The 56,365-nt window shown below is 64.8% G+C and carries 53 protein-coding genes, 2 pseudogenes and 1 riboswitch (1 of these 56 cut by a window edge); of the genes and pseudogenes, 27 read left to right on the top strand and 28 right to left on the bottom strand.

From position 1 onward, the window contains the following. The 4 genes from AC0L3X_RS15030 to AC0L3X_RS15015 form a co-directional block, all read right to left on the bottom strand. Positions 1-1,074, bottom strand: partial view of a hypothetical protein gene (locus AC0L3X_RS15030; RefSeq protein WP_063984548.1) — the 5' portion only. The gene continues 330 nt to the left of window position 1, outside the view; only the first 1,074 of its 1,404 coding nucleotides appear in the window; it begins with the start codon at positions 1,072-1,074; its stop codon lies beyond the left edge, outside the window. Positions 1,075-1,235: 161 nt separating this feature from the next. Further along, positions 1,236-2,612 carry a sensor histidine kinase gene (locus tag AC0L3X_RS15025; RefSeq protein WP_063984549.1) on the bottom strand — a complete coding sequence of 459 codons (1,377 nt, stop codon included), beginning with the start codon at positions 2,610-2,612 and terminating at the stop codon, positions 1,236-1,238. 92 nt (positions 2,613-2,704) lie between these two features. Then, complete coding sequence (locus tag AC0L3X_RS15020; RefSeq protein ID WP_014496705.1) at positions 2,705-3,379, bottom strand: response regulator transcription factor; 675 nt, start codon at positions 3,377-3,379, stop codon at positions 2,705-2,707. A gap of 235 nt (positions 3,380-3,614) precedes the next feature. Continuing rightward, a complete protein-coding gene (locus AC0L3X_RS15015; RefSeq protein ID WP_187387765.1) occupies positions 3,615-3,770 on the bottom strand; it encodes a hypothetical protein in 156 nt (51 codons plus the stop codon). Positions 3,771-4,006: 236 nt separating this feature from the next. Between AC0L3X_RS15015 and ku the strand changes: the two genes are divergently transcribed. The 8 genes and pseudogenes from ku (at position 4,007) to AC0L3X_RS14975 (ending at position 12,992) form a co-directional block, all read left to right on the top strand. Next, positions 4,007-4,981 (top strand): non-homologous end joining protein Ku, encoded by a 975-nt coding sequence (gene ku / locus AC0L3X_RS15010; RefSeq protein ID WP_063984550.1) that lies wholly within the window; start codon positions 4,007-4,009, stop codon positions 4,979-4,981. 60 nt (positions 4,982-5,041) lie between these two features. Then, complete coding sequence (locus tag AC0L3X_RS15005; RefSeq protein ID WP_063984551.1) at positions 5,042-5,278, top strand: hypothetical protein; 237 nt, start codon at positions 5,042-5,044, stop codon at positions 5,276-5,278. Between the two features lie 198 nt (positions 5,279-5,476). Further along, complete coding sequence (locus AC0L3X_RS15000; RefSeq protein WP_028149907.1) at positions 5,477-5,656, top strand: hypothetical protein; 180 nt, start codon at positions 5,477-5,479, stop codon at positions 5,654-5,656. A 217-nt stretch (positions 5,657-5,873) separates the two neighbouring features. Then, complete coding sequence (locus AC0L3X_RS14995) at positions 5,874-6,038, top strand: Flp family type IVb pilin (protein ID WP_014496710.1); 165 nt, start codon at positions 5,874-5,876, stop codon at positions 6,036-6,038. Between the two features lie 350 nt (positions 6,039-6,388). Then, on the top strand, positions 6,389-6,823 hold the full coding sequence (locus tag AC0L3X_RS14990; RefSeq protein ID WP_231144432.1) for a hypothetical protein: 435 nt from the start codon (positions 6,389-6,391) through the stop codon (positions 6,821-6,823). A gap of 191 nt (positions 6,824-7,014) precedes the next feature. Beyond that, positions 7,015-8,658 (top strand): annotated as a pseudogene (locus AC0L3X_RS14985) (thiamine pyrophosphate-requiring protein); the annotation flags it as partial. 95 nt (positions 8,659-8,753) lie between these two features. After that, positions 8,754-11,270, top strand: a complete 2,517-nt coding sequence (locus tag AC0L3X_RS14980) for a GAF domain-containing protein (RefSeq protein ID WP_063984554.1) — start codon at positions 8,754-8,756, stop codon at positions 11,268-11,270. A gap of 21 nt (positions 11,271-11,291) precedes the next feature. Continuing rightward, the gene (locus tag AC0L3X_RS14975; RefSeq protein ID WP_063984555.1) at positions 11,292-12,992 is read left to right on the top strand and encodes an alpha/beta hydrolase; all 1,701 of its coding nucleotides are present in this window, start codon (positions 11,292-11,294) and stop codon (positions 12,990-12,992) included. Positions 12,993-12,995: 3 nt separating this feature from the next. Here AC0L3X_RS14975 and AC0L3X_RS14970 read toward each other — a convergent pair whose 3' ends face one another. Then, positions 12,996-14,582, bottom strand: a complete 1,587-nt coding sequence (locus tag AC0L3X_RS14970) for an MDR family MFS transporter (RefSeq protein WP_063984556.1) — start codon at positions 14,580-14,582, stop codon at positions 12,996-12,998. Between the two features lie 156 nt (positions 14,583-14,738). Next, a complete protein-coding gene (locus AC0L3X_RS14965; RefSeq protein WP_014496718.1) occupies positions 14,739-15,254 on the bottom strand; it encodes a YcgN family cysteine cluster protein in 516 nt (171 codons plus the stop codon). Between the two features lie 291 nt (positions 15,255-15,545). Here AC0L3X_RS14965 and AC0L3X_RS14960 point away from each other — a divergent pair, with 291 nt between their 5' ends. Genes AC0L3X_RS14960 through AC0L3X_RS14950 form a run of 3 tightly spaced genes read left to right on the top strand, consistent with a single transcriptional unit; the run spans position 15,546 to position 19,000 of the window. After that, on the top strand, positions 15,546-17,831 hold the full coding sequence (locus tag AC0L3X_RS14960) for a transglycosylase domain-containing protein (RefSeq protein ID WP_071915626.1): 2,286 nt from the start codon (positions 15,546-15,548) through the stop codon (positions 17,829-17,831). Between the two features lie 9 nt (positions 17,832-17,840). Continuing rightward, positions 17,841-18,419 (top strand): DUF1214 domain-containing protein, encoded by a 579-nt coding sequence (locus AC0L3X_RS14955; RefSeq protein ID WP_063984558.1) that lies wholly within the window; start codon positions 17,841-17,843, stop codon positions 18,417-18,419. Further along, a complete protein-coding gene (locus AC0L3X_RS14950) occupies positions 18,416-19,000 on the top strand; it encodes a DUF1254 domain-containing protein (RefSeq protein ID WP_063984559.1) in 585 nt (194 codons plus the stop codon). Before AC0L3X_RS14955 ends, AC0L3X_RS14950 begins: the two co-directional genes overlap by 4 nt. A 347-nt stretch (positions 19,001-19,347) precedes the next feature. Here the strand turns inward: AC0L3X_RS14950 and AC0L3X_RS14945 are convergent, their stop codons facing one another. Next, positions 19,348-20,040, bottom strand: a complete 693-nt coding sequence (locus tag AC0L3X_RS14945; protein WP_063984560.1) for a glutathione S-transferase family protein — start codon at positions 20,038-20,040, stop codon at positions 19,348-19,350. Here AC0L3X_RS14945 and AC0L3X_RS14940 point away from each other — a divergent pair. After that, positions 20,027-20,239 (top strand): hypothetical protein, encoded by a 213-nt coding sequence (locus tag AC0L3X_RS14940; protein ID WP_155257828.1) that lies wholly within the window; start codon positions 20,027-20,029, stop codon positions 20,237-20,239. The genes AC0L3X_RS14945 and AC0L3X_RS14940 overlap by 14 nt on opposite strands. Positions 20,240-20,446: 207 nt before the next feature. Further along, complete coding sequence (locus AC0L3X_RS14935; protein ID WP_063984561.1) at positions 20,447-21,385, top strand: transcriptional regulator GcvA; 939 nt, start codon at positions 20,447-20,449, stop codon at positions 21,383-21,385. 72 nt (positions 21,386-21,457) lie between these two features. Here AC0L3X_RS14935 and AC0L3X_RS14930 read toward each other — a convergent pair whose 3' ends face one another. The 3 genes from AC0L3X_RS14930 to AC0L3X_RS14920 form a co-directional block, all read right to left on the bottom strand. Beyond that, on the bottom strand, positions 21,458-22,204 hold the full coding sequence (locus AC0L3X_RS14930; protein ID WP_063984562.1) for a sulfite exporter TauE/SafE family protein: 747 nt from the start codon (positions 22,202-22,204) through the stop codon (positions 21,458-21,460). Between the two features lie 129 nt (positions 22,205-22,333). Further along, positions 22,334-22,930 carry a superoxide dismutase gene (locus tag AC0L3X_RS14925; protein WP_231144430.1) on the bottom strand — a complete coding sequence of 199 codons (597 nt, stop codon included), beginning with the start codon at positions 22,928-22,930 and terminating at the stop codon, positions 22,334-22,336. A gap of 25 nt (positions 22,931-22,955) precedes the next feature. Next, complete coding sequence (locus AC0L3X_RS14920; RefSeq protein WP_063984564.1) at positions 22,956-23,852, bottom strand: DUF1259 domain-containing protein; 897 nt, start codon at positions 23,850-23,852, stop codon at positions 22,956-22,958. Positions 23,853-24,560: 708 nt separating this feature from the next. Between AC0L3X_RS14920 and AC0L3X_RS14915 the strand changes: the two genes are divergently transcribed. Continuing rightward, positions 24,561-25,343 carry a sulfite exporter TauE/SafE family protein gene (locus tag AC0L3X_RS14915; RefSeq protein WP_063984565.1) on the top strand — a complete coding sequence of 261 codons (783 nt, stop codon included), beginning with the start codon at positions 24,561-24,563 and terminating at the stop codon, positions 25,341-25,343. Positions 25,344-25,350: 7 nt separating this feature from the next. On the opposite strand, the gene AC0L3X_RS14910 is transcribed toward AC0L3X_RS14915, so the two are convergent. The 5 genes and pseudogenes from AC0L3X_RS14910 to AC0L3X_RS14890 form a co-directional block, all read right to left on the bottom strand. Next, positions 25,351-26,523, bottom strand: a complete 1,173-nt coding sequence (locus tag AC0L3X_RS14910; protein ID WP_063984566.1) for an MFS transporter — start codon at positions 26,521-26,523, stop codon at positions 25,351-25,353. Positions 26,524-26,551: 28 nt separating this feature from the next. Beyond that, positions 26,552-27,772: an MFS transporter gene (locus tag AC0L3X_RS14905; RefSeq protein WP_063984567.1), complete on the bottom strand. Its 1,221-nt coding sequence runs from the start codon at positions 27,770-27,772 to the stop codon at positions 26,552-26,554. Continuing rightward, a pseudogene (locus tag AC0L3X_RS14900) lies at positions 27,769-29,140 on the bottom strand (NAD(P)-binding domain-containing protein). Before AC0L3X_RS14900 ends, AC0L3X_RS14905 begins: the two are co-directional and overlap by 4 nt. A gap of 50 nt (positions 29,141-29,190) precedes the next feature. Next, positions 29,191-29,508, bottom strand: a complete 318-nt coding sequence (locus tag AC0L3X_RS14895) for an ArsR/SmtB family transcription factor (RefSeq protein WP_063986549.1) — start codon at positions 29,506-29,508, stop codon at positions 29,191-29,193. 91 nt (positions 29,509-29,599) lie between these two features. Next, complete coding sequence (locus AC0L3X_RS14890; protein WP_080586512.1) at positions 29,600-29,800, bottom strand: GDCCVxC domain-containing (seleno)protein; 201 nt, start codon at positions 29,798-29,800, stop codon at positions 29,600-29,602. 98 nt (positions 29,801-29,898) lie between these two features. On the opposite strand from AC0L3X_RS14890, the gene AC0L3X_RS14885 reads away from it, so the two are divergent. From AC0L3X_RS14885 to arsC, 4 genes are read left to right on the top strand one after another with little or no spacing between them, the layout of a single operon-like run. Further along, positions 29,899-30,261 carry an ArsR/SmtB family transcription factor gene (locus tag AC0L3X_RS14885; protein WP_063984569.1) on the top strand — a complete coding sequence of 121 codons (363 nt, stop codon included), beginning with the start codon at positions 29,899-29,901 and terminating at the stop codon, positions 30,259-30,261. Further along, entirely contained in the window at positions 30,254-30,781 is a 528-nt protein-coding gene (locus tag AC0L3X_RS14880; RefSeq protein WP_063984570.1) for an arsenate reductase ArsC, read from the top strand. The genes AC0L3X_RS14885 and AC0L3X_RS14880 overlap by 8 nt, the downstream gene beginning before the upstream one ends. Next, entirely contained in the window at positions 30,781-31,482 is a 702-nt protein-coding gene (locus AC0L3X_RS14875; protein ID WP_063984571.1) for an aquaporin, read from the top strand. Before AC0L3X_RS14880 ends, AC0L3X_RS14875 begins: the two co-directional genes overlap by 1 nt. Next, entirely contained in the window at positions 31,479-31,898 is a 420-nt protein-coding gene (gene arsC, locus AC0L3X_RS14870; protein WP_063984572.1) for an arsenate reductase (glutaredoxin), read from the top strand. Before AC0L3X_RS14875 ends, arsC begins: the two co-directional genes overlap by 4 nt. A 76-nt stretch (positions 31,899-31,974) precedes the next feature. Here the strand turns inward: arsC and AC0L3X_RS14865 are convergent, their stop codons facing one another. The 4 genes from AC0L3X_RS14865 to AC0L3X_RS14850 all read right to left on the bottom strand — a co-directional run bounded on the left by AC0L3X_RS14865 (position 31,975) and on the right by AC0L3X_RS14850 (position 37,520). Beyond that, entirely contained in the window at positions 31,975-35,145 is a 3,171-nt protein-coding gene (locus AC0L3X_RS14865; RefSeq protein ID WP_063984573.1) for an efflux RND transporter permease subunit, read from the bottom strand. Beyond that, positions 35,142-36,575: an efflux RND transporter periplasmic adaptor subunit gene (locus tag AC0L3X_RS14860; RefSeq protein WP_063984574.1), complete on the bottom strand. Its 1,434-nt coding sequence runs from the start codon at positions 36,573-36,575 to the stop codon at positions 35,142-35,144. The genes AC0L3X_RS14865 and AC0L3X_RS14860 overlap by 4 nt, the downstream gene beginning before the upstream one ends. Positions 36,576-36,659: 84 nt before the next feature. Further along, positions 36,660-37,052, bottom strand: a complete 393-nt coding sequence (locus tag AC0L3X_RS14855; protein WP_063984575.1) for a FixH family protein — start codon at positions 37,050-37,052, stop codon at positions 36,660-36,662. 102 nt (positions 37,053-37,154) lie between these two features. Further along, positions 37,155-37,520, bottom strand: coding sequence for a hypothetical protein (locus AC0L3X_RS14850; RefSeq protein WP_063984576.1), 366 nt, complete (start codon positions 37,518-37,520; stop codon positions 37,155-37,157). 231 nt (positions 37,521-37,751) lie between these two features. Further along, positions 37,752-37,959, top strand: a riboswitch (cobalamin riboswitch). 200 nt (positions 37,960-38,159) lie between these two features. Here AC0L3X_RS14850 and AC0L3X_RS14845 point away from each other — a divergent pair. The 3 genes from AC0L3X_RS14845 to AC0L3X_RS14835 all read left to right on the top strand — a co-directional run bounded on the left by AC0L3X_RS14845 (position 38,160) and on the right by AC0L3X_RS14835 (position 42,291). After that, on the top strand, positions 38,160-40,508 hold the full coding sequence (locus AC0L3X_RS14845; RefSeq protein WP_231144429.1) for a TonB-dependent receptor: 2,349 nt from the start codon (positions 38,160-38,162) through the stop codon (positions 40,506-40,508). Between the two features lie 138 nt (positions 40,509-40,646). After that, a complete protein-coding gene (locus AC0L3X_RS14840; RefSeq protein ID WP_063984578.1) occupies positions 40,647-41,054 on the top strand; it encodes a GFA family protein in 408 nt (135 codons plus the stop codon). A 160-nt stretch (positions 41,055-41,214) separates the two neighbouring features. Continuing rightward, the gene (locus tag AC0L3X_RS14835) at positions 41,215-42,291 is read left to right on the top strand and encodes a Cj0069 family protein (RefSeq protein WP_063984579.1); all 1,077 of its coding nucleotides are present in this window, start codon (positions 41,215-41,217) and stop codon (positions 42,289-42,291) included. Between the two features lie 22 nt (positions 42,292-42,313). Here the strand turns inward: AC0L3X_RS14835 and AC0L3X_RS14830 are convergent, their stop codons facing one another. Then, positions 42,314-43,141 (bottom strand): MBL fold metallo-hydrolase, encoded by an 828-nt coding sequence (locus AC0L3X_RS14830; protein ID WP_063984580.1) that lies wholly within the window; start codon positions 43,139-43,141, stop codon positions 42,314-42,316. A gap of 93 nt (positions 43,142-43,234) precedes the next feature. Between AC0L3X_RS14830 and AC0L3X_RS14825 the strand changes: the two genes are divergently transcribed. Continuing rightward, positions 43,235-44,098 carry a LysR family transcriptional regulator gene (locus AC0L3X_RS14825; RefSeq protein ID WP_063984581.1) on the top strand — a complete coding sequence of 288 codons (864 nt, stop codon included), beginning with the start codon at positions 43,235-43,237 and terminating at the stop codon, positions 44,096-44,098. On the opposite strand, the gene AC0L3X_RS14820 is transcribed toward AC0L3X_RS14825, so the two are convergent. Next, entirely contained in the window at positions 44,095-44,856 is a 762-nt protein-coding gene (locus AC0L3X_RS14820; protein ID WP_063984582.1) for a hypothetical protein, read from the bottom strand. The genes AC0L3X_RS14825 and AC0L3X_RS14820 overlap by 4 nt on opposite strands. Before the next feature lie 15 nt (positions 44,857-44,871). Then, a complete protein-coding gene (locus AC0L3X_RS14815) occupies positions 44,872-45,060 on the bottom strand; it encodes a hypothetical protein (protein ID WP_014496746.1) in 189 nt (62 codons plus the stop codon). 255 nt (positions 45,061-45,315) lie between these two features. Between AC0L3X_RS14815 and AC0L3X_RS14810 the strand changes: the two genes are divergently transcribed. Further along, on the top strand, positions 45,316-46,290 hold the full coding sequence (locus tag AC0L3X_RS14810) for a DUF2336 domain-containing protein (protein ID WP_063984583.1): 975 nt from the start codon (positions 45,316-45,318) through the stop codon (positions 46,288-46,290). Here AC0L3X_RS14810 and AC0L3X_RS14805 read toward each other — a convergent pair. The 3 genes from AC0L3X_RS14805 to AC0L3X_RS14795 are packed head-to-tail and all read right to left on the bottom strand — an operon-like array spanning position 46,287 to position 49,269. Beyond that, entirely contained in the window at positions 46,287-46,631 is a 345-nt protein-coding gene (locus AC0L3X_RS14805; RefSeq protein ID WP_063986550.1) for a DUF1491 family protein, read from the bottom strand. The two genes, AC0L3X_RS14810 and AC0L3X_RS14805, sit on opposite strands and share 4 nt — an antisense overlap. Before the next feature lie 57 nt (positions 46,632-46,688). Next, entirely contained in the window at positions 46,689-47,405 is a 717-nt protein-coding gene (locus tag AC0L3X_RS14800; RefSeq protein ID WP_063984584.1) for a peptidoglycan-binding domain-containing protein, read from the bottom strand. Next, positions 47,398-49,269, bottom strand: a complete 1,872-nt coding sequence (locus tag AC0L3X_RS14795) for a PAS domain-containing sensor histidine kinase (RefSeq protein ID WP_283018546.1) — start codon at positions 49,267-49,269, stop codon at positions 47,398-47,400. The genes AC0L3X_RS14800 and AC0L3X_RS14795 overlap by 8 nt, the downstream gene beginning before the upstream one ends. Positions 49,270-49,678: 409 nt before the next feature. On the opposite strand from AC0L3X_RS14795, the gene AC0L3X_RS14790 reads away from it, so the two are divergent. Together AC0L3X_RS14790 and AC0L3X_RS14785 are read left to right on the top strand one after the other, a co-directional pair. Further along, positions 49,679-50,104, top strand: coding sequence for a DUF5330 domain-containing protein (locus tag AC0L3X_RS14790; protein WP_063984586.1), 426 nt, complete (start codon positions 49,679-49,681; stop codon positions 50,102-50,104). Between the two features lie 68 nt (positions 50,105-50,172). Continuing rightward, a complete protein-coding gene (locus tag AC0L3X_RS14785) occupies positions 50,173-50,601 on the top strand; it encodes a SufE family protein (RefSeq protein WP_028149946.1) in 429 nt (142 codons plus the stop codon). A 5-nt stretch (positions 50,602-50,606) separates the two neighbouring features. On the opposite strand, the gene AC0L3X_RS14780 is transcribed toward AC0L3X_RS14785, so the two are convergent. Further along, complete coding sequence (locus AC0L3X_RS14780) at positions 50,607-51,023, bottom strand: Ros/MucR family transcriptional regulator (protein WP_063984587.1); 417 nt, start codon at positions 51,021-51,023, stop codon at positions 50,607-50,609. A gap of 158 nt (positions 51,024-51,181) precedes the next feature. Then, complete coding sequence (locus AC0L3X_RS14775) at positions 51,182-52,042, bottom strand: hypothetical protein (RefSeq protein ID WP_063984588.1); 861 nt, start codon at positions 52,040-52,042, stop codon at positions 51,182-51,184. A 312-nt stretch (positions 52,043-52,354) separates the two neighbouring features. Between AC0L3X_RS14775 and AC0L3X_RS14770 the strand changes: the two genes are divergently transcribed. Both AC0L3X_RS14770 and AC0L3X_RS14765 read left to right on the top strand, forming a co-directional pair. Continuing rightward, positions 52,355-54,004 carry a glycosyltransferase family 39 protein gene (locus AC0L3X_RS14770; RefSeq protein ID WP_063984589.1) on the top strand — a complete coding sequence of 550 codons (1,650 nt, stop codon included), beginning with the start codon at positions 52,355-52,357 and terminating at the stop codon, positions 54,002-54,004. 188 nt (positions 54,005-54,192) lie between these two features. Further along, positions 54,193-54,972 (top strand): class II aldolase/adducin family protein, encoded by a 780-nt coding sequence (locus tag AC0L3X_RS14765; RefSeq protein WP_028153549.1) that lies wholly within the window; start codon positions 54,193-54,195, stop codon positions 54,970-54,972. Positions 54,973-55,275: 303 nt separating this feature from the next. Here the strand turns inward: AC0L3X_RS14765 and AC0L3X_RS14760 are convergent. After that, positions 55,276-56,365: M20/M25/M40 family metallo-hydrolase (locus AC0L3X_RS14760; RefSeq protein WP_473316496.1), on the bottom strand; the 1,090-nt coding region annotated here is incomplete at its 5' end.

Genomic DNA, 56,365 nt, shown 5'->3' with positions numbered 1-56,365 from the left:
CGGCGGAATGTCCTTCTCGGCGCGCTGGCGCAGGATGCGGCGAACGCGGCCGGGAACGCTGTCGATCTCCGATTGCAGCGCATTGGAGATGTCGGCCCGGATCGAGGTCAGCTGCTTGCCCCAGACGGAATCGTTGCGCAGATCGAGCTCCGTGCGAAGACCGCGCACGCCGTCATGCAGCGCCTTGAGATTGTCGGCGACGTTCTCGAAATGGCCGCGCTTGATGTCCATGCGCAGGATCGCGGCAACGCAGGACAAATCATGCAAAGCGATCGTGACGGCCACGCCGTAGGGCGTCGCCGCGACGCGGATCTCGTCGTCGGACGCGGCAATCTTGATGGCGAGGCGGATGATCTGCCACGGCGCGGTCATCCGCTGCACAACCATCGACAGCGCGAAGGGCAGCATCTGCGGCGTCTGGAGCGCGGGGATGTTGAGCGTGGAAGTCACTGACGCGATTTGGGCTTCGCCGAAGGCACGCAGGAAGCGCGGCAGCTTCTCGTTCAGCGTAGCGATGGCCTCCCGGACCTGAAGCACCGCTCCGATCGAATAGAGGTCCTCGATCACGTTGGGCGGGCCGACGCGGGCGAGCGCGCGCGACTTGTCGCCGCCGCCGGGACCCGTCAGCCCGAAGATGGCATCCGCGGCCACCGCCTGGAGCTTCGCGGCGAGGGCTTCGACCTGCCCTGCACTGTCTGAAGCCGGCATGCGCGCCAGCGCCGCCTCGAATTCGTTGACCTTGTCGGGGGCGCCATCGCGGCCGAGCCATTGCCAGATCGGATGCAATGAGGAGCGGCGGATCTGGCCGACCCTGACAGGGGCGCCCGTCTCGACCAGGAACGGTTCCAGCACCTGGAACAACAGCCGCGACAGATCGTCCGTGCGCGGCGGCGCAGCCTCGTCGACTTCGGTCTTGCGGACGATCTTGCGCAGCTGCTCGAGCACGAGCGTCGCCACCGCCGTGTCCTGGCCGCGCTCGAGCGCGCGCTCGAACTCCCGCATCAGCAGCGCCTGCGACTGCGGCGGGAGCTGCGCGAGATATTCCCTCAGCCGCTCGATCGATGTCTGGCTCATGCGCCCGGGTGATGCACGATAAAATGGCAGACGTGGGATGCGTCCTGCGCGATCATAGATGGGGCCCACTTAAGAAGCCGTTTAGGAAGTCGCTCCGAAATAGCTCCGGTTTGGTCCGGATCGGTGCCGGACCGGTCAAATAGTCGAGCCGGAACAAAGGATTATATTCCGGGGAGGACCAGCTCCGCCCGCAGGCCACCAGTCGGGGCGCCCGCGAGCGAGAGGCTGCCGCCATAGAGCGCGGCGAGGTCGGTCACGATGGACAGGCCGAGTCCCGAGCCGGGCTTGGACTCGTCGAGCCGCTGGCCGCGCCGGGAGACCTGGGCGCGCTCGGCCTCCGACAGTCCGCGGCCATCGTCGTCGACGATGATCCGCAGGCGCGGGCCGGCGCCCGTCTGGTGCGGCGCTTCCACCAGAACCTCGATGAAGACCTGCGAGGCCGCCCATTTGCAGGCATTGTCGACGAGATTGCCGACCATCTCCTCCAGATCTTGCCGCTCGCCGCGAAACTTTGCGGACGGATCGGCCTTCGCCTCGACCAGTATCCCGCGATCGCGATGGATCTTCTCCATGGTCCGCCGCAGCGCCTCGATGACGGGTGCGACCTCCGTCACGGTCGCGACCACCGAGACGCGCGCCGCGATGCGCGCGCGCTCCAGATGATGGGCGAGCTGGTCGCGCATCACGTCCGCCTGCTCCATCACCTTGGCTGCGAACGGCTCGGTGGCGTGCGTGCCGGCCTCATTCACGATCACCGAGAGCGGCGTCTTGATCGCATGGGCGAGATTGCCGACATGGGTGCGCGCGCGCTCGACGATCTCGCGATTGGCATCGATCAGCGCGTTGGTCTCGCGCGCCAACGGCGCGATCTCGACCGGGAATTCACCTTCGAGCCGCTCCGCCCGCCCCGAGCGGATGTCGGCGATAGATTCCGAGATGCGCTTGAGCGGCGCGAGACCGAACCTCACCTGGAACACCGTGGTCAGCAGCAGCACGATGCCGAGCGCGGTGAAGGTGCCGCCGAGATAGTAGTCGAAGCTCCGCGTCTCGTCGAAAATCTCGGTGTCGTCGCCGGCGACGCTGACCAGATATTTGCCGTCCGCGCCGAGATCGACCGGCCGCTCCACCATGCGGAGATTCTGTCCCTCGGGCCCGTCGACATAGGCGAGGCGGATGCCGGCAGCGGTGAGCTCGGTGCCCTGCTCCTCCAGCTTCGGCAGCTTCTTGTCCCAGAGCGAGCGCGAGGAGCGCACCTCCGGCTTTTCGGTGTCGGTCCGCGTGATCTGCCAGTACCAGCCCGACAGCGGCAGCTCGAACAGGGGCTCGCCGAGCGACTGGAATTGACGGTCCGGCGGCTCGTCGGGCGTCGCGACCTCCGCGATGAGGGTGCGCAGATAGAGATTGAGCCGGCGGTCGAAGGCGCGCTCGGTGGCGCTCTTGTAGACCGACGACAGCACCACCCCGGTGATGGCCAGGATCACCACGAGCCACGCCGTCGCCGACAGGAACAGGCGGTTGGCAAGCGAGCTAGCGGCCATCGGAAGGATCCCGGCAGGCGCAGGGGGGCGGGGCGTCGGACGTCATGACCGGACCAAGGCCCCTGTTCGGCCGGCCGTCAAGTCCTGACGCCTCAAGCGCCGGGAGCAGGCGGCGGGGTCAGGAGATAGCCGAGGCCGCGGACGGTCTGGATGATGTCGACGTCGAGCTTCTTGCGGATGCGGCCGACGAAGACCTCGATGGTGTTGGAGTCGCGGTCGAAGTCCTGGTCGTAGAGGTGCTCGACCAGCTCGGTTCGGGACACGACGCGCCCCGAATGGTGCATCAGGTAGGCCAGAAGCCGATATTCGTGCGAGGTCATCTTGACCGGATTGCCGGAGACGCTGACCCGTCCGGTCCTGGTGTCGAGCGTGACGGGGCCGCAACTCAATTCGCTCTGGGCATGGCCGGTGGAGCGGCGCAGCAGCGCGCGGATGCGGGCCAGCACCTCCTCCAGATGGAACGGCTTCGGCACGTAATCGTCGGCGCCGGCATCGAACCCCTGGACCTTGTCGCTCCAGCGGTCGCGCGCGGTGAGGATCAGGACCGGCATGGTGCGGCCGTTGCGGCGCCAGGCTTCCAGCACCGAGATGCCGTCCTTCTTCGGCAGGCCGATGTCGAGCACAACGGCATCGTAGGGCTCATTATCGCCGAGATAATGCCCCTCCTCGCCGTCGAAGGCACGGTCGACGACGTAGCCGGCGTCGGTCAGCGCCTTGGTGAGCTGCCGATTGAGATCGGGGTCGTCCTCAACAACAAGCAGGCGCACGCTTCTCTCCAGAAATAGACTGCACAATCGATCGCCAGAGATGAGCAATTCCGGCGTGAACTGAATATGAACACGGGGAACCGGCCGCGTTACTTTTTGGTCATATAGAGCTTCTCAAGCGCCGACGCGACTGCGCCCGCCAGGCAGCCACCGGACGAGCCGGCGGGCGTGGCGGGCGCAATGTGCCGCGTTACGCGACGAGTCGGAAGGTCCGAACCGTCCCGTCGATCGGCCGTCAGGTCCGGAAGAACACGAACCAGATGACGGCAAGGATCAGGACCGCGAGCCCCGTCGAGATGGTAAGCAGAGCCGCCACTGACGGCCCGGGCTCGCCCTGACGCGCCTCGGTGGCGGTTTCGACGATCTGATCGTGCTCTCGCGCGGTTGCCATATTGCCCTCAATCTCTGGATGTCGGCTGCGGTGGTCGCGCCCCCCCTCGCGGCCTGATGTCTTGAGCCAACGCGTGATTGGATATGATGTTCCGGCTTTTGCCGCTGCATCGGGCTGCAACCCCGCGCCGGGCGGCCGGTTAACGCAGTTGCAAGATTCCGCAATCCGCCTTGCTATGATTCGTTGTTCCCCGATGGTATCCTCGTCCTCTGTCCCCGTTGCGTTTGGAGTAGCCCATGGCCCCCCGCGCCAATTGGAAGGGTTTTCTGCGTCTGTCGCTCGTGACCTGCCCGGTCGCGCTGTATCCGGCCACTTCGGATACCGAGAAGGTCTCGTTCAACCAGATCAACCGCAAGACCGGCCACCGGATCAAGTACCTCAAGGTCGACGCCGAGACCGGCGACGAGGTGACCTCCGAGGACATCGTCAAGGGCTACAAGGTCGACACCGACACCTATATCGAGGTCACCAAGGACGAGCTCGACGACATCGCGCTGGACTCGACGCACACGATCGAGATCGACGAGTTCGTGCCGAAGACCGATATCGACAGCCGCTATTTGATCCGCCCCTATTATCTCGTGCCTGACGGCAAGGTCGGCCACGACGCCTTCGCGGTGATCCGCGAGACCATCCGCAGCATGGACAAGGTCGCGATCGGCCGCGTCGTGCTGACCAACCGCGAGCACATCATCGCGCTGGAGCCGCTCGAGAGCGGCCTGATGGGCACGCTGCTGCGCTATCCCTACGAGGTCCGCAGCGAGAAGGAATATTTCGACGACATTCAGGACGTAAAGCTGACCAGGGACATGCTCGACCTTGCCAAGCACATCGTCGAGAAGAAGTCCGGCGCGTTCGAGCCCGAGCTGTTCGAGGACCATTACGAGACGGCGCTGATCGACCTCATCAACAAGAAGCGCAGCGGTGCACCGATCGCGGCGAAGGCCGCGCCGAAGACCGGCGGCAACGTCATCAACCTGATGGACGCGCTGAAGAAGAGCATCGCCAGCGAGAAGGACATGGCGCCCGCGGCCAAGGCCGCCAAGGAGCCCGTCAGGGAGACCGTCAAGGGCAAGAAGCCGAAGAAGCGCGTCGAGGGCCAGCGCGAGATGCTGCTGCCGATCACCGGCAAGGGTGGCAAGACTGCAGCAGCCAAGGAAGCGCCCCCGAAGAAGGCCGACAAGCCGGCGCGGGCGAAGAAGGCCGGTTAGACGCAATCCGCGTCTGCAATCGCGCCGTGATGTCTCCCCTCGCCGATCGGCCGGCCTGACATGCCCTGGTCGACGGCGTTCGACGATCCCGTTCGCGCAAGTCACAAGCGCAAGCTGCTGACACTGCAAGACGCGGCGGACTACATCATGCAGCTGCCTGAGGACGCACAGCACGAGGTGCACTGGCAGACCGCCATCGAGACGTTGATCAACGCAGCCGAGACAGGCGGCGGCTGGGTGATGTTCGCCCGCATCGCGATGTTGCGGGCGCTGAATGCGGACGGCCGCAACCGATGAGCGCCTTGGTTGTCGTCCTTTGTTGTCATCCCTGGCAGGCATCCGTGCCGACCGTGACGAACAGGCTCAACAAACCGTTAATCGGCGCCCTCGTGTCCAGCACGACAGGGTATTCCTACGGGCGACAAAATTAACCGTTGGTTCCCCTTATGCGCAGCATGGTTCCGGCTCCGATCGAGCCAAGGTTCGCGTGCCCCCGTGCAGCAGGACGTCAGAAAGAACTACATCAGCATCGTGAACGACGCGCCTGATCACGAGCAGGCGGCGAGCACCGCGCCGCGGCCGCAGCCGGGCACGATGAAGGACTTCGTCGGCCGTCTCGCGACCGTGCTGAAGCGCCGCCTCCCCGCCGCACCGGGCCCGACCATCACGCCCTGACAGACACCGCGGCTTCCGCGCGTCCTTGCGGAGGGCGGTCGATTTGAATCCATTTGGATGGATCGATGGAACCTTAATTTAATGGATGCCATCGTATGTGACGGAGGCGCGGCCGCCCGGGCTTCATTCTTCCGTCGCGCAGAAAAATCTATTCGATCTATTTACCAGTCCGAAAACGACGCTGCCACACATTGGATCGGATGAAGAGGAGTTGGCAATGACTTTGCTTAGGTCTTTCCTTGCCGATGAGACTGGCGCAACCGCCATCGAATACGGCCTGATTGCCGCCGGCATTGCACTGGCGATCGTGACCGTCGTGAACAACACGGGCAGCCAGCTCCTCAACAACAAGTTCAACTCGATCAGCTCGTCGCTGAAGTAACGGCCGCCTCGTAACGGCCGCCCTGGCCTGAGGCGACGTCCCTGCACGCGCCGGCTCGGGCGCGGCCGTCGGCGCATGCTCCCTCCGCGATCTCGTCATTGCGAGCGCAGCGAAGCAATCCAGAGTCCTCCCGCGGAGGAATTCTGGATTACCTCGCTGCGCTCGCAATGACGGTGGGTGGCCCGTAAAGCACTCAAAATCGTGTCCCGGACGCTACGCAACGTCCTTCTAGCAACCACATCCTCGCGCTCCCGCGCTTTGACGGCCTTTTGAGTCCTGATAGTCTTCGGCCCGGCGTGGTTCGACGGGCCATGCTCAATCATTGGACCAGAGCTGTTTGAAGGATGCGGATGAGAAGCGCGACGGTCTTGGCTCTCAGCCTCATGTTTGTCGGCGCATGGTCGCACGACAGCGCGAGAGGACAGACTTCGGTCGCGCCTCCGGTTTCGCTTGCCCCGCCCAATGCATCGCCACCGCGCGCGAGCGCCAAAACTTCCAGAATTCCGCCGGCGACATCCGGCAGGGAGGCTTCGCCCCCTGTGATCGGCGGGCCTCCGCCGATGCCTAATCCGGCCGCCGACTACGATGGCTTCAGCGTAGGCACCGTCGACGACAACGACGCCTCAAGCCAGGTGACGCCGCCTGTGAGGTCACGCGCAGCAAAGGGCGCCAAGTCCAATTCCACGTCCAATCCCGATACAAATGGCCTCGGCGGCCAGTCATCGATCGATCAGGAAGATGAGGCGTTGAAACGAAAGCTGACGATCTGCAAAAACTGCAAGTAGGACGTTTGTAGCCCGGATTGCGCTTCCGCCCTCGCTCTTCGAGCTACGGCGGACAAGTCGCTCCGTCCGGGCTACGGCAGCTCGCTGCATGGCTGACCTACCGCGACCGTCGCCCACCCGTGCTTTACCCTTCTGTAAATTCCTGATCCTCTCTCCCCAATCGGCCGGAGCAACCGGCCAAGCCTGAGGAGAGAGACGCCATGAAGCTCGGCACCGCCATTGCGGAAATCATGAAGCGCGAGGGGATCGAAATCCTCTGCGGCTATCCGGTCAACCATCTGATCGAGCACGCGGCCAAGGCCGAGATCCGGCCCGTGATGGTGCGGCAGGAACGCGTCGGGGTGCATATGGCGGACGCGATCTCGCGGGTGACGTCGGGGCGTTCGATCGGCGCCTTCTGCATGCAGCACGGGCCGGGCGCCGAGAACGCAATGGGCGGCGTTGCGCAATGCTATGGCGAATCCGTGCCCGTGCTGGTGCTGCCGATGGGCTATCAGCGCCGGCTCGCGCATATCGAGCCGAACTTCAATTCCAGCGAGGCGATGAAGCCGTTTTCGAAATCGTCCGAGCCGATCATTTTAGCGTCCGAGGTCACCAACATTTTTCGCCGTGCCTTCACCAAGCTCAAGAACGGCCGCGGTGGGCCCGTCATTGTCGAGATCCCCGCCGACATGTGGAACGAGGAGGTGCCGGAGCCGCTGAACTACACGCCGGTGCTGCGCACGCGCTACGGCGCCGATCCCGTTCATGTGAAGGAGGCGGCAGCCCTGCTCGTCAACGCGAAGCGCCCCGTGATCTATGCCGGCCAGGGCGTGCACTACGCGCAGGCCTGGCCGCAACTGAAGCGGCTCGCCGAGCGGCTCGCCATTCCCGTCACCACCAGCCTAGGGGGCAAATCATCGTTCCCGGAAACGCATCCTCTGTCGCTCGGCTCGGGCGGCCTCGCGGTGCCGCGCGCGGTCCCGAAATTCCTCGCTGAGGCCGACGTGATCTTCGGCATCGGCTGCTCGTTCACGGAAACCAGTTTCGGCATCGCGATGCCCAAGGGCAAGACCATCATCCACTCCACGCTCGATCCGAACCATCTCAACAAGGATGTGGAAGCCAAGGTCGGCCTCGTCGGCGATGCCGGCCTCGTGCTCGATGCGCTGCTGGAGGAGACCGGCAAGACCGTCACGAAGGATCGCGATGCATCAGCGATCGCTGCCGAGATCGCCGCTTCGCACAAGGAGTGGCTGGCGAAATGGATGCCAAAACTCACCAGCAATGACGCGCCGCTCAGCCCCTATCGCGTGCTCTGGGACCTCCAGCACACCGTCGACATCAAGAACACCATCATCACCCATGATGCCGGCAGTCCGCGCGACCAGCTCTCGCCGTTCTGGAAGGCGGTCGAGCCCCTCACCTATCTCGGCTGGGGCAAGACGACGCAGCTCGGCTACGGCCTTGGGCTCGCGATGGGCGCAAAACTCGCAAAGCCCGACAAGCTCTGCATCAATGTCTGGGGCGACGCCGCCATCGGGTTCACCGGTATGGATTTCGAGACCGCGGTGCGCGAGCGCATCCCGATCATGTCGATCCTGCTCAACAATTTCTCGATGGCGATCGAGTTGAAGGTGATGCCGATCTCGACCGAGAAATATCGCTCGACCGACATTTCCGGCGACTATGCCGCGATGGCGCGCGCCTTTGGCGGTCATGGCGAGCGGGTGACGAGGCCGGAGGACATCATCCCCGCGATCAAGCGCGGCATCCAGAAGACGAAGGAAGGCGTGCCGGTGCTGCTGGAGTTCATCACCAGCAAGGAGACCGAGGTGTCGCGGCCAGGGACTTGAGGCGGCCACAAGGCTGTGGGCGCTGGCTCCGGCCGCAGGAGATGTGATAATCGGGCTTGGTACCGCGTACGTCGCGGCGCTTAGCCGGATTATCAATGACCGCGCCTCCCCAGGACAAGGCCGCCGAGCTCGAACGGCAATTGCGATCCCAAGCGGCCGAGAATGCCCGCCTGCAGGCCGAGCTTGCCATTGCGCGCGACCGCCAGAACGCCAGCATGGAGATCCTGCGCACCATCGCCAACTCCTCGGGCGATGCTGAGGGCTCGCTGCAACAGATCGCGGAAGCGACCATGCATCTGTTCGGCGCGCCGAGCGCCACCATTCACATTGCGGAAGGCGACGGGTGGTCCAGGGTGATCCGTGTCGGTGACAGCTCCATGCGCGTCGGCGCCGGCGTGCCGCTCGCCCAGCTCAAGATCGGCGGCCGCAACATGCCCGGCACCATCGTGGCCGAGAACCGGCAGGTTCATGTCCCCGATCTCGACAATGTCGATCCGGCCATCGCCGACTGGCCCGGCATGCCTCACGCTCGCGCCGCCGGCACGCGTTCGATGTCCGGCTCGCCGCTGCGGCTTGAAGGGAAGGCGATCGGCGCGCTGATCGTCTACCGCGACCGCCTCGCGCCCTTCACCGATGACGAGATGGCGCTGCAACAGAGCTTTGCCGACCAGGCCGCGATCGCGATCGAGAACGCGCGCCTGTTCAACGAGACGCGGGAATCACTGGAACGGCAGACCGCGACCGCCGACATTCTGAAAGTGCTGGCGAGTTCGCCCTCCGACGTGCAGCCGGTGTTCGACGCCGTCGCCGCCAACGCCAACCGGCTGATCGGCGGCTTCTCCACCGCCGTGCTGCGCTATGTCGACGGCGCCGCGCACCTCGTGGCATTCACGCCGGGCGATCCAGCCGGCGACCGCGTGCTCCAGGCCTCGTTTCCGGTGCCGTTCGCGCAGTTCCCGGCGTACCAGCTCACGGCCCATGGTGAATCGGCGCAGCTGCCGGATACCGAGCTCGAGCCGGCGGCACGCGACATCGCGCGCGCCCGCGGCTTTCGCAGCATGCTGTTCACGCCGCTGATGAGCGAGGGCGAGGCCAAAGGCGTCATCATCGCCACGCGGCGGACGACCGGCACATTCGCCGAGCATCATGTGCGGCTGCTGCAGACCTTCGCCGACCAGGCGGTGATCGCGGTCAAGAATGTCAGCCTGTTCAACGCCACCAGGGAAGCGCTGGAACGGCAGACCGCGACCGCCGACATCCTCAAGGTGATCGCGGCCTCGCCGGCCGACGTCACGCCGGTGTTCCAGGCCATCTCCGACAGTGCCAAGGCGCTGGTCGGCGGACATTCCTCCACCGTCACCCGCGTCTTCAACGGCATGCTGCATCTGGCCGCCTTCACCACCGACAACGAGGCCGGCAACGCGGAGCTGCGTAGCTCGTTCCCGGCGCCGCTTGCGGCATCGGGCATTCACAGCCGGGTGGCGACGAGTGGTGAATACGCCTTCCGCAGCGACATGCAGAACGAGCCCGACCTCACGGAGGCGATGCGGGAGCTGGCGCGGACGCGAGGCTATCGCAGCATCCTCGTGATTCCGATGCTGCGCGACGGCATTGCGATCGGAACCATCGGCGTGACGCGCCGCGAGGCCGGGCCTTTCCCGGACAAGGCGATCAGCCTGCTCAAGACCTTTGCCGACCAGGCCGTGATCGCGGTCGAGAACACCCGCCTGTTCAACGAGGTGCAGGACCGCACGCGGGAGCTCGCCAGATCGCTCGACGATTTGCGCGCGGCGCAAGACCGCCTGGTCCAGACCGAAAAGCTGGCCTCGCTCGGCCAGCTCACCGCCGGAATTGCGCACGAGATCAAGAACCCGCTCAACTTCGTCAACAATTTTGCATCGCTCTCGGCCGAGCTGACCGACGAGCTGAACGAGGTGCTTGCGCCCGTCCCGCTCGCCGACGATCTGCGCGCGGAGGTCGACGAGCTGACGGGGCTGCTGAGAGACAATCTTGGAAAGATCGTGCAGCACGGAAGGCGGGCCGATTCCATCGTCAAGAACATGCTGCTGCATTCGCGCGAGGGCGGCGGCGAGCACCGGCTGAGCGACATCAACGCCCTGGTCGAGGAGAGCCTCAACCTCGCCTATCACGGCGCGCGTGCCGAGAAGCCGCTCTTCGACGTGACGATGAAGAGCGAGCTCGACCCGGCGGCAGGTTCGGCGGAGGTGTTTCCGCAGGAGATTTCCCGGGTGCTTTTGAACCTGATCTCGAACGGGTTCTATGCGGTGACCAGGCGCCAGATGGGCAGCGGCGCCGCCGGTTACGAGCCGGTGGTGATCGCCGCGACCCGCGACCGCGGCGACAGCATCGAGATCCGCATCCGCGACAACGGCACCGGCATTCCGGAAGACGTGAAGGCGAAGATGTTTAATCCGTTCTTCACCACCAAGCCGGCCGGCGAAGGTACCGGTCTCGGGCTGTCGATGAGCCACGACATCATCGTGAAGCAGCACGGCGGCACGATCGACGTCACGACAGAGCCCGGCGCGTTCACGGAGTTCACGATCCTGTTGCCGCGAAAGAGCAGCTTTCCGGACACGACCGGAGGATAGCGTGGCTCGGGAGGTGCTTTCATGAATCCAGCTCGGTTCATTCGGCGACAATTGCTGTCGCTGTCCGGCGTCGGCCTCATGCTGGGTGCGCTGTTCTTCGCTGCCGCGCTGACGCCGACGCTGATCCCGCGCAGCTATCTCACGCAAGGTGCCCTCGCCGGCGGCTGCTTTGCGATCGGCTATTTCACCGGAATCCTGTGGCGCCGGCTGTGGCACTATCTCGAACTGCCCGAACCTTCGGCGCGCGCAAGATCAATTGCGAATGCACTGGCCGCAGCCGTCTGCTTGCTCGTCGTCATCGTCTTCCTTTGGCGCACGGCCGAATGGCAGAACTCGATCCGCGCCGTGATGAAGATGGCGCCGTTGGAGACCGCCCATCCGCTCAAGGTCTGCGTCATCGCCCTGATCACGTTCGTCTTGCTGCTGGCGCTGGGGCGGCTGTTCGCGCTTGTCGCCCGCTTTCTCGCCGCGCGCACACGACGCCTCGTTCCGCGGAAGGTCGCGAACGTGATCGGCGTGCTCGTCGCAGCCCTGCTGTTCTGGTCGATCGCCAGCAATGTCCTGATCCGCACGGCGTTCAACGCACTCGATTCCTCCTTCCGCGAACTCGATGTTCTGTTCGAGCCCGAGCGGCCGCAGCCGACCGATCCCGGTCGGACGGGAAGCCCGGCATCGCTGGTGAAGTGGACCGAGCTCGGGCGCATGGGGCGCCGGTTCATTGCCTCAGGCCCGGCCGCAGCCGAGATCAGCGCCGTCACGGAAAGGCCTGCGCAGAATCCCGTGCGCGTCTATGTCGGGCTCGGGAGCCGCAACACCGCGCAAGCGCGCGCCAGGCTTGCGCTCGAGGAGCTCAAGCGCCAACACGGCTTCGACCGCAAAATCCTGATCGTCATCACGCCGACCGGCACGGGCTGGATCGATCCGGCCGCGATGGATACGGTCGAATATCTCCACCATGGCGATGTCGCGAGCGTCGCGATGCAGTATTCCTATCTCAACAGTCCGCTGTCGCTGCTGTTTCAGCCCGAATACGGCGCGGAAGCGTCGCGCGCACTGTTCGCGGAAATCTACGGCTACTGGACGACGCTGCCGAAGGACAAGCGGCCGAAGCTGTATCTGCATGGACTGAGCCTCGGCGCCATGAACTCGGAGAAATCCGCGGAGCTGTTCGAGACGATCGGGGATCCCATTGGCGGCGCGCTGTGGAGCGGGGCGCCATTCGAGAGCCGCATCTGGCGATCGGTCACCGCGAACCGCAATCCAGGATCGCCGGCCTGGCTCCCGGAATTCCGCGACGGCCGCCTCGTCCGCTTCATGAACCAGAACGGGCCGACGGTGCCGCCGGATAGGCCCTGGGGGCCGATGCGCGTCGTTTATCTGCAATATGCCAGCGACGCGATCACGTTCTTCGCCTACCGCGACGCCTATCGGGCGCCGGACTGGATGAATGCGCCGCGCGGGCCGGACGTATCACCGGAGCTGCGTTGGTATCCCATCGTGACGATGCTGCAGCTCGCCCTCGACATGGCGGTCGCGACCGCGACGCCGATGGGCTTTGGCCATGTCTACGCGCCCGAGCATTACGTCGATGCCTGGGTCGCGGTGACAGATGTCAATGATTGGTCCGCCGAAGCACTCGCGCGTCTCAAGGAACAGCTTGCGGCGAAGGCGCGAAAGACGAGCGCAGGTGATGCCGACGACGATCCCGATCGCGGCGGCTAACCCCTACTCCGCCATCTCCACCTGCTGCGTGACGGAGGGGCCGGCGAGTGGCCGCTCCTCCATCATGATCAGGCAGAGCGAGGCGGTGGTCATCAGCGCGGTGGCGGCACCGAAGACGTAGCGGAACGCGTGCCTCATATCCTCGGCGGGAATCGCGGGGATGTTGCCCACGGCATGATGCTCACCGGCCAGCGGAACGTCGGCGCCGAGCGCGATCAGCAGGATCGCCGCGAACGCCGCGACCGTGAACGAGGACATCAGCGAGCGGAAGAAGTTCATCGCGCCGGTGATGGTGCCGACTTGCGGGCGCGCGACCGAATTCTGCAGCGAGACCACGCAGACCGGGAAGGTCGTGCCGAGGCCGAGCGCAAACGCGGCCATCAGCATCAGCAAGCCCCACAGCGGCAAGGTGGTGACCGTGAGGGCGAGGCCGCACAGCGCGGCCCAGGACGTGCCGATGATGGCAACGCGCTTGTAGTGCTTTGCGCGCGCCATGGTACGGCCGGCAATCGCCGCACCGCAGGTCGAGACTGCCGCGAGCGGAATCAGCGCAAGGCCCGCCTCGCTGGCACTGAGATGGTAGACCGACTCGTAATAGAGCGGCAGCTGCACGGTGAGGCCCGTGATCGCACCGAGCCCGCAGCCACCGGCTGTCATGGCGAAAGGCGCCACCGAACCCGTCAATAGCTTCAACGGCAGGAACGGCTCGTCGGCCCGCCGCGCGTGCCACACGAAGGTGACCGCGAGCGCGACGGCGCCGCCCACCATCGCAAGCACGGTCGGCGAGAGCCACGGATAGCGCGTGCCGCCCCAGGTCAGCACCAGCATGAAGACGACCGCAGAGGCCATCAGCAGCACGCCGCCGAGCCAGTCGACCTTGCGCTTGCGGTGGAACACCGGGATCTTCTTCATCTTCGGCAGCAGCATCGCGATGGCGGCGGCCGCGAGCGGCAGATTGATCCAGAAGATCATCGACCAGTGCAGATGCTCGGCGAACACGCCGCCGATGACCGGGCCCAAAATGCCGCCGACCATCCAGACGCTGGAGAAATAGGCCTGGTACTGGCCGCGCTCGCGCGGGGAGACGATGTCGGAGATCACGGTCTGCACGACAGGCATGATGCCGCCGCCGCCGAGGCCCTGAAGGCCGCGCGCCAGAATCAGCATCGGCATGTTCGGCGCGATCGCGCACAGCACGGAGCCGGCGACGAACAGGCTGAGCGAAATGATGATCATCACGCGGCGGCCGTAGATATCGCTCAGCGTCCCGAACACCGGTGCGACCGCGGTCGAGGCGAGCAGATAGGCGGTGATGACCCAGGAGAGATTGGAGACGTCGTGAAACTGGCGCCCGATGGTCGGCAGCGCGGTCGCGACGATGGTCTGGTCAAGCGCAGCCAGGAACATCGTCAGCATCAGGCTGATCACGATGGTCCGGACCTCGTCCTGCGACAACGGCGCCGGCGGCGCGAGCGAAGGCGCGTCGTCGACGCTCAAGACCTCGCTGGGAAGGCGGGACAGCTCTTCGGCAATGTCGTCAGGCAACGCCTGAATGTCGGCAGAACTGCTCTGCCGGTCGAACTTGTTCATCTCGATCGGAAGCCGTGAAGCGGCGCAAACGCCGCGAAGGATTCGTTCTATGCAGGCAATGTAGAGAGGAAAGTTCTTCTCAGGCAGGCACCGCGGCGCATGGGTGCATCCCGCCGCGGGGTCATCGCGATGACGTGATTCGACGTCGCAGGCGGGTCAGTCCTTCGGACGTCGCTTCAGGCGTGCCCGTTTCGGCAGCTGCGCCGGCCATTGCACGATGTGGTCCTCGAGCTCCTCGTCCGGGATCTCCTCCTCGCTGCCCTCGACCCGGCCGCGGACGGAGACGCCGGCTTCATGAACGGTGTTGGGATCGCCCGAGACCAGCGGATGCCACCAATAGAGGTCGCGCCCTTCCGCGACCAGCTTGTAGCCGCAGCTCGGCGGCAGCCAGTTCAGGGTGCGGACATTGGCCGGGGTCAGGCGGACGCAGTCGGGAACCTTGGCGGAGCGATTCGGATAGTCTTTGCAGCCGCAGGTCCCGGCATCGAGCAGCTTGCAGCCGACATGGGTGAAATAGATGTCGCCGGTATCCTCGTCCTCGAGCTTGTTCAGGCAGCAGCGGCCGCAGCCGTCGCACAGGCTCTCCCATTCGGCCGTCGACAGCTCTTCCAACGTCTTGGTTTTCCAGAAGAATCCTTCCTGGCCTGAAGGTCGTTTGGGAGCTGCGGTCATGCGCCTCAACAAGGGTTCGAAAGAGCTACGGCTCGTTCATCTACGGCGTGCGGCCGGGACGCTGCAAGCAACGCCCAATTGAGGCCCGTAATGAACCGGGGTCAATTAGGCCTGTTGTTCAAAATCGCGAGCCTGACCATTGGTTTATGGGCCCTGCTCGGCTAGAAGGAACAGCAAGTCCCCTCGGACGCGAACCGGCGCCTTGGGTTTGCCGTAACATTCCCTCAAGACGTCTCGGTGCCGCCCGGCCGGGTGCCTGAACGCTGTCGAACCGAGCCTCAAGGGTTCTAGGTGGTCCAGAACACACCATCCAACTGGAAGAGCCGCATCCGGAATTTCTTTCTGGATCTCGACGCGCGCATCGATTCCTCGCTGTTCTCCTCCGCCAAGGGCATCCGCGAGCTCTACGAGCGCTACTCGACCTTCATGGACCGCTTCTATGTCGGGCGGTGGAAGCGCTGGGTTTTCATCGAGCCGCTGTCGGAGGCCGCGACGCTGGGCCTCGGCGGCCTGGTCGTGATGCTCACCCTCGCCATCCCCGCCTTCCGCGAGACCGCGGACGAGGACTGGCTGAAGAAGTCCGACCTGGCGGTGTCGTTCCTCGACCGCTACGGCAACCCGATCGGCAGCCGCGGCATCAAGCACAACGACTCGATCCCGCTGGAAGACTTTCCGGACGTGCTGATCAAGGCGACGCTCGCCACCGAAGACCGCCGCTTCTACGAGCATTTCGGCATCGACATCGCCGGCACCGCGCGCGCGCTCGTCACCAACGCCCAGGCCGGCGGCGTCCGCCAGGGCGGCTCCTCGATCACCCAGCAGCTCGCCAAGAACCTGTTCTTGAGCAACGAGCGCACCATCGAGCGCAAGGTCAACGAGGCCTTCCTGGCGGTCTGGCTGGAATGGCGCCTGACCAAGAACGAGATCCTCAAGCTCTATCTCGACCGCGCCTATATGGGCGGCGGCACTTTTGGCGTCGACGGCGCAGCCCACTTCTACTTCAACAAATCCGCGCGCGACGTGACGCTGGCCGAAGCCGCGATGCTCGCCGGCCTGTTCAAGGCGCCGACCAAATACGCGCCCCACATCAACCTGCCCGCGGCGCGTGCCCGCGCCAACGTCGTGCTCGACAACCTCGTCGACGCCGGCTTCATGACCGAGGGCCAGGTGTTCGGCGCCCGCCGCAACCCGGCCTTCGCGGTCGATCGCCGCGACGAGGCCTCGCCGAACTACTATCTCGACTACGCCTTCGACGAGATGCGCAAGCTGGTCGACACCTTCCCGAAATCCTACACCGAGCGCGTCTTCGTGGTGCGCCTCGCGATCGACACCAACGTGCAGAAGGCCGCGGAAGACGCCATCGAGAACCAGCTGCGCCAGTTCGGCCGCGATTATCACGCGACGCAGGCCGCGACCGTCGTCTCCGATCTCGACGGCGGCATCCGCGCCATGGTCGGCGGCCGCGACTATGGTGCCAGCCAGTTCAACCGCGCCACCGACGCCTACCGCCAGCCCGGCTCGTCGTTCAAGCCTTACGTCTACACCACCGCGCTCCTCAACGGCTTCACGCCAAACTCGATCGTGGTCGACGGTCCGGTCTGCATCGGCAATTGGTGTCCGCAGAACTATGGCCATTCCTATTCCGGCTCGGTGACGCTGACGCAGGCGATCACGCGCTCGATCAACGTCGTGCCGGTCAAGCTGTCGATCGCGATCGGCCAGAAGGAACAGCCGAAGGCGCCGAACCCGGCCAAGCTCGGCCGCGCCAAGATCGTCGAGGTCGCCCGCCGCTTCGGCCTCAAGGCGCCGCTGCCCGACACGCCGTCGCTGCCGATCGGCTCGGACGAAGTCACCGTGATCGAGCACGCCGTCGCCTACGCCACCTTCCCCAACCGCGGCAAGGCGGTGACGCCGCATTCGGTGCTGGAAGTGCGCACCGGTGCCGGTGATCCGGTCTGGCGCTGGGACCGCGACGGTCCGAAGCCGCGGCAGGCGATCCCGGCCTCCGTTGCCGCCGACATGGCCGGCATGATGAGCCACGTCGTCAGCGAAGGCACCGCGCGCCGCGCCGCGCTCGACGGCATTCCGACCGCCGGCAAGACCGGCACGACCAATGCGTATCGCGACGCCTGGTTCGTCGGCTACACCGGCAATTTCACCTGCGCGGTGTGGTACGGCAATGACGACTATTCGCCGACCAACCGCATGACCGGCGGCTCGCTGCCGGCGCAGACCTGGCACGACATCATGGTCACCGCGCATCAGGGCGTCGAGGTCCGGGAAATCCCCGGCATCGGCATGGGCCAGAAGCTGCCGCCGCAGCCGACGGCAGCGCAGGCCAATGCGGCGCCGAAGGTGCTGGAGACCAAGCCCGGCCCGCCGCCCGTGCTGACCAAGCGCGGCGCCGACGTCCTGGTGCGCGTCGAGAAGCTGCTCGATGACGCCGCCAGGACCGCGACCAAGGCGGCTGCCGACGACGACAAGCTGGCCAAGCCGGCGTCGTCGACGAGCGCGCTCGCCTTCCCGCAGAACTATGCGGAAGAGAATGCGAATGCATCCGTCCCGCGCAAGAACTGATCGAAACCCGTGCGGCTGATCCTGATCACATTGACGGCCCTTCTGCTCGCGAGCGTGGTCGGCGTCGGCGCGACCTGGATGACGACGACGCGCGGCACCGAGATCGGCGCGCTGACCATCGGCCCGTGGACCGCCCGCCCGCGCACCGGCACCGCCGACGTCGATCCCTATTCGCGCGCCACCATCGTGCGCAATGGCGAGCTGCCGATCGGCACCGGTGACGGCGTCGCCTTCACCGCGACCGCCGACGAGAAGAAGAAGGCGCTCGACGGCCGCTGCGACGTCATCGTCTCCGGCGTGACGCCGCCGGCGCGGTTCTGGACGCTGACGCTGTACGACCGCAAGGGCCACCTCGTCGCCAATTCGCTGCAGCGCTATGGCTTCACCAGCCAGGAGATCGTGCGGCAGTCCGACGGGACGTTCGAGATCCGCATCGCCTCGCGCTCGCGCGCCGGCAACTGGCTGCCGACCGGCGGCATCGAGCGCTACGCGCTGATGCTGCGCCTCTACGACACGCCGGTCGGGGTCGCGACGCGCACCCAGCGCGATGCGCCGATGCCCACGATCAAGACGGTGGGCTGCTCATGATCCGCCTGATGTTCACCATCGTCGCGGGCGTGGTGCTGGGCCTCGTGGTCCATCTCGTCAGCGTGCTGGCGCTGCCGCGGATCGCGACACAGGACGCCTATTCGCGGCTGACGCCGATGACCAAGCTCAATGCCGTGACGCAGCTTCCCCTCGCCGATCCCAACAATTCGCCGATGCCGTTCATGGACCCGGCCTTCGCGATCGCGATCTGCCGCTACGACCTCACGGGCGGGCCGCTCAAGCTCACGGTGCCGGTGAGCCAGGCCTACACCTCGGTGTCGTTCTACACCCGCAACGAGATCGCCTATTACGCCATCAACGACCGCTCCGCCGGCAAGAAGGTGATCGAGCTCGACCTCATGACCGAGCCGCAGCACAACGAGCTGCCCGAGGACGAAGAGATCACCGCGGCCGACCGCCTCATCATCGATTCCCCTGCTACCACCGGCCTGATCGTGATGAAGGCGCTCGCCGCCGAGCCCGGCCTGATGCAGCAGGCGCAAAACTCGCTTCAGGCTGCGACCTGCGCGCCGCAGACAGAAGCGCCCGCCAAGGCCGAAGCGCCGCGCGGACGGCGCTGAGCGCGGCCGTTTCGGCGAGCCGCAATACAAAAACTGAAAAACAACCCCATGCACAGTAGCGGGGGCATTGAAACTGTTAGCTAATCTGAACGACCGATCAGCAGCAGCGCGACCTCAGCGGCGAGACCATTTTGGCCGCCTTTGACACGTCGGGCAAAACACTGGCATGATGGCAACATCGAAAGTTCGTAACACCCGCGGCGGAGCAATCCGCCGCGTTTTTCATGTCGTAGCACAGGTTGCCGTGATCTAAGGATCACCGTCGTCCCCCGCCGCTCGAAAACGCAATCCACTGCGTCGGGTACCTGGCGGAAAGTCCCTGCCCCCAGTGTCAGTCCAAGCCTAGCTCAATATCTCGGGCGGTGCGAGTGCGCCCACTCGCGGGCATGCGCAATGGGCGCGCGCGGCGGCAGGATCGCGCGCAGCTTCTGCGTCGTCGGCAGGCTCTCCATGCGCTCCCGCCATCGACAGAAGGCCGGATATTTCGGGTACATGGCCTTGCCTTCCTCCGTCAGGCTGAACGCAAAGGTGCTTGGCAAAAGGTAGAAATCCGCGATCGAGAGTTCTGGACCGAGGAGGTAGTCCCGACCATCGGCGAGCTCGCGCTCGATGGCCACGAGTGCGTTCTCGACCTTGGGCAGTGCGTGCGCCACCACCTTCTCGTCGGATGCAATCCCGAGCTCGGGAAACACCAGCCGCTCGTGGGTCACATGGTAGATCATGTAGGGATAGACGTAGGAATCGACGACACCGATCCATTGATTCATGCGAGCCCGCGCGTGCGGGTTCTGCGGCGTCAGCCGTGCTCCCGCGAACACCTCGTCGATGTAGCCGACGATGGCGCGCGTCTCGTAGACGGTGAAGTCGCCGTGCCGGAAGATCGGAACGCGGTTGAACGGATGGAGCGCGAGATGCTCGCTCCTGCCCATCACGGGCTCGAGGTCCTCGAAGCGGTAGGCCACGTCCTTGTGGGTGAGGACGAGCCGCACGATGTTGACGAACGTGCTGCGGGGAAAGCCGTAAACGATGGTCTCGGACATCTTTTCTCCTCCCGGTTCGCTTGCTGTCGATCGGGCTCGATCAGCGCCAGAACGGCTTGTTCGCTTGCTCCAAGGCCTCTTCCCGGGTGAGCCCGAGATCGGCAAGGAGATGGGGATTGTCGGCAATCGCGCGAAGATCGTCGCGCTGATTTATCCGCTCGATACGGGCAAGCCATCTGCCGATCAACGCCTGCCATGAATTATGTTTATGATCCGCAGCCGTCGCGCTGCGTCGAACTCGCGCCGGAAAACCGCGAACGGCAATAGGTATTGACATTTATTGCCTCCAACTCCCATGATTTCGTGTCGTGGCCGCCTGCATAGGGCCGGCAGGGCAAAGTCCGCAAAGCATCGTTTCTCGGGCCAGCCCCAATTTTTCTCATGAAGTCCCTCAGGAAGGTTCGTCATGCGCCCGCGTTTGCCACCGCTGAACGCACTAAAGGCCTTCGAAGCCGCAGCCCGCCACGAGAGCTTCACGCGGGCCGCCGAAGAGCTGTGCGTCACGCAAGGTGCGGTGAGTCATCAGGTCAAGGCGTTGGAAACGGAGCTCGCCATCAAGCTGTTCAGCCGCGAGCGCCAGCGCCTGATCATCACGGAAGCGGGCCGCGACTATCTCGCGGTGATACGTGATGCGCTGGACCGAATTGCCGCGGGTACGGAGCGGCTGTTGCAGCGACAGAACGCAGGCGTGCTCACGGTCAGCACGTCCCCGGATTTTGCCGCCAAATGGCTGGTGCATCGCCTCGGCCATTTCGCGGAAGCGCATTCGGGAATCGATCTCCGCGTCTCGGCAACGATGCATCACGTCGATTTTGCGCGTGAGGAGGTCGATCTTGCGGTCCGCCATGGCGATGGAAACTGGCCGGGCCTCGATGCCACAAGGCTCTGCACGGAACGGCTCTTCGCCGTGTGCAGTCCCAAGCTGCTGTCGGGACGCCGCCGCATCGGCGGGGTCGCGGATATCCTGAGATTTCCCCTGATCCACCTCGACAGCAGGTCCGACTGGGCAAATTGGCTACGTGGCGTCGGCATTGACGACGCCGATGTCACGCATGGTCCGGTGCTCAATCGCGCCAGCATGGTCATCGATGCCGCAATCAACGGCCAGGGCATCGCCCTGGCCCGCACGACATTAGGGGCCTGGGACCTGATCAATGGACGGCTGGCGCTGCCCTTCCCGGAGTCGGTGCCATTGTCGAAGAGCTATTGGATCGTCTGCCCCAAGGCGACCGCGTCACTTCCGAAGATTGCGACATTTCGTGACTGGCTGCTCGCGGAGGCGTCGAGCGACCTGCGCCTGCTTAAATCCGTCATCGGGACACCAAAGGCAGCGAGGCGGCGATAGGCCTCTTTCCGGCGATTTTCTCGTCCGCGGAGAATAGTCCGAGGTGGTAAGCCGCCGGGGATTCGGCTGATATCAACGCAGTCCGAACGACAGCACCGATGCGATCAGCGACAATCCCGCGAGCAGCAGAAGCGCCAGCACGGTCCTGCGGAAGGTCTCGTCGTTGATCTTGCCGAAAAGTTTGAAGCCGGACCAAAGGCCCGCGACCATGAAGGGAACGCCCAATGCGTATAGCATCAGCGTTTCCTTCGTTATGGTACCGGCTACGGCCTGAGAGCTCGAGATGACAACGAACGCCACGAACAGCACTGGCTGAAACACCGCGCGCTGCACGTCCTTGGGCCAGCCGCGCCATTGGCAGGAAATCGTCGAGATCACGCCGCCGAGCCCTGTCAGGCCGCCAAGCAAGCCGTTGGAGACGCCAATGGCGATATCGGCTCCGACTCCGATCTTTACCGGAGCGAATACGGGCTTCGTCAGGCCGTAGATTGCGTAGAGCACCAGCAGGACCCCCACACCAAATCGGAGGTAGCTGGGGTTCAGGTAAGCGAGAATGCTGACGCCGATCGGGATGCCGATGACAGTTCCGAGCGCGAGCGGCCAAGCCTTCCGAAGGTCGAGGAGATGTCGCAGCTTGAAGATGCCGTAGCCCTGCGTGAGCAAGCCGTAGCCTGCGATCAAGGTAGCGGTCTGCATCGGCGTGATGATGTGCAGCCATACGCCCGACACCACGAGGCCCATGGCGAATCCGGAAAAGCCGCTGACGAAGCCGCCAGCGAGCGCGGCAAGTGCGAAGAGAGCGAAGACAGGTCCATCCATGGGTCGTCTCCCCAAGAACAATGCAGGCGAGCACTTGGATGGATATCCATCTGATGGGGAGGTCGCGGGTCCCCGCAATCGATCACTCGTTTGGCAATACCTCGGCGTCCTACCCCCCTCCCGCCTCTTTCAGGATTCCCCGGCGTATCGATCGTACAATTTGGCGGCGTTCTCCCAGCGAATGGCCTCCATGTAGACGTCGACATAGCGGGCGGCGGCAGCGCCGAAATCCATGTGATAGGCGTGCTCATACATGTCGAGCACCAGCACCGGCCGACCGCCGGCGAGCGTTGTGGTATGATCTGCGGCCCATTGATTGATGAGCCGCCCGTCACGGGGTGAATAGGCAAGGATCACCCAACCCGAGCCACCGCCTTCGGCCTTGCCCATGGCCGCGAATTCCGTACGCCAGCGCTCGATGCTGCCAAAGTCGCGCGCAATCGCATCGGCGAGAGCGCCGCTCGGCCTCTCGGATCCACCAAGACCGTCGAAGTAGATCTCGTGCAGGATCATCGAGTTCGTTGCGATCAACTCCTCGCGCTTCAGGCCGTTGATGAGAAAGTTCGGCGCCTTCGCGAAATCGAGCTCTGCGAGCTGCGCGCCAATCGCGTTGAGCCGCTTCACGGCTCCGCCGTAGTTGTTCTCGTAGTGGCTGACGAGCACCTTTTCAGAGATTCCGCTGATCGACTTTGGATCGAACGGCATCGGTTTGGCTTCGTAACGCATCGGGCTTCTCCTTCTAATCCTTGGCTCAACTTTTCGTGCTGGCAGTCTTGTCCAGGGCCGCGCGCAAGCCTTCGGCGAGCTTCACGGCATCGTCGTTCGCCCAGAAGTGCATGAAGAAAAGCCGCGGCTGCTCATCCAGCATGTGGCTATGCAGCGCGGTCACCTCGATGCCGTGCGTGCGCAGCGCCAGAATGACAAGGTTGACCTCGTTGCCCGTCAGCACGAAGTCGCCCGTGATGGCCGCCTTCCCGCCCCCCGTCGGCTGGAAGTTGATACCGATCGCAACGCCCATTGGGGCGACAGGGGTCAATGGCATGCCATCTTGCGTGATCGGATCACGTCGCTTCACGTTGAATTGGTAGACGCCTCCGTTGACCTGTCCCTTGCTGCCGATAATCTGGTCGAGCTTCGCGGTGTCTAGGTCCACGGCCGGCGGCGGGCTCGCCGGCGCTGCGACGGTCAATGGAGTCTTGCTTTCGGCAAGTGCATCGTGGATCGCAGCGGCGAGCTTGACCGGGTCCCCGTGCCCGGCAACATGCATGTAGAACGTCGCCGGACTCGCGCGCAGCAGATGATTGTGGATGGCGGTGATCTCGAGGCCGTTCGCGATCATCTTCGCCATCACGGGATTGATCTCGGTTTCGAGCAGCACGAGGTCGCCCATGACCATGGCGCCGCCGTGCCCAGGCTTGAACGCAACCCAGCCGCCGAGCGCCAGCGCCGGCTTGATCGTCACCCCGTCCAACGTCACGGAGAGATCGCTGCGGGGAAAGCCGTAGCGGTGGACGTCGTCCGAAACGGCGGGCTTGCGGCCCAGCGTCTCGTCAACCTTCTGCCAGTCGATGTTCTGCGCTTGAGCCGTCGAGACCGAGCCAAGGAGGCAGGCGCCGAGACCGATGAACGTGAAGAGTGTGTTTCTCATTGATGTGCTCCTAGGTCTTGAAGCAGCTGCGGCTAATCACGCCCCGAGATCGATCGCATCGGCCCATCAAGCGGGAGGCCCAATCCTGGACGTCGCGCGAGCGTCGCCCGGCGCCGGGTATCAGGCGGGGGTCGGCTGAGACGTCCCCGTCAACGCGCGCATCGATAAGCGCCGGCGTATTCGCCGTGCCGATCAGTCTAGATAATCTGCCGGAAGAAATGGGGATGTATGATGCTGACATGCTGCGCCCTTGGTGATTAAGGACGCGATACTTGGGCATGTCGCCTCACGGGGAGATCGCACATCCCCGTAGCGGCGAATTAAAACCCGGATGGCCGAACTGTCAACCTGCTTAAGTCGGGGAATGCAGAAGTCATCGGAGGCACGTCACGAGGATAGCGCCGACGGTTTGGAACCTTTGGCACGTCGAGCAAAAGACCCGCATACAGGCAGCATCTAAAGTTCGTAACACCCGCGCGGAGCAATCCGTCGCGGTTTCATGTCGGAGAAAAGCGAGCCATGATCGAAGGATCGTCATCGTCCCCTGCCACTCGAAGCCGAGTGGACGTAAGTTTGCAACGCCCGAGATTCTAGACTAGCCTGTTCCTCTGCCCCACTCCCTGCCGTAAGCAGGTGTGAAGCTCCCCGCCACGACGGATTACGGGCAAGTCCAGTTTTGCGCACCAGCGCATTTTTTCCGTCGTGTCCATGCGAAACAATTCCGCCGCGTTCGGCTCGGGCGCAATCATCGGTACCTTGGGCGGCCTCATCGGCCTCGGGGGCGCTGAATTTCGTCTGCCGCTGCTCATCAGCTTGTTCAGGTTTCGCGGTCTTGAAGCCGTGGTCCTCAACAAGGCGACGAGCCTGATCGTGGTGGCCAGCGCGCTGCCATTTCGTGCCCGCGCCGTTCCCTTTGCCGAAATATATGCGCATTGGCCGGTCATCCTGAACCTGCTGGCTGGCAGCCTTGTTGGCGCCTATGCCGGAGCATCCTGGGCGACGCGCCTCAAATCCGAAACGCTCTACAAGATCATAGCCGTCTTGTTGCTGCTGATCGCAGGTGTGCTTCTGTTCGCGCACAGCACTGCGGCAGCAACCGCCCCGGCGCTAGCCGGCATGTACCTGATTATCGCGGGCGTAGCGGCAGGCTTCGTGATTGGCATCGTGACGTCGTTGCTCGGCGTTGCCGGTGGAGAATTCCTGATCCCCACCCTGATCCTGCTGTTCGGCGCGGACGTCAAGCTGGCAGGCAGCCTCTCACTCGCGGTAAGCCTTCCGACGATGCTGGTGGGCTTCGCGCGCTATAGCCGCGATCAAAGCTTTTCAGTGCTCCGCGCCAACTGGCAGTTCATGCTTGCAATGGCGATCGGATCGATCGTCGGTACATTCATCGGCGGCTTGCTGCTCGGCGTTGTCCCGAATTCGATTCTTTTGCCGGGATTGGCTGTGATCCTGGTCATCTCAGCCGTGGAGATATGGCGGCACGAGTAGAGCTGGCTCAGGCGTGATACGTTCGATCCATCCGCGCCCAGAGCAGCGCGAACGGACCCAACGCAATTCCCGCCGCAAGAACGATGAACGCCAGCAGCCAGCCGGTCGCGCTCTGCGGACCGCCGGCGGCGTCGAGCGCGGCGCCGGTTCCCCAGGCTCCAACCGCCGACAGACCGAAGCCGACCGTCGAATGCAAGGCCAGGGTCGCACCGCGATGTTCGGAAGTCGCCGCGGCAGACATGCCGGCAGTCAACGCACCTGAATCGGCGGGCACGGTCAGGCCATAGGCGAGCAGCAGCAGTGCGAGCACCCATGCCGGCGCCGTCGCGTTGAGGCCGATGATAAGTGCGACGCAGGCCGATGCGATCATGACGATCGTGATCGCCCGATGGCGGCCGAATTTCAGCGCGGCCTCGTTGCCGAGGATGCTTGCGGGCATCGAGATCACCGCGAAGCAGAAGCTCAGCACGACGGGACTCAACCAAGACGGCGCGCCCTGGTGCGCAACGACGAAGGTCCAGAACCCGACCAGCCAGGTGCGGATGCCGTAAAGCTCGAAGCAGTGCGCGCCATAGCCGAGGATGTAACCGAGCGCCTCGCGGTTGGCGAAGACGGGTGCGAAGTTGAGCAGACGTCCCGCCTTCGGCGCGGACCGCTGCTCCCGCATCAGAAGGCACGCGACGACCATGGCGACGGGACCGAGGCCGGTGACGAGGAAGGCGGTGCGCCACCCCCAGCGGTCGGCGATCAGTTGCGCGACCAGGAACGAGAGGCCAACGCCGACCGAGAAGCTCGAGGTGTACAGTGTGACGGCGCGTGAGGTGTTGCCGGCGGGAAGCCGGTCCGTCAGCGCCTTCAGGCCCGGCATGTAGGCGCCGGCAAATCCAAGCCCTGCAAGGGACCAGATCGCGGTGGCCGACCAGAACCCTTGCGCGAAGATTCCGAACGCTGCGGTCGCGAGCCCGCTGACGATCGAGCCCCAGAGCAGGACAATCCTCGCGTCGATCCGGTCGGTCAACGTCGTCAGCACGGGCACCGCGAGCATGTAGCCGAACGCATAACCGCTCGCCATCAGGCCGCCTTCGGCAGCGGAGAGGCCCCACTCCGGCATCAAATGCTGCGCCAGATTTGCGGACAAGGTCACATGCGGCAGGAGGTTGCCGACCTGCCCAATGCACATCACCGCAATCAGAGACCGACCGCCGAACTTACGAATTTTGTTCTCCTACCTGGAGAGGCGTTGAGTTTGCCCGCTCCGTACGAAGCAGCAAGAGCGCGAAGAAGGCCGAGACCGAGACGAGCGCGCTGATCCACAGCGCACTGCTGCCGATGTGCTCCACCATCAGCCCCAGTGCGAGCGGCGCGGCGGCACCCGTCAGTCTAGAAGGCAGCGAGATCATGCCGACCCGCCTGCCGAATCCGGCCGGCCCAAACAGCGCCAATGGAAGCGTCCCACGGGCAATGGTGATGATGCCGTTGCCCGCTCCGTACAGCACCGTGAAGGTCGACGCGAGCAAGGGTCCGCCCATCACCAGCGCAACGACGCCGATCGGATTCATCAGCATGGCCAGCCTCGCCGAAAGCAGCGGGTGAAACCGGGCGAGCCATCCTGCTTCCAGCAGACGCGCGCCGACTTGTGCAGGCCCAACCAGCGCGCCCGCGAGCAAGGCCTGAGCCGGTGTGGCGCCGAACGCAACCAGCATGGTCGGCAGAATGGCCGAGATGCCCGAACTGACGAAGCTAGCTGCCGCGAACATGTAAGCCAGCAGCACCATCGCGAAGGTCTCGCTCTGGCGTCCGGATTGCTGGATTGCACCCGGCCCCGGTCGAGCCTGTTGGTCCAATGGGACGGCGCGCGGCAGCGAGAGATTGAGCGGCAACGCAACAGCGATATGGATCGACGCCCATACCTGACAGGCGACGCGCCAGCCGTACTCCGACGCGAGCCAGGTCGTGAGGGGCCAGCCGAGCGTGCTGGCGAAACCGGCGATCAGCGTGATGCCGGTGATGGTTCGTCGTGCATTGGTACCGTAGATGCGCGCAAGCGTCGCAAAGGCCGCCTCATAGAGGCCCATGCCCATACCGATCCCGAGCAACGTCCAGGCCGCAATCAGCACCGCCACGCCATGGGCCACGGACAGCAGGAGCAGGCCTGCCACAAACACGAGGTTCGAAATGGCAAGCAGGCTGCGCCCGCCAAACGTATCGATGGCATGCCCCACGCGCGGGCCGAGCAGACCAGAGATGACGAGCGCTCCCGACAGCGCGCCGAACACGTAAGTCGGCGCGAGACCGAGATCGCGCGCAATCGGCGCAGCCAGGATGGCCGGGAGATAATAGCTCGACGCCCATGCAACCGTTTGCGCGGTGCCGAGCGCGGCGACGACGCCGAGCGGGCCTCGGGCTTGGCCCGCGAGAACTTGCTTCATGAACAACCACACCCCGAAGCGCCGGCCTTCTTGGCCGTTTCGTCGGCAGCACAGCAGGCGGACAAATCCTCCTTCGCCGGCCCGCCGCAACATCCCGATGCGGTCCCGGCGGCCTCGACACCGCCACGTGTGCAGACGCCGGTCTCCGGCAGCACAAGCTCCACCCTCGCCGCCGCCTCCTTGTCGCCGGCGATGTCGGCCGCAATCGAGCGAACCTGCTCATAACCCGTCATCATCAGGAAGGTCGGAGCGCGGCCGTACGACTTCATGCCAGCCATGTAGAAACCCGCTTCATCATGCGCGAGCTCGCGCGCGCCGTGGGGACGCACCGTCCCGCAGCTATGCTCGTTGGGGTCGATCAGCGGCGCCAGGGCGACCGGTGCCTCGATGGCGGGATCGAGCCGCAAACGCAGTTCGGACAGGAACGAGAAGTCAGGACGGAAACCTGTCGACACGATCAGTTCGTCCACGACCACGCTTCGCCCTCCGCAACAGGACCCTGCCGCGATCTTGAGGCGACCTTCGGAGTCCGAGAGGTGCGTCACCCCGAATTCGGTTTCGACCTTGATCTTCCCGGAGGCAACAAGTGCGGCGAAGGCACTGCCGAGTTCGCCGCGCGCCGCGAGCTTGTCGTTACGGCCGCCGCCAAACGCCTTCGCGGGATCGGCGCCGCGCAACAGCCAGACGGGCTGCGTACCCGGCACTTCGTCGGCGAGATGCACGAGATCGATCAGCGTGCCCACCGCAGAATGGCCCGCGCCGAGCACCGCAACAGTCTTCCCGGCATATCTGGAACGGCCGGCACCCCGCACATCCGGCATGCCGTAGGCAATTCGGTCGCCGCATTCGGATTCACCGATCGCCGGCAGGCCGTTGCGGCCGGCCGGATTGGGGGAGAACCATGTGCCTGATGTATCGATCACGGCGTCTGCACGCAGAACCTCGGGCCCCTTGCCGTTCTGATAGCGGATTTCAAAAGGCGCCTGCTCGCGCCCCCTGGTCTTTGCCTTGTCGAAGCCGACGCGGCTGATGGCCGAGACGCGGCTGGAGGTCCGGATCACATCGCGCAGCGACGTTCGCGTCGCGAGCGGCGTCAGGTATCGATCGAGCAGTTCGCCGCCGGTCGGATAGGATTGCGGGTCCGGCGAATTCCATCCCGTCGGTGCAAGCAGGCGCGCGGCGGCCTTGTCGACATTGTACTCCCATGGCGAGAACAGCTGGACCTGCTGCCACTGGCGGACGGCGTGTCCGGCTTCGGGTCCGGCCTCGAGCACGATGGGAGACATGCCGCGTTCGAGCACGTGCGCGCCCGCAGCCAGGCCGATCCGGCCCTGCCCCGACAATGGCAACTGTCTTTCCGTCGCTCATTTCGCTACTCCCGTTGTTCTAGAATCATCGAATAATTCGGCCCAAAAAAATCAGGCCGCCGTTTTGGTATCCTTGCATTCGGTTTCGTCGGCACAGCACTCCGACACCAGGAAATCCACCAGGCCCCGCATCCCGTCGTAGTTCGCGTGGCAGACCAGGGTCGTGGATTCGCGGACCTGACTAATGAGCCCGACCGCAACCAGAGACTTGATGTGATGAGATAGCGTCGATGCCGGGATCTTCAGCTTGTCCTGCAAGCGACCGACGGGCATGCCCGGCTGTCCAGCCCGGACCAGCGCCCGATAAATCTGGAGCCGCGTCCGGTTACCCAGGGCTTCCAAGCGTGCTGCTGCGTCGTCGATCTTCATGACCATAAGATGCGCCGATCCGCCCTCGCCGTCAACCGTATTTCTAGAATATTGGAAATATATATATGCGACCGCCCCCGGCGGAGCGGCTTCAGCAGCACTTTCCGTTCTGCTGGATCGGCGGACAAGGGACCGATCCGTACGAACAGAAGACGCAGCAATCGCCGCTCGTCGGCTTGAGCCGGGTCCCGCATCCCTTGCAATCGTAGAAGAACTGACAGGCGTCGGTCGGCATGGTTTCGGCTGACGCGTGATGACAGACCGGACACGTGATCACCGATTGGGTTTGCATGGCCGGCTTTCCTCGATCGCAAGACACAACGCATTCTAAGCGCGGCGAGTTCGGAAATTCAATTGACGCTTTATCATCATTTCTATAAATCTGGATATATGGAAACTGAAGAAGCAGTCCTGGCGCTCGCCGCCCTGTCACAATCGACCCGTCTGGAGGCCTTCCGGACGCTGGTCCGACACGAGCCCGATGGCCTTGCGGCCGGCGACCTCGCACGTCTGCTGGAAGTCCCGCCGAATACGCTTTCGGCTCATCTCTCGATCCTGACGCGTGCCCGCCTCGTCACCTCCGAGCGACACAGCCGTTCAATCGTCTATCGCGCCAACCTTGCGGAGTTCAGGGACGTTGCGGTTTTCCTGCTTCGGGATTGCTGCGGCGGCCGGCCGGAGGTTTGCGAACCGGTTGTCGAGAGCCTTCAAGCCTGCTGCTCGCCAAAGCGAAAGGAGCGAAGCCGTGCCTGACCAGATGTACAATGTTTTGTTCTTGTGCACCGGCAATTCGGCGCGCTCGATCCTCGCCGAGTCGATCCTTCGCAAGGACGGAGCCGGCCGTTTTCAGTCGTTCTCCGCCGGCAGCGCGCCGAAAGGCGCGGTGCACCCGCTGGCGCTGCGCACGCTGGAAAGCATGGACTACCCCGCCGACGGGATGCGCTCGAAGAGCTGGCTGGAGTTCGCCGCTCCCGATGCGCCGGTGATGGATTTCGTCTTCACCGTTTGTGACAATGCGGCCGGTGAATCCTGCCCCATCTGGCCGGGACAGCCGATGACCGCACATTGGGGTATCGAGGACCCCGCCGCAGCCGAAGGTACCGATCTGGAGAAACAGGCAGCGTTCGTCACCGCATTCCGCTACCTCAAGAATCGGATCGACACCTTTGTGAGCCTGCCGCTCAGGAGCATCGACAAGCTCTCCCTCGGCACCAAGCTGCGCGAGATCGGACGCTCCCAGGGCGCAACACATTCAACGCCGAAGGCCGGCTGATGGACAATTTCGATCTTCCACGGCGCCTCGCAGCCGAAGCGCTCGGCACGGGCATTCTCGTCGCCACCGTCGTCGGCTCCGGCATCATGGCCGAGACGCTGACCAAGGACGTAGCGCTGGCGCTTCTGTGCAATACCCTGCCGACCGGAGCCATTCTGGTTGTCCTGATCACCGTGCTCGGTCCGATCTCCGGCGCGCATTTCAATCCCGCGGTGACCCTCGTCTTCACCGGCAAGCGCGAGCTTCCGGTCAACGAAGCCGTGCTCTACGTGGTCGCGCAGATCGCCGGCGGCATCGCGGGAACGATGGCCGCGCATCTGATGTTCGGACTTCCCCTGCTCGATTTCTCGACGAAGGTTCGAACGGGAGGGCCGCAATGGTTCGCCGAAGCGGTCGCCGCCTTCGGTCTGGTCGCGACGATCCTGGCCGGCATCCGATTTCAGCGGACGGCGGTTCCCTGGCTGGTGGGCCTTTACATCACGGCAGCCTATTGGTTCACGGCCTCCACGTCGTTTGCAAATCCGGCGGTGGCCATCGCGCGGTCGCTGACGAACACGTTCTCGGGCATTCGTCCGACCGACCTGCCCGGTTTCATCCTTGCGGAGCTCTGCGGAGCATTCGCCGGCATGCTGTTGATGAACTGGCTGCTCGGACAGTCGAAGTCGCGCGGCCCTGTCCCAATCGCGGAGACGACCCGATGAACGTCACGATCTACCACAACCCCGATTGCGGCACCTCGCGCAACACGCTGGCGATGATTCGACAGAGCGGCGCGGAGCCCACGGTCATCGAATATCTCAAGACCCCGCCATCGCGCGAGACGCTCAAGCAGCTGATTGCAGCGATGGGCATCACGGTTCGCGGATTGCTGCGCGAGAAGGGCACGCCGTACAAGGAGCTCGGCCTCGCCGACCCCAAATGGACCGACGACCAGTTGATCGATCAGATGCTCGCGCATCCCATTCTCATCAACCGCCCGATCGTCGTGACCTCGAAGGGCACGCGCTTGTGCCGCCCTTCCGAAGCCGTCGTCGATCTCCTCGACAATCCGGTCGGCCGGTTCACGAAGGAAGATGGCGAGGTGGTCGAAGCGCGCCAGGCGACTCACCGCCCCTAACGCTCCTCGGTCGGAATCCGCCGCGGTTTTTTTCACGCCAGAGCGGAGGTCGCCGTGAAGACGACCTCCGCCCAGCCTATTCGGCGGCTTGCGACGCGCGCGCGGTCCATTCGTCGGCAGGAGCCGATCGTTCGCCCGATGGAAGCCCCCGGCCCTTCACCAAGCCGAAAATTGCGGGGATCACGACCAGCGTCAGCAGTGTCGATGACGTCATGCCGCCGATCATGGGCACCGCAATGCGCTGCATGATCTCCGATCCGGCCCCGGTGCTCCACATGATCGGCAGCAGACCGGCCATGATGGCAACCACCGTCATCATTTTGGGCCGCACGCGCTCGACCGCGCCCACCATGATGGCGTCGTGGAGATCCCGGCGCGTCAGTGGCCTCCCCTCGGCGCTGCATCTGGCCTTCACCTCGGCCAGCGCGTGATCGAGGTAGATCAGCATGACGACACCCGTCTCGGCGGCGACGCCTGCGAGCGCGATGAAGCCGACCGCGACGGCAACGGACAGGTTGAAGCCGAGCCACCACATCATCCAGATGCCGCCGACCAGCGCGAACGGCAGCGACAGCATCACGATCAGCGTCTCGGTCATCGCCCGGAAGTTCAGGTACAGCAGCAGGAAGATGATCGTGAGCGTCACGGGCACCACGATCTTCAGACGGGCGGCGGCGCGCTGCAGATATTCGTACTGGCCGCTCCACACGACGTAGGTGCCGGCGGGAAACCGGATGCTCTCCGTCACGGCGCGTTGCGCGTCAGTGACGTAGCTTCCGATGTCGCGATCCCGGATGTCGACGTAGATGTAGGTCGCAAGCTGGCCGTTCTCCGTCCGGATCGACGTCGGCCCGCGCGCGGGTTCGACCTTCGCCACCTCGCCGAGCGGCACGGCGCCGCCCGACGGCATCGGCACCAGGATGTCGCTGGCGATGGCCTTGGGGTTGTCACGAAGGTCGCGCGGATAGCGCATGTTCACGGTGAACCGCTGCCGTCCCTCCACGATCGTCGTGACCGTCTGACCGCCGAGCGCGGCCGCGATGGTGTCCTGGACGTCCTGGATCAGGATGCCGTAACGGGCGAGCGCCTCACGGTCGGGAACGATCTCGAGATAATAGCCGCCGATGCCACGCTCGGCGTAGGCCGACGAGGTGCCGGGTACGGTCTTGATGACGCGTTCGATCTGCTTCGCGAGCCGGTCGATCTCGGCGAGGTCATTGCCCATGACCTTGACGCCGACCGGCGTGCGGATTCCGGTCGAGAGCATGTCGATACGTGCCTTGATCGGCATGGTCCAGGCATTGGAGACACCCGGAAACTGCAACGCCTTGTCCATCTCGGCGATGAGACTGTCGACGGTAACGCCGGAACGCCACTGCTCCCTAGGCTTCAGGTTGACGATCGTCTCAAACATCTCTGTCGGGGCGGGATCGGTCGCAGTGGCGGCTCGTCCCGCCTTGCCATAGACCGAAGCGACCTCCGGGAACGACTTGATGATGCGGTCCTGCATCTGCATCAGCTCGGCCGCCTTGGTGACCGAAATGCCGGGCAGCGTCGTTGGCATGTAGAGCAGCGTTCCCTCATTCAGCGCCGGCATGAACTCGGTGCCGAGCTGGCGCGCCGGCCAGATCGTCACCGCAAGCACGACGAGCGAAGCCAGGATGACCGGCGTCTTGGCGCGCAGAACCCCCTTGATCACGGGACGGTAGACCCAGATCAGGAAGCGGTTGATGACGTTCCTGCTCTCCGGGACGATCCTGCCGCGGACGAAGATCACCATCAGCGCCGGCACCAGGGTGACGGACAGCAACGCCGCGGCGGCCATCGAGAAGGTCTTCGTGAACGCCAGCGGGCTGAACAATCGGCCCTCCTGCGATTCCAGCGTGAAGATCGGCATGAACGACACGGTGATGATCAACAGGCTGAAGAAGAGCGCGGGGCCGACCTCGGATGCCGCGTCGATCAGAACCTGCACGCGTGACTGATCGGGCCCCGCCCGTTCGAGGTGCTTGTGTGCGTTCTCGATCATGACGATGGCGGCGTCCACCATGGCGCCGATCGCAATCGCGATGCCACCCAGGCTCATGATGTTCGATCCCAGCCCGAGCAGCTTCATGGCGCCAAACGCCATCAACACGCCGACCGGCAACATCAGGATCGCGACGAGTGCGCTGCGGACATGCAGCAGGAACACGATGCAGACGAGCCCGACGACGATGCTCTCCTCGAACAGGGTATGCTTGAGGGTATCGATCGCCGCGTAGATCAGGTTCGACCGGTCGTAGACCGGCACGATCTCGACCGATTTCGGCAGGCTGCTCGCGATCTCCCTGAAGCGCTTCTTGACGTTTTCGATGACGTCGAGGGCGTTGACGCCGAACCGCTGCAGCACGATGCCGCTTGCGACCTCGCCCTCGCCGTTCAATTCGGCGATGCCGCGCCGCTCGTCGGGCCCGAGCTCGACGTTGGCGACGTCCCGCAGCAGCACCGGCGTGCCGTTGCTCGTCTTCAGCACGATGTTGCCGAGATCGTTGATGCTCTTGATGTAGCCCTTGCCGCGGATGACGTATTCGAACTCGGAGAGCTCGACGGTGCGGCCGCCGACGTCGGCGTTGCTGGCGCGGATCGCCTCACGTATTTTTTGCATGCTGATGCCGCGGTCGCGCATCCGCTGCGGGTCGAGGACCACGTTGTACTGCTTGACGAAGCCGCCGACGCTGGCGACCTCGGCGACGCCTTCGGCCTTGGCCAGCGCGAACTTCAGATTCCAGTCCTGGATCGTGCGCGTGTCCGCCAGGTTCAATTCCTTCGATATGACGGCGTATTGGTAGACCCAGCCGACGCCGGTCGCGTCGGGCCCGATGGTCGGGGTGACGCCGGCGGGAAGCCTGGACGCCGCGCCGTTCAGGAATTCCATGACGCGCGACCGCGCCCAATAGATGTCGGTGCCGTCCTCGAAGATCACATAGACGAAGGAGACGCCGAAGAACGAGAAGCCGCGTACGACCTTCGATTTCGGCACGGTGAGCATCGCCGTCGTCAGCGGATAGGTGACCTGATCCTCGATCACCTGCGGCGCCTGGCCGGGATACTCGGTGTAGACGATGACCTGCGTATCCGAGAGGTCCGGGATCGCATCCAGCGGAAGGTGAACCAGGGCATAGAGGCCGGCGGCGGCCGCGAAGCCGGCGCCGAACAGCACGAGCAGCAGATTGCGCGCCGACCAGGCGATGATGCGGGCGATCATTTGTGATCTCCCGTTGCATTGCCAGGGCCGGCGTCGGTGGCCTGGGATGCCGCCTCGCCAAACCCCTTCAGCGCGGCCTTCAGGTTGCTTTCCGCATCGATCAGGAAGTTGGCGGAGGTCACCACCGCCTCGCCGTCCGCGAGACCATGGCGCACCTCGACATAGCCGCCGCCGCGACGGCCGAGCTTGACTTCCCGCGGCTCGAAACGCCCTTCCCCCTTGTCGACGAGCACGGCCTGCCGGCTGCCGGTGTCGAGCACCGCGCTGTCCTGTATCGCCAGGACGGGCGCGGCATCGGCCGTGTCGATGTCGGCATCGACGTACATGTCGGGCAGCAGCACCGCGTCCGGATTGGCGAGCTCGATCCTGATGCGAACGGTGCGCGTGTCGCGGTTCACCTGCGGATAGACGACGGCGATGGTCCCGGTGAAGGTCCGGCCGGGGAAACTGCGCGCGCGCACCGCGACTGACTGCCCCACCGCGATGTTGCCGAGATCGCGCTCGGCCACGTCGACCAGCGCCCAGACCACCGAGGTGTCCGCGATCCGGAACAGAACGTCGCCGGGATTGGCCCGCATCCCTTCGATCGCATTGCGTTCGAGCACGACCCCGTCGCGCGGCGCAGACCAGCGTATGGCGACGGGCGCGGTGTGCGTCTTGTCCATCTCCGCAATGACGGACTCGGGAACGTCGAGATTGACCAGCCGCTGTCGCGAGCCGCGGCCGTACATCTCGACACCGCCGACCGTCTTGGAGGTGATCGTCGCAAGATATTCCGCCGCTGCGGACGCCACCGCCGAACTGTAGATTTCCATCAGCGGCTGGCCGGCCTTCACGCGCGTGCCGGTGGTCACGTCGGCGACCTTCTGCACGAAGCTTTCGGCGCGCATCGCGATCACCGACACGCGGCGTTCATCGAGCTGGATCGTGCCGGGCGCCTTCACCGAGACCCGGATCGAGCGCCGCGTGACGGGCTCGGACTTCACGCCCGCGCGCTGGATCTTGCCGGGCGACAGCTTCACCGTGCCGTCGTCGGTGTCGTCGCCTTCGTAAACGGCGACATAGTCCATCCCCATCGGATCCTTCTTTGGGACGGGCGACGTGTCGGGCAGCCCCATCGGATTGCGGTAGTAGAGGATTTTTCGCGGCGAAGCCGCTTGCGCCTTCGGTAGCGCCGGCGCGACGGCCGCTCCATCGTCGTCGTAGACCGGCAGATAGTCCCGCCCGCGGTCGTCCTTCTTCGGACCCGCAGACCAGAGCGACGCGCCGCTTGGATCGCGGTAGTAGAGCGGAGTTCGCTCCGCGGCGGCCGCAGCCGATGATATGTCGGCCTCAGCGAGCCAGCCCGCACCGTTCGAATGCCAGTAGTAGCCGGCCAGGACCAGGCCGCCGCCCAGCGCAAGTGCCGTCAGGAGACGCAGCGTTTTCATGTCGTGTATCCGCGCACCCGGGAGCGCGCGTCCGTGTGAAGGAAAAGGGGGAATGTCGGGCGCTGCCGGGCAGCGCCCGAACGCTCACTTGACCGCCGTGACGATCACCTTGCCGGTGACGGTCTCCGGTTCGCCCTGCACCTTCACGGACAGCGTCATCTGGTAGCGGCCAGCCATCGGCAGGTCCGTCTTGAAGGCGTACACACCAGGCTCCCTGGACGGCAGCGGCGCGACCGCCGATTCCATCTCGGCCATCCCGTCCGGGGCCATGTCGAGGCGGGTCTTGAAGATGACTGCGTCCGGTATCGGCTTGCCGGACTGCTTGTTCGTCAGGCGAACGGCGAGCGTGACGTCTTCGCCCTTCCTCATCTGCGGAGTGACGGGCTCGAAGGCGTAGTCGCCCGCGCCCGCCATCGCGGCTGAAGCGGCAAGCGAAAGGGTGGCGGCGAGAGCCGCGGTGCGGATTTTGGAAAGCATTGTCTTGTCCTCATGAATTGATCTTTCGCCGTGGCGCGTGAAGCGCGCACGTCAGTCGTCGTCGCGAGCAGGCATGCCGCTCGCGTCTCGGGCTTTGCGAGATCAGATTCGAGGAGGTCGGAAAGGAGGACTGCCGCCGCGGAAGGAAACGACCTGATCCGGGGGAATAGCCAACGTGCTGGCCATGACGGCGAGACGCTCGAACGCCACGGGCCTGACATCACCGAGCGCGATGATCCCACCGACGCAGCAGAAGCCCATCCCGCACTTGTAGCCGCCGCTATGGGAGCCTGTTCCCTTCATGTCGGGACAACAATCGTCCATCGACATGTCGGCGTCGCCGCTCATGTGCATGGCCGTCTGCATGCCATCCGACGACATTGCGAGGTTCGCCGCGGACGCGCCAACCGGCAGCATCGCCAAGGATATGGCGATGGCGACTGCCAGGATGGTACGGACGAACTGCATCAATATCGACTTACTTTGTCAGGCCGGAACTCGGCCTCAGTAGCATATTCGGGCACCAAAGGCAGTCATTGATCGTGGTCAAGCGTTCGTTACCCAGGCTGGTCCGGAGGCCGGGTTGGACGTTTCGACGCGGTCCTTCGGACTATCGTGCAAAACAGCAACACAAGGCCACCATCGACCGACCAGCCCGTCCAGCAGCCCGCGCGGATGTTGACGCGCTCATCCCCTGATGCCAGTTTCGTGATCGGTAGTGTCCGCAAGGACTCTTCAAGGGAATGCGGTGCGTCCACCTCAGTGGGCAATTCCGCGGCTGCCCCCGCAACTGTAGGCGGATAGTCGACGACCAAACAAACCACTGGAGCCCCGCTTGGGCCTCTGGGAAGGTGGTCGAAGGCGATGACCCGCGAGCCAGGAAACCTGCTGCCAGCCATGGTCACGCGCGAACGCATTGGGCGGGGTGCCCTGATGTCGGACAAGTAGCCGGTGCATCCGCCGCCTGGGGCGAAGGTGGATGACTAAGGCAACCGCGGTGACGGTTTGTTTGCGTCGCCGCAGAGCGTTGTTGTGCAACATTTTCATTTCCGTGCTGGCGCAAGGCCAGCGTTATCGCGTGCTTTCCTGATTACTCTGCTCTCGTCGGTGTCCTTGTCGTCCGCGGCGCTCGCGCAAAGCGCGGCGCAGGACAACCGCTCCCGGGAGGTCGGCCCGGTGATCGTGTCGCCGCCTGCGCCGCGACAGGCTCCTGCCGTCAGCCCCGGCACTCAGAAGCAGCGCGCCGCCCGGCGCGCCGCGGGACGCAATCGTGGCGCCCCTGCTGTCGCCGTTCCGGCCACGCAAGCTCCGAGCGGCCCGGTGCAGACGCCGCTCAACACGGCAGCCGTCACCGATGTCGGCTCCCGGCTCGGCATCACGGCGCGCGAGATGCCGGCGACCGTCGAGGTCATCAGTCAGCGGACGATGCAGGACCTGGGCATCCGGACCACGACCGACGTCGCCAAGGCTGCAGTCGGCGTCACCGGCGGCGATGCGCCCGGCGCGCCCGCCATCTTCTCGATGCGTGGCTTTTCCGGCGACCAGATCTCCACGCTCTACAACGGCATCCCGATCGGGCCGTCGACCATGACCGGCCGTCCCATGGACGTGGCTGGCCTCCAGCAGGTCGAGATCATCAAGGGACCGGACTCGCTGGTGGCGGGCCTCGGTGCGACCGGCGGCGCCATCAACTACGTGAACAAGGCGCCGCACACCGGACCAATCGTCAACGACGCCTTCACCTCCTACGATTCCTTCAACGGCTATCGCGCCGGTTACGGATCGGGCGGCAGCACGCTGATCAACGGCCTCGACTACCGCTTCGATATCAGCCATTTCAACAACAAGGGCTTTATCGACGACACCTATTCGAAGCTCAGCAACGTCTCGGGCCAGCTGAACTATCGCGTCAACGAGAACCTGAAGATCTGGGGCGCAACCGAATACAGGCAGGACAACGACCGCTTCTACTGGGGGACGCCGCTGGTGCCGGCGAACGCGCCGGGCATCGTGCCGACGTACGGCATCGTGTCCGGCGTCTGGAGCAACTATTACCTCGGCGGCGGCACGCCGGTCCCGGTCACCATCGACGCGCGCACGCTGACCACGAACTACAACGTGCTCGACAATCACAGCGGCGCCAACGAGCTCTGGCTGCGCAGCGGCTTTCAATGGGACATCACCAACAACATCTCGCTGAAAAGCCAAGTCTACGGCTATGACGCCCACCGGCACTGGTTCAACAACGAGATCTCGTCGTTCGACCAGACCGTAGGCAATTTCGCAGGCGCGCAGAGCATCTACCGCGAGCGCCTGGCGCTCGATCACGCGCAGCGGCTCTACGGCAACATCACCGACCTCACCGTCAATTCCAACGTCGCCGGAATGGACAATCGCTTCGTCGCCACCGTGGCGGCGAGCAGCAACCAGTTCAACGTCTCGCAGGACACGTTGTTCTTCAATGACTACGTCGATCTCCTCAATCCGGACCGCGGCCTCTACGGCCCGCGCAGCGACGAGAAGATCTACACCCATCTCGACACCACCTCGCTGTCGTTCGAGGACCGGCTCAAGCTGACCTCGACCTTCGCGCTGATCGGCGGCATCCGTTTTGAGAATATCGAGCTGTCGCGGACCCGCTTCGACGAGACTGGCCTCCTGAAAGCCAGCTATCCTTTCTCGAAGACGTTCAATCCGGTCACCGGACGCATCGGCTACACCTGGGACATCGCGCCCGGCGTGATGCTTTACGGCCAGTACGCGACGGCGGCGGACCCGACGGTCGCGAACATCTTCATCCTCAGGCCCACGACGCCGCTGCTGCTCACGACGTCGCGAACCTACGAGACCGGCGTGAAGCTGCTGTCGGCCGACAAGCGCGCGGAGGCCACGCTCTCGGCCTTCGACATCGAGCGCAAGAACGTCTACGTCCCCGAAAGCGGCATCCTCTTCAACGTCGCCGGCAAGATGGCCTCCAAGGGCGTCGAGATTGCCGCCGCGGTCAATCCGGTCGCGGGCCTGAAACTATGGGGCAACGTCGCCTTCGTGCAGTCGCGCTTCATCGACTTCACCTATGTCGACGGCAATGGCGACTTCCAGTCCTATTCGGGCAAGACGCCGCCCAACGTTCCCAACTTCATCGCCAACGCCGGCGCCTCCTATCGCTTCGACACGAAGCTGCCGGTGGAGATCGGCGGCCTCGTCCGTCACGTCGGCGACCGCTTCAACTTCCAGGACAATCTGGTCACGATGGACGCCTACACGATCTTCGACGCATACGCGTTCGTCGATATTCCAAAAGCCTATTTCCCGGGCGTCGACCAGACCCGGATCAGCTTTCGCGTGAGGAACCTGACCAACAAGCTCTACGCGGCCTGGGGCGATCCGGGTTACACCGACCAGATCATCCTGGGCGCGCCGCGCAGCTACGAGGTCGCGGCTTCGTTCAAGTGGTAGTCGCGGATCACCTCGTCCGCGCCGTGGCGGGAGGTGTCACGCGACAGTAGGACGCAATCGCAAATCGATTGCGCCGTTGAAGCCGCGGGTCTCGAGAGCTATCGATCAACGAAACCTCGCTTCCATCGGGAGGAACGCATGAGCACCATCACCGGCGGTTGTCACTGTGGCGCAATCCGCTATCAGGTCGAGGGCGAAGCGATCGTGCACGCGCTGTGTCACTGCCGCGATTGCAGGCTTCACGCGGGCGCTCCCGTCGTCGGCTGGACGATGTACGCGGACGATGCCGTCAAGGTGACCAAGGGCGAGCCCAAGGTGTATCACTCCTCGGAACATGCCTGGCGGCACTTTTGCGGCGACTGCGGAACCGGCCTGTTTTATGTCAATGCCGACATGTTACCCGGGGTCATCGACGTCCAGAGCGCGACCTACGACGATCCCGATGCCGTACCGGCGACGATGCACATCCAGGTCGCAGAGCGCCTTCGATGGATGGAGCGCGCGCACGAACTGCCGACATTCGACCGCTATCCTCCGCCACCGTAGCGGCGCGCGCGAAGCGTTCGCCGTCTGGATGGAACCGCACAAACACCATCTTGCAACGGCCGGACGATCTCACGTAGATTGATCGGCGTGGGGACGAAGCAGACTCCCCGTGAGACCTCGGTCCAAGCTCTGCGCAGCACGCCATTCGTGGAGCTTGCGCATGGATACCGAACGCCACCCTCCTCTCCGCCCTACCGTTGCCATCCTCTCCCGCGGCGACGCTGCCGCGCGCCGGGACACGACGGCACAAAACAGCCGCTTCGTCCGCGTTTTCGAAGCACTCGCCGCGGTCGGCATCGAAGCCCGGCCGGTGATCTACGACGAGATCTTCGCCGACGCCGTCCGCGATCAACTGCTCGCCGTCGATGGCGTGCTCGTCTGGGTCGATCCGATCCATCAGGGCAAGACGCGCGAGGCCCTCGACCCGCTGCTTCGCGACGTTGCGGCGCAAGGGCCATGGGTGAGCGCACATCCCGACGTGATCCTGAAGATGGGCGTCAAGGACGTGCTCTACCGAACGCGTCATCTCGGCTGGGGAGCCGACACGCATCGCTATGACACCGCCGCAAGCTTCCGCGCCGAATTTCCTTCGCGCCTTCAGGCGAACGGTCCGCGCGTGCTCAAGCAAAATCGCGGCAATGGTGGCCAAGGGGTGTGGAAGGTGGAGGCCCTGCCCAACGCGGACGCCATGGTTCGCGTGCTGCATGCCCAACGCGGCAGTCTACCCGAGGACATGCCGCTCGATGCCTTGCTCGCCCGCTGCGAACCGTATTTCGGATGGGGCGGCTGCATCATCGACCAGGCGTTCCAACCCCGCCTGCCCGACGGCATGATCCGCTGCTACATGAGCGGCGCTGAGGTCGTGGGCTTCGGGCATCAATTGATCAAGGCGCTGATCCCGCCGCCGGAAGGCCCCGACGCACCTGAGGCGCAGCCGGGCCCACGGATCATGCACGGACCCGATGCTCCGCAATTCCAGGCGCTCCGAAGATCGATGGAGGACGAATGGACGCCGCAGCTGATGGACACGCTCGGCATCGACGAACCGTCGCTGCCGGTGATCTGGGACGCCGACTTCCTGTACGGGCCCCGCGACGCCGCCGGTACCGACACCTACGTCCTGTGCGAAATCAACGCGAGCTCATGCTTTGCGATTCCCGACGACGCGCCGGCGGCAATCGCCCGAACGGTGAAGCACCGCTTGCTCCGGACTCAAGCAGTGCGTTCGGGCGCATAACCGGCGGCCCGGCTTCGACACCCTAATGCGCAGCGCAGCGGCAGCTTTCATAGGCGACGGGATCGTGGCTGTTGACGATGCTCACGCGGTCGCCGTGGTTCAGCTTCAGCGCGCGCAGCCGCGCCTGGTTGGCGATCCGCATCTTGCGATCCATGTCGCCGCGGCGCTGGAAATAGCCGAGCATGAGCGGCACGTGCGGCGACGCGTCGAGCTGGCCGTGGTGGAAATAGCTGTCGCCGGCATGCAGCAGCCATTTCTCGCCTGATCGCACCGCGATGCCGCAATGGCCGAGTGTGTGGCCGGCGAGCGGGATCATCAGGATGTCGGCTTCCTTGTCGCCGAGCGCGCGCACGCCCTTGAAGCCGAACCAGTCCTCGCCGGCCTCGCCATAGAATGTCCAGCCCGGCCCATGGCTCCACTGCCCCGTGACATAACGCCCTTCGGGCGGCGCGGGCTTGCGCAGCACCGCCATGTCGTATTCGGCGCGGTGGACGTGGATCGCGGCATGGGGAAAGTCCGGCACGCCGCCGGCGTGGTCGCGGTCGAGATGCGTCAGCAGCACGTGGCGCACATCGCTGGGCGAGTAGCCGAGCGCCTTCACCTGCTCGACCGCCGTCTCCGCCGGATCCAGCCTCGGCGCGGTCTGGCGCAGCCATCGGCCCCCGAGCCGATCGGGCGTTGCGATATCGCCGAGACCGATGCCGGTGTCGACCAGAGCGAGTCCGTCCCTCGTCTCGACCAGCAGGCAATGGCAGACCAGGCGGGCGCGCTGGAACAGGCCGCCCGTGCCGTTCACAAGGCGGCGGCCCATGGGGCACATCGTGCCGGTGTTGAGGTGCTGGATCTTCATGGCGCGTTCCTGCTGTTGTGAGCAGGGCGTTCTTGCCACCGGGCGATCTATAGGTAAAATATTGAATATTGATACTATCTCTAGGCATATCCTATGGACATCCGCGAGCTTCGCTACTTCGCAGCCGTGTACCGCGAGCGCAATCTGACCGCGGCGGCGCGGGCTTGCTTCGTGTCGCAGCCGTCGATCTCGACCGCGATCACCCATCTGGAGGCCGAGCTCGGCACCACCCTGTTCATCCGGCACAAGAAGGGCGTCGCGCCGACCGCCTCAGCCGAGCAGTTTCATGCGCTGGCCCGCCGCATCATCGACGAGGCGGACGCCGCACGCAGCCTGTTCAGGAAGCCGAATACGAAGACCACCGTCACGCTGGGACTGATGCGCACGCTCGACATACCCCGAACGATCGCGCTGCTGAAGCCGCTGACGGCGCGCACCGACATCGCGCTCCGCCTCGTCGGCAGCGACGAGCGCGCCGATGCGCGCATCATCTCGAAGAGCATGCTCCGCGCCGACGAGCATTTCGTCGCGCTGTGGAGCGAGCGCTATGTCGCCGCACTTCCGCCCTCGCATCCGCTGACGCTGAAGGAGAAGCTGCGGACCGCCGATCTCGCCGGCGTCCCTCTGATCGACCGCTGCCATTGCGAGCAAAGCGAATTCTTCGGTCGGAGCTCACAACGAAGGCAGACCGCGGCGATCGCGCAATCGGAGGATTGGGCGATGGCGCTGGTCGCGGCCGGCGTCGGCATTGCCATCGTCCCGGAAGGCGTGGCGCGCGGCAACCCTGATGTCGCGGTGCGCGAGATCGAGGTCAGGGTCAAACGCGAGGTCGGCCTCGCCTACCGCGCGTCAGAGCCGCTGGCGGATGCGCTGAAGGAGTTTGTCGGGAAGCTCCAGAGGCAGCGGCGAAAGCCGGATCGGACCGGCCCACGGCGTAACAAGCGCAGGAAGTCCTAGCCCTTCGTGACCACGGCGCGCCCGTAAGGCGGCTGCGCCGCGACCGGCGGATTGGCGGTCTGGGCTGCGAGTTCGCCGATCAGGCGGTCGGCATCGGCGGCCATGCCGTCGGGCGCCTGGATCACCAGACGCTCCAGCGCCCAGCGATAGGACGAGACGCGCTGCTCGAGGCACAGCTGCACCCACTGGATGATCAGCGAGTTCTCCTGCATGCGCGCGACCGCATCGTCCCTCTCCCTTGGCGAGAGCTCGGAGACGCGCGCCATGGTCGCATCGCGCTTCCTGTCGAGATCGATGACGCGGATCGCGGAGCCGAAGAACGGCTCGAAACGGGTGATGTCGTTGCGCACGTCCTCGATCAGCTGCGCATAGCGCGATGAATGCGAGCGATGCGGCTCGTCGATCAGCGTGCGCCCATACATGGTGCGGTCGAACACGACCTTCTGCTGCCAGGGCGACGGCAGCGCCCTGTAGTCGCCGAATACGCTCTTCCAGGCGGGCCGCGACAGCGGCGGCTCGATCATGGGATAGGCGAGATCGCGAAGCTGGCGCTCCGCGTCGGTGAGCTGGAATTGGGACGACTTCAGGCCGACGCTGCCGGTGGCCTCGGCCCCGAGCCAGCGATGCATGTCGTCGCTGCGCATGTCAGCGCGGGTGCGGCCGAAATCGCCGCCGCTGCACGCGCCGAGCGTCGCACCGACGAGTGCGAGCAGGACGGCCGTTACGACAGGCCGGATCTGGCGGATGGCATCCGGCATTGCAAAAGCCGGATGCTAGCGGCGACGACGACGGCGCCCCGGCGCTGTGCCCTGCTCCGGCCCGCGATCGCCGCTGGTTTCTTCCGTCTGGCGCTCGATGCGGATCACGGGGAGGATCAGAATCGTTCCCGTTTCCGTACGCGGCGTGGCATCCCCCGACGAGCCTGCCCGGCGACCGGCCGGAAATTCGATAATGGTCCCCATATCAGCTCTCTATCAATTGCCGCGCGACCGAGCGCGCTGGTGCAACGTGCGTTCATTAAGATCAGTTCATGGTTAACGGGGTGTAAACGCGCCTTCCGGACCGTAACTTCACGGGCGGCCTCCCGCGTCCCGTTGCGGGACGACAACACCTGAAATGATGGGGTCGACTTCACGCCTCGTTTTCCTTAACGAGCCTTTAAAGGAACCTGCGTTAGGCTCGCGGACGAGTATCTTTTCCAGGTCGCGTATCTCTCCATGACCAAGTCGCTGTTTCCCGGATTCGACGGGCTGATGAGCCTCTCCCGTCGCGAAGGCGTTGATGTTCGCCCGACGCTGCTGCGCGTGCTGACGGACCTCTATGTCCAGGCGCCCACCCACAGCGACGACGAGCAGCGCCAGTTCATCGAGCTTGCGACGCGGCTGATCGACCAGGTCGACGATGCGACGCGCGCGGCCGTCAAGGCGAAGCTTGCGATCTATCCGCAGACGCCCGTCCCGGTCCTGCAGAAACTCGGGCTGGTTGCGACCCAGGAAGGCCGCAGGGTTCCGCTCGCGCGCGAAATTCGCAGCTCCCCGCAGGCGGCTTCGCCAGCTCGCACGCCGACCGACGCCGAGTTGCGCATGGCCGCCAACATGGCGATGCAGCCGAAGGAAGCGGCCGAGATCCACGACATGTTCTTCCGCGCCGATGCGACCCAGCGCGCGCTGGTCCTGCACAATCTGGCGCAAACCCCGCTGAAGGCCGCGCCGCGGATTCCGACCGTGCGTGCCAAGCGCGCGCTCCAGATCCTGGAGATGGCGGCAATCGCCAACGATGTCGAGAATTTCACCTACGAGCTCGGCGACAGCCTGATCCTGCCCTCGCGCGTCGCAGCCCAGATCGTCGACGATGCCGGTGGCGAAGCGCTCGCAATCGCCGCGCGCGCGCTCGACATGCCGAGCCCGAACTTCCAGCGCATCCTCCTGTTCTTCAAGCCGGAGATCGGCACGTCGGTCGATGCGGTGTACCGGTTGTCGCGGCTCTACGACCGGCTCAGCGACCGCTCCGCGCTGGTGATGCTGGCGGCCTGGCGCGGCTCGACGCTCGCAGTCACGCGCGCAAAATACCAGTCGTCGCTGCATGACAGCGAACGCCAACGCCCGCGTGCGGGCGCCAGCCAGACCCGGCCGGGCGTGCAGCCGGGCTCGGCGCCTGCGGTGCGGACGGGCACCGACGGATCGGACCGCTAGGTCTTCGCCAATTCGAGGAAGTGACGACCTTTGCGGTCCTCGGTCTCGACGATCCAGGCGTCCGGATCGAAGCGGATTTCCTTGGTGAGGCGCTCCTCGACCGCTGGCTCAGGCATCGGCTGCGCGGCAAGTGGCACGAAGAAGCGATCGACCGGCCGGCCGTCGTCATAGACGGTCTGCGGCGCCGGTACGTACAGCATCGCGTTGCCGTCGAGCAGCGACACCTTCACGAATACCGCGCCCGCCTCCTCGGCACCGCGACGACGCACCGCCCCGAACACGCCTTCGGTCTGGCACCGGCGCAGGTAGGCGGAAACCCAAATGTTTGATTTCAAACGCATGAAGAGCACGATAGGCCAGTGCTGCAATCAGCACCAGCCTTCGCACAACAATGACGCTTATTCGACGGGGTGGCCGATCGCGGCTCCGAGCTCGCGCAGCAGGCGGTCGGAGACCTGACCCGTCACCTGCATCTTGTGCTCGCGCTCGAATTTCTGGATCGCGGACTGCGTCTCTGCGCCCATCGTGCCCGTGATCTTCAAATTGCCATAGCCGTATTCGGATAGCGCGCGCTGCACGCCGGCGATACGCCGCGCGGCCGGACTCTGCGCGACGGGAATCGGCGCCGGCGGACGCGCGATGGCGACGGATTGCGGCGGCGCCGACGTCGTTTGCTTGACCAGATTGGTCATCGGATCGCCCGCGCGCGGCGTCGATGCCGTCGCCTCGACCGGCTTCTCGGGGGCCTTCTCGGCGGCGCGCTCGACAGGCTTGGGCTCGGCGCGGAATTCCGTCGCTCTCGGCTCCAGCGGCGAGGTATCCGCGCCGACGGGGCGCGGACGCGGCAAGGGGTTCGACAGCGGCACGGACGACGGCGCGGGAAGATTGATCACGGTGCCGAACATCGGCGCCGGATGCCGGCCGGTCTGAAGGAACAGCGCGTTGGCAACGATCGCGCTGACTGCGGCGACGGCGACGAGACCGGCCAGCGTGTCCTTGGGACTGTGCAGCAGGATGCGCATCGCAAGATTGCGCTCGGTCTCGACATCGATGACCGCGGCCTTGGCGCCACGGCGGCGCGGAGCGGCTTCGTCCTTGGCAGACTTCTTAGGCACTTTTCTTCACCAGAGCTGGTTGGTCGTGAGATTGGTCCTGAAGCTCCTGGCGCGGCACCGGCGTCAGCGTCGCGATCTTGCTCTCGGCCGCCATTCTATCGGACGTCTTGGCCTGCGGCGGCGTGTAGACGAGCGGCAATCTGACGGTGACGGAGGTGCCCTCGCCGAGCCTGCTTTGTACAGTCAATTCGCCGAGATGCAACGCCACCAGACTCTTCACGATCGAAAGCCCGAGACCCGTGCCTTCGTGACGGCGCTGATAGGTCTTCCCGGCCTGGAAGAACGGCGCACCGATGCGCTTGAGATCATCGGCCGCAATGCCGACACCGGTGTCGCTGATGCGCAGCGCGAGCTGCGATCCGGACACCGCGGCCGATACGGCGACCTGACCGCCGCGCTCGGTGAACTTGATGGCGTTGGCGACGAGATTGAGCACGATCTGCTTGAAGGCGCGCGGATCGCCGGTCATGACAGGCAGGTCCTGCGGCGCATCGGTGATGAGGTCGATGCCGTTCTCCCGCGCCTTCAGCGCCAGCAGATTGCAGCAATGCATCAGAGAGGCGCGCGGCGTGAACGGTTCCGACGCAATCTCGAAATTGCCCGATTCCATCTTCGACATGTCGAGGATGCCGTTGACGACCGACAGCAGATGCTGGCCGGAATCGTTGATGAGCTGGGCATATTCCTTGCGTTGGGCCGCACCCAGCATCAGGGTCTGCTCCTGCGCGATCATCTCGGAGAAACCGATGATGGCGTTGAGCGGCGTGCGCAGCTCGTGGCTCATGGTGGCGAGGAAGCGGGTCTTGGCAGCATCGGCCGCTTCCGCGGCGCTGCGCGCCTGATCGAGCGCCTGCTCCGCGAGCTTGCGATCGGTGACGTCGCGCATCACGCCGACGACTTCCGCCTCGCGCGTGGCATCGCCGTCAATATCCTGGCGGCCGATATCCTGGTCGAGCGGCCGGCAGCGCATCTCGACCCAGATGAAATCGACCTGGCCACGCTCCGATCCGGCCGGCTCCCGCCGCAGCCGGAACTCGACGCTGCGCACGTCGCCGCGCGCGGCATCGGAGAGCGCGGTGAGATAGGCCGGACGATCGGCGACATGGACGCGGTCGAACAGGCCGTGGCCGAGCAGCTGCGCGACGGGCATGCCGAGCATGGCTTCCACCGCCGGCGAGATGAACTGCACCGCGCCGTTGCGCCGATGCCGCGAGATGACGTCGCTCATGTTGCGCGCCAGCAGCCGATAGCGCTCTTCCTCGCGCAACAGCAGTGCAACGCTGGTGCGCGCGAGCGATTCCGCACCGAAGGCGAGGCCCGCGGCATAGAGCGTCGCCGAGGCGACGCCGAACGCCATCAGCACGCCGCGTTGTGCGGCGCTGGCGTCTCCAGCCGGAAGCCAGCCGAGCTGGCCGGCAAAGATCAGGACGCCGGCGCAGGACAGCGCAAGCAGGGAGGCAAAGGCCGCGACGCGGCGCGAGGCCGACAACGCGGCTTCCAGGGGAACCACGACCAGCCAGATCGCAGCGAATGATTCGATGCCGCCGGTGGTGCCGGCAACCGCCATGATCAGGCCGGCGAGCGCCAGCGACGACAGCACATGGGCGCCTTCATAGCGGCCGGTGCGCGACAGGAACCATGACAGGAGAATGGGGGCGATCAGCCACGCGAAGGCGGCGACCTCGATCGCGCTCGGCACGCCGCGCGTGGCGAGATAGACCGGGAATGCGGCAAACGCGGCCAGGCTGCCGAGCAGCCGCGGCGCCATGAAGGCGCGATGGCGCGCTCGCGTCAGCGCGTCGTAACGCGCGGAGGGATGCAGCAGTGCATCGAGACAATCGCGGATGATACTCAAAACTGTCACGGGTCTCGCGCTTCGGCCCACTCGTCGAGAAGACGCGCCGGAACGCCTCCTTATCGTTGAGCCACCGTGTCAGAGCGACCTTAAACGAGTGCTAAGGCAATGCGGCCCGCCGCCGGACACTGTGTCATCGCGGAGATTTTTAGGCGATTTGACCACGTCATCATCGGGGATGGTGAACACAGGGTTTCACCAGTCCCCGCATGGTTTCGAATTGGTGGACAAGCGGCGCCACCGGAATCACGGGGCTCCGGCGTCAATCGAAAATTTACGACGTGGCGGTTCGGGAAGATTCTTGCGTAGATTTTCCGCGAATTAAGCGGAAGGCAATCACTTGCGATTTATCGAGAGTTGCTAGGTCCGGCGCCTCGCGGGCATCGCCGCGGCGGGATCTAACATACAGGTCGATAAGATGCGCTTTCTGCTCCGCATCACATTCTGGCTCGGGCTGGTGCTGGTGCTCCTGCCGCGGGACAAGACGCCCGAATCGGAGAAGCTGCCGCAGATCGGCGCCGCCGATGCGGTGCAGGCTGCGACCGCGGCCGTCTCCGACGTGACCCAGTTCTGCAAGCGCCAGCCGGCGGCCTGCGAGGTCGGCGGCCAGGCCGCGACCATCATCGGCCAGCGCGCACAGGACGGCGCGAAGAAGATCTACCAGATCATCAACGACAAGAAAGAACAGCTCGAGAAGACCGACAAGAAGGCGCCCGATCATACCGGCTCGATCGCGCTGGCCGGCGAAGGCGATGCCGCCTCGGGCGAGGCGCCGCGCGACACCCTGAGCCAGGACGACCTCGCGCTGGAATGGCGCGGCCCTGCGGCGGCGCCGGCGAATTAGCGGCCAAACCCTATCGATTTCGCCTCCTCGCATCCTTATATTGGCCTGAACGGGAACATTGGGCCAGCATGACGACGATCGACGAAATCAGGGACAATTTCGAGCTCCTGGACGAGTGGGACGACCGCTACCGGTACGTCATCGAGCTCGGCCGCACCCTGGAACCGATGCCCGAATCCGAGCATTCGGCCGAGAACAAGGTGAATGGCTGCGTCAGCCAGGTCTGGCTCCAGAAGCTGGTCGATCGCGATGGCGGCGCCCCGATCCTGAAATATCGCGGCGACAGTGACGCCCACATCGTGCGCGGGCTGGTCGCGATCGTGCTCTCGCTTTACTCCGGCCGCACGCCACAGCAGATCCTTGCGACCGACGCGATCGCGGTGTTCAACGAATTCGGCTTTCGCGATCATCTGACGCCGCAGCGCTCCAACGGCCTGCGCTCGATGGTCGAGCGCATCAAGACCGACGCGAAAGAGGCGCTCGCGGAAGCCACCTGAAGCGGTTACTTCCGCTTCCGCTGCTGCTGTCCCAGTCCCATCTGCTTTGCCAGTTGCGAGCGCGCCACCGCGTAGTTCGGCGCGACCATGGGATAGTCGGCCGGCAGGCCCCATTTCTCGCGATATTGCTCCGGCGTCATGTTGTACTGGGTGCGCAGATGGCGCTTCAGCGACTTGAAGCGCTTGCCGTCTTCCAGACAGACCAGATAGTCCGGCGCGATCGACTTCTTCAGCGACACCGCCGGCTTGGCCGGCTCGAGCGGCGCGGTCTCGGTGCGGCCTGACGAGACGCGCACCAAGGCGCCATGCACCTGGCTGATCAGGTTCGGGATATCGGCCGCCGGCGTCGGGTTGTTGCCGACATAGGCGGACACGATGCTCGCCGTCAGCTCGATGAAATTCTTAGCCCCGTTATCCGACATGGGCCCGACCTTTCCCTGACCTTGCGTCTCGCCGGAGAGACGACGCCTAAGTATTCCGTGTCAACAATACATTCGGCCGAAATAAGACGACTGACGAATATGAGCTGATTACTGACGAAGTGACAAGAACGATGGCGCTCTACTTGGACGCGGCGGCCTCAGGACCGCTGGTCGAGATGGGCGCGCAGTTCGTCGATCGAGGCGAAGCGCATCATGCCTTCCGGCATCTGCGCTTCGATCGAGCCATCGGAATAGAGCGAATAGGCCATGCCGTCGACGATACCCGATTTGAGCACGGTCACGGGCGCCTGCTCGACCGGCGTCGGTTCGGGGGGAGGCGGCGGCGGGCCGGGCTCGGTAAAGATCGACGGGGAGCGCGGCGGCGGGCGACGCCCGGCGGCCGGCGGTTCCGGTGGCCGCATACGGTCCGGCCTCGGCCAGGCATCGTCGAAGCTCGCCGGCTGACTCTCCGGGCCGGCCGGTTCCGTGGGCTCGTCATGAGGCTGCGGCGGCAAGCTCTCTGTCGCCTTCGCCTCCGCGCGCTCGCGCTCCTTGCGGGAGGACGATGCGAACAACAGGTTGCGGCGGCGCGGCGCTTCCGGAGCCGCAGGCGGTGTCGGAGCTTCCGGCTCCGGCGGCGGTTCGGCGCGCGGCCGCTCGCGCGCGGCGGCCTCGCTCTGCCACGGCGGCAGACCCGCGGCCGGTGGTGGCTCGGTTTTCGTCGCCGGTGCCGGGAACGGCTCGGACACTGGCGCGCCAGGCACCGCGAGGCCCGGCAGCACGGGCCTGACCCGAACCTCGGCCGGCGCGGCCGATCCGGCCAGCCGGCGGGCGATGCCCTTCAGTTCCACGACCACGACGTAAAGGCCGGCCAGTAACATTCCGGAGCAGACGCCAATGGTGCCGGAGATTATGAGGGTGCTACCGAGGCTGGCCTCCCTAACGGTGAAGCCGAACAGGATCGTAAGGAGGCCCGCCAGGACGGCGAAAATCCCCACAATCAACAATGCCAAGCTCATCGAACTCACCCCTGGTCGCGCAGCCGTGCGCGACACCCGTTACGCCACGATACCGTCATACGGTGTTCCACGCCAACGGCGAATTAGAGCCTGCGTTCCTAAAGGGAAGGATATCAGGGACTTATTCACATTCCCTTCAGCTACCACCCGCTACTTCTAACCTGCTCTCAACTGTCTGGATTTGCTGCGTCGCATCAGGATTTTAGCCATAATGCCCAATTACTTGGTAATGGAACTGCGCTATAGGGATTCCGGGGAAGTGGCCCGCGGGCACCAGCAGGGCCAAGAGGGGATTCCGGGTCACCAATAGCCATGACATCCATCACGACTTCGGCGATCGACACGCCTCTGCGGCGCTCGGTTGAACGGACTTGCGACGATCTCGCCATGCTGGTGCTGGCTGCGGTCGCCGTCATTGCAGGCTTGACCTTCCGCGACTACGGGCTCGGCTGGGACGATTACACCCACGCTGAATATGCCGACCTGCTGCTGCGCATGTTCGGTTCCGGCTTCAGGGACACCGCGGCGCTCTCTTTCGCGAATCTCTACATGTATGGCGGCGGCTTCGACATGGTCGCGGCTCTCCTGCACAAGGTCATTCCGCTCGAGCTGTTCGAGACGCGACGCATGCTCGGCGCCATGGTCGGCGTGATCGGGCTTGCGGTGACGTGGCGGCTCGGCCGCCGCATCGGCGGGCCCCTTGCCGGTCTTGCCGCGCTCCTGCTGCTCGCGCTCTGCCCGATCTTCTACGGCCACATGTTCATGAACCCGAAGGATGCGCCCTTCGCGGTGGCCATGATCATCCTGATGCTGGGCCTCGTCCGTCTCGCCGAGGAATATCCGCAGCCGTCGCCGCGCACAATCCTGATCGTCGGCCTGGGTGCCGGCCTCTCGCTCGGCTGCCGCGTCCTCGGCGGCCTCGCACTGGTCTACGCCATGATCGGCTTCATGCCGCTGTTCCTGGAGGAGCTGCGCACCGAAGGCGCCCGCGAAGCAGCCCGCCGCTTCGCCCATGTCGTCTACGTGCTGCTGCCCGGCCTCGTGTTCGGCTATCTCGTGATGGGCCTGATCTGGCCGTGGTCGATCATGGAGCCCGGCAATCCCTTCGAGGCCCTGACCTATTTCTCGCACTTCTTCGAGAAGCCCTGGAAGGAGATGTTCGACGGCGCGATCGTGTCCGTGCCCGACATGCCCTGGTCCTATCTGCCGACGCTGTTCGCGCTGCAGCTTCCCGAGGTGATGCTGGTGCTGATGGGCGGCGCCGTGGTTAGCACCTTCGCGATGCTGCCGCGCCGCGAGGTTCCGGCGCGCCGCAAGACCATCCTCTTGATGCTGACGCTGGCGGCGACCCTGCCGCTCGCGATCGCGATGGTAAAGCGGCCGGCGCTGTACAACGGCATCCGCCATTTCGTCTTCGTGATCCCGCCGATGGCGGTGCTCGGCGGCGTCGCCTTTGCCTGGGCCATGGAGCGCCTGCGCACCAACCACCGCACCTGGCAGCCCGTCGTGCTCGCGACCTTCTGCTTCGGCCTCGCGCTGTCGCTGGCCGAGATGATCCGGCTGCATCCCTATCAATACACGCACTTCAACCACATCGCCGGCACCGTGCGCGGCGCCGACGACCGCTTCATGCTGGACTATTGGGGCCTTGCGCTGAAGCAGGCCTCGGACGAATTGCGCGAGCAGATCGTCGAGCGGCAGGAAGTGGCGCCGGGCAACCGCAAATGGAAGGTCGCGGTGTGCGGTCCGCAGCGCCCGGCCCAGGTCGCGCTCGGGCCCGACTTCACCATCGGCTGGGATTCCAACGCGGCCGATTTCGCGATGACGCTCGGCGAGTTCTACTGCAAGGGCCTCACTGCGCCCGTGATGGTCGAGATCAAGCGCGACGACGTGGTGTTCGCCCGCGTCTACGACATCCGCGGCCGTAGCATTTCCAGCCTGCTGTCGATCCCGGCGCCGTAATAATTTTCTCCGGGAGCTTTCGGGAAGGCGCCCCCCATTTCGCGGAGCCTGTCATCGGGCGGCGCTTCGCGCCGACCCGTTGGCTCCATGCGGGCTACGCGTGGCTGCTGCGATTTGACCGCCTTGCCGCCAGCCTCACCCGCGACTACGCTCCCTCCCCGCAACAACGATGTTCGGAGAGATAAGCCATGTCGCCAGCGGAAGCGCGCCTGAAGGAAGTGCCGTCGAACATGACGGAGGCGGAGTGGCAGCAACGGGTCAATCTCGCCGCCTGCTACCGCCTCGTCTCGCTGTACGGCTGGGACGATCTGGTCGACACCCACATCTCCGCCCGCGTGCCCGGCCCCGACCATCATTTCCTCATCAACCCCTACGGACTGATGTTCGACGAGATCACGGCATCGAGCCTCGTCAAGGTCGACCTGCACGGCAACCAGCTCTCCGAGAGCGAGTACAGCATCAACCCGGCCGGGTTCACCATCCATTCGGCGATCCACGAGGTGCGCGAGGACGCAATCTGCGTGCTGCATCTCCACACGCTCGACGGCACCGCGGTGTCGAGCAGCGCGGAAGGGCTGCTGCCGCTGAACCAGACCGCCCAGCTCGTCACCCACGACCTCGCCTATCACGACTACGAGGGCATCGCGCTCGATCACGACGAGCGGCCGCGGCTGCAGAAGGACCTCGGCGACCACAACCACATGCTGCTGCGTAACCACGGCACGCTGACGGTCGGCCGGTCGGTCGCCTCCGCGTTCGAGCGCATGTACCATCTCGAGCGCGCCTGCTCGATGCAGGTGCGCACGCGCGCTCTGGGCACGCCGGTCTACCCGGTTGAGGAGATTGCGATCGAGAAGAACACCGAGCTGCTCGCCAACCGCGACCGCGCCGAGCTGCGCGCCACCAACCTGGTCTGGCCGCCGCTGCTGCGCAAGCTCGACCGCGAGCTTCCGGGCTACCGGTCTTGAGATTTTGCGGATTTGGTGTAGGGTAGCGTTCAATGAACCTCTACGCCTTTTGGAATGAAACGCCGCCCAATTCCGGGCGGCGTTTTTATTTGCGCCGTCATTGCGAGGAGCGAAGCGACGAAGCAATCCAGACTGTGCCCGTGGAGGGATTCTGGGTTGCTTCGCTACGCTCGCAATGACGAGGAGAGAGTCTTCGTAGGGTGGGCAAAGCGACTCGTCCGCCGTAGCTCGAAGAGCGAAGGCGATCGCGGAGAGATGGTGGGCACGGCGCTTTGCGCCTTTGCCCACCCTACGGCACCGCGCCTATGTCACGTCCGCGAGCGCAGCGAGGATCCGCGCCCAGGAGCGGATGCCCTTCTGGAAACTCCGCAGGTCGTATTTCTCGTTCGGCGAATGGATGTTGTCGTCGTCCAATCCGAAGCCGACCAGCAGCGAGTCGAGCCCAAGCGTCCGCTTGAAATCGGCGACGATCGGGATCGAGGCGCCCGAACCCATCAGCACGGTCTCCTTGCCCCACTCCTCGGTCAGCGCCTTGCTGGCGGCGGCGAGCGGTTTCATGTTCCAGTCGAGCGCCACCGCGGGCGCGGCGGAATGATCGCCGAACTCGACCTTGCAGTCGCCCGGAAGCCGCGCCGCCACGTAGTCGCGAAAAGCCTTGCGGATCTTCTGGGGGTCCTGCCCCTCGACCAGGCGGAACGAGACCTTGGCCGAGGCGTGCGACGGGATCACCGTCTTGGAGCCTTCGCCGATATAGCCGCCCCAGATGCCGTTGACGTCGCAGGTCGGACGCGACGAGGCCTGCTCGATCAGCAGCCGGCCCTTCTCGCCGGCGGGGATCGACAGACCGATCGGCTTGAGGAACATCTCCGGCGTGAGGTTCAGCTTCTTCCACTGCTCCAGGATATCGGGCGGCAGATCCTTCACGCCGTCATAGAAGCCGGGGATGGTGATGCGGTTGTCGTCGTCGAACAGGCCGCCCAGGATTTTCGTCAGCACCCGAATCGGGTTCATGGCGCTGCCGCCGAACACGCCGGAATGCAAATCGCGATTGGCGGCGGTGATCTTCAGCTCTTCATAGAGCAGACCGCGAAGCGACGTCGTGATCGCGGGCGTGTTGCGGTCCCACATGCCGGTGTCGCAGACCAGCACGTAGTCCGCTTTGAACTCGTCCTTGTTGGCCTCGATGAACGGCACGAAATTCTTGGAGCCGACCTCCTCCTCGCCTTCGATCAGGAAGGTGATGTCGATCGGCAGCGAGCCGGTCACTTTCTTCCAGGCGCGGCAGGCCTCGACGAAGGTCATGACCTGGCCCTTGTCGTCCTCGGCGCCGCGCGCGACGATGATCTTGCGGCCGTCGGCGTGGTCGGTCACGGCAGGCTCGAACGGCGGACGG

This window comes from Bradyrhizobium sp. MI1.7 (genome assembly GCF_055811795.1).
The sequence above is the reverse complement of the archived record's forward strand: the minus strand, read 5'-3'. Positions and strand labels throughout refer to the sequence as shown.

Coding starts and splice junctions, on each gene's coding strand:
- AC0L3X_RS15025 (WP_063984549.1), bottom strand. CDS start 2,612: ATGGCCGCTAGCTCGCTTGCCAACCGCCTGTTCCTGTCGGCGACGGCG.
- AC0L3X_RS15015 (WP_187387765.1), bottom strand. CDS start 3,770: ATGGCAACCGCGCGAGAGCACGATCAGATCGTCGAAACCGCCACCGAG.
- ku (WP_063984550.1), top strand. CDS start 4,007: ATGGCCCCCCGCGCCAATTGGAAGGGTTTTCTGCGTCTGTCGCTCGTG.
- AC0L3X_RS15005 (WP_063984551.1), top strand. CDS start 5,042: ATGCCCTGGTCGACGGCGTTCGACGATCCCGTTCGCGCAAGTCACAAG.
- AC0L3X_RS14995 (WP_014496710.1), top strand. CDS start 5,874: ATGACTTTGCTTAGGTCTTTCCTTGCCGATGAGACTGGCGCAACCGCC.
- AC0L3X_RS14990 (WP_231144432.1), top strand. CDS start 6,389: ATGAGAAGCGCGACGGTCTTGGCTCTCAGCCTCATGTTTGTCGGCGCA.
- AC0L3X_RS14980 (WP_063984554.1), top strand. CDS start 8,754: ATGACCGCGCCTCCCCAGGACAAGGCCGCCGAGCTCGAACGGCAATTG.
- AC0L3X_RS14975 (WP_063984555.1), top strand. CDS start 11,292: ATGAATCCAGCTCGGTTCATTCGGCGACAATTGCTGTCGCTGTCCGGC.
- AC0L3X_RS14970 (WP_063984556.1), bottom strand. CDS start 14,582: ATGAACAAGTTCGACCGGCAGAGCAGTTCTGCCGACATTCAGGCGTTG.
- AC0L3X_RS14965 (WP_014496718.1), bottom strand. CDS start 15,254: ATGACCGCAGCTCCCAAACGACCTTCAGGCCAGGAAGGATTCTTCTGG.
- AC0L3X_RS14950 (WP_063984559.1), top strand. CDS start 18,416: ATGATCCGCCTGATGTTCACCATCGTCGCGGGCGTGGTGCTGGGCCTC.
- AC0L3X_RS14940 (WP_155257828.1), top strand. CDS start 20,027: ATGGTCTCGGACATCTTTTCTCCTCCCGGTTCGCTTGCTGTCGATCGG.
- AC0L3X_RS14945 (WP_063984560.1), bottom strand. CDS start 20,040: ATGTCCGAGACCATCGTTTACGGCTTTCCCCGCAGCACGTTCGTCAAC.
- AC0L3X_RS14935 (WP_063984561.1), top strand. CDS start 20,447: ATGCGCCCGCGTTTGCCACCGCTGAACGCACTAAAGGCCTTCGAAGCC.
- AC0L3X_RS14930 (WP_063984562.1), bottom strand. CDS start 22,204: ATGGATGGACCTGTCTTCGCTCTCTTCGCACTTGCCGCGCTCGCTGGC.
- AC0L3X_RS14925 (WP_231144430.1), bottom strand. CDS start 22,930: ATGCGTTACGAAGCCAAACCGATGCCGTTCGATCCAAAGTCGATCAGC.
- AC0L3X_RS14920 (WP_063984564.1), bottom strand. CDS start 23,852: ATGAGAAACACACTCTTCACGTTCATCGGTCTCGGCGCCTGCCTCCTT.
- AC0L3X_RS14915 (WP_063984565.1), top strand. CDS start 24,561: ATGCGAAACAATTCCGCCGCGTTCGGCTCGGGCGCAATCATCGGTACC.
- AC0L3X_RS14910 (WP_063984566.1), bottom strand. CDS start 26,523: ATGTGCATTGGGCAGGTCGGCAACCTCCTGCCGCATGTGACCTTGTCC.
- AC0L3X_RS14905 (WP_063984567.1), bottom strand. CDS start 27,772: ATGAAGCAAGTTCTCGCGGGCCAAGCCCGAGGCCCGCTCGGCGTCGTC.
- AC0L3X_RS14895 (WP_063986549.1), bottom strand. CDS start 29,508: ATGAAGATCGACGACGCAGCAGCACGCTTGGAAGCCCTGGGTAACCGG.
- AC0L3X_RS14890 (WP_080586512.1), bottom strand. CDS start 29,800: ATGCAAACCCAATCGGTGATCACGTGTCCGGTCTGTCATCACGCGTCA.
- AC0L3X_RS14885 (WP_063984569.1), top strand. CDS start 29,899: ATGGAAACTGAAGAAGCAGTCCTGGCGCTCGCCGCCCTGTCACAATCG.
- AC0L3X_RS14875 (WP_063984571.1), top strand. CDS start 30,781: ATGGACAATTTCGATCTTCCACGGCGCCTCGCAGCCGAAGCGCTCGGC.
- arsC (WP_063984572.1), top strand. CDS start 31,479: ATGAACGTCACGATCTACCACAACCCCGATTGCGGCACCTCGCGCAAC.
- AC0L3X_RS14865 (WP_063984573.1), bottom strand. CDS start 35,145: ATGATCGCCCGCATCATCGCCTGGTCGGCGCGCAATCTGCTGCTCGTG.
- AC0L3X_RS14860 (WP_063984574.1), bottom strand. CDS start 36,575: ATGAAAACGCTGCGTCTCCTGACGGCACTTGCGCTGGGCGGCGGCCTG.
- AC0L3X_RS14855 (WP_063984575.1), bottom strand. CDS start 37,052: ATGCTTTCCAAAATCCGCACCGCGGCTCTCGCCGCCACCCTTTCGCTT.
- AC0L3X_RS14850 (WP_063984576.1), bottom strand. CDS start 37,520: ATGCAGTTCGTCCGTACCATCCTGGCAGTCGCCATCGCCATATCCTTG.
- AC0L3X_RS14840 (WP_063984578.1), top strand. CDS start 40,647: ATGAGCACCATCACCGGCGGTTGTCACTGTGGCGCAATCCGCTATCAG.
- AC0L3X_RS14835 (WP_063984579.1), top strand. CDS start 41,215: ATGGATACCGAACGCCACCCTCCTCTCCGCCCTACCGTTGCCATCCTC.
- AC0L3X_RS14830 (WP_063984580.1), bottom strand. CDS start 43,141: ATGAAGATCCAGCACCTCAACACCGGCACGATGTGCCCCATGGGCCGC.
- AC0L3X_RS14825 (WP_063984581.1), top strand. CDS start 43,235: ATGGACATCCGCGAGCTTCGCTACTTCGCAGCCGTGTACCGCGAGCGC.
- AC0L3X_RS14820 (WP_063984582.1), bottom strand. CDS start 44,856: ATGCCGGATGCCATCCGCCAGATCCGGCCTGTCGTAACGGCCGTCCTG.
- AC0L3X_RS14815 (WP_014496746.1), bottom strand. CDS start 45,060: ATGGGGACCATTATCGAATTTCCGGCCGGTCGCCGGGCAGGCTCGTCG.
- AC0L3X_RS14810 (WP_063984583.1), top strand. CDS start 45,316: ATGACCAAGTCGCTGTTTCCCGGATTCGACGGGCTGATGAGCCTCTCC.
- AC0L3X_RS14805 (WP_063986550.1), bottom strand. CDS start 46,631: ATGCGTTTGAAATCAAACATTTGGGTTTCCGCCTACCTGCGCCGGTGC.
- AC0L3X_RS14790 (WP_063984586.1), top strand. CDS start 49,679: ATGCGCTTTCTGCTCCGCATCACATTCTGGCTCGGGCTGGTGCTGGTG.
- AC0L3X_RS14785 (WP_028149946.1), top strand. CDS start 50,173: ATGACGACGATCGACGAAATCAGGGACAATTTCGAGCTCCTGGACGAG.
- AC0L3X_RS14780 (WP_063984587.1), bottom strand. CDS start 51,023: ATGTCGGATAACGGGGCTAAGAATTTCATCGAGCTGACGGCGAGCATC.
- AC0L3X_RS14775 (WP_063984588.1), bottom strand. CDS start 52,042: ATGAGCTTGGCATTGTTGATTGTGGGGATTTTCGCCGTCCTGGCGGGC.
- AC0L3X_RS14770 (WP_063984589.1), top strand. CDS start 52,355: ATGACATCCATCACGACTTCGGCGATCGACACGCCTCTGCGGCGCTCG.
- AC0L3X_RS14765 (WP_028153549.1), top strand. CDS start 54,193: ATGTCGCCAGCGGAAGCGCGCCTGAAGGAAGTGCCGTCGAACATGACG.